Source organism: Desulfurispirillum indicum S5, assembly GCF_000177635.2.
Taxonomy (GTDB): Bacteria; Chrysiogenota; Chrysiogenetes; order Chrysiogenales; family Chrysiogenaceae; genus Desulfurispirillum; species Desulfurispirillum indicum.
The window spans coordinates 282843-339045 of the sequence record NC_014836.1; the positions used below are offsets into that span (position 1 = coordinate 282843).

57 protein-coding genes (2 of these 57 only partly in view) are annotated in these 56203 nt (G+C 55.7%); 24 read left to right on the top strand and 33 right to left on the bottom strand.

Annotation, left to right across the window (positions count from 1 at the left end):
• Nucleotides 1–470: the beginning of a TIGR03545 family protein gene (locus SELIN_RS13650; protein ID WP_013504891.1), read on the bottom strand. 1909 nt of this gene lie to the left of the window's left edge; only the first 470 of its 2379 coding nucleotides appear in the window; the start codon lies at nucleotides 468–470; its stop codon lies off the left edge, out of view.
• A gap of 168 nt (nucleotides 471–638) precedes the next feature.
• Here SELIN_RS13650 and SELIN_RS01265 point away from each other — a divergent pair, with 168 nt between their 5' ends.
• The 3 genes from SELIN_RS01265 (at nucleotide 639) to aroE (ending at nucleotide 3941) form a co-directional block, all read left to right on the top strand.
• The gene (locus SELIN_RS01265; RefSeq protein WP_013504892.1) at nucleotides 639–2147 is read left to right on the top strand and encodes an HD domain-containing protein; all 1509 of its coding nucleotides are present in this window, start codon (nucleotides 639–641) and stop codon (nucleotides 2145–2147) included.
• Between the two features lie 151 nt (nucleotides 2148–2298).
• Nucleotides 2299–3096, top strand: a complete 798-nt coding sequence (locus SELIN_RS01270; RefSeq protein ID WP_013504893.1) for a hypothetical protein — start codon at nucleotides 2299–2301, stop codon at nucleotides 3094–3096.
• Nucleotides 3090–3941, top strand: coding sequence for a shikimate dehydrogenase (gene aroE / locus SELIN_RS01275; RefSeq protein WP_013504894.1), 852 nt, complete (start codon nucleotides 3090–3092; stop codon nucleotides 3939–3941). Before SELIN_RS01270 ends, aroE begins: the two co-directional genes overlap by 7 nt.
• Nucleotides 3942–4010: 69 nt before the next feature.
• Here the strand turns inward: aroE and SELIN_RS01280 are convergent, their stop codons facing one another.
• The 3 genes from SELIN_RS01280 to SELIN_RS01290 are packed head-to-tail and all read right to left on the bottom strand — an operon-like array spanning nucleotide 4011 to nucleotide 8178.
• Nucleotides 4011–4487 (bottom strand): DUF494 family protein, encoded by a 477-nt coding sequence (locus tag SELIN_RS01280; RefSeq protein WP_013504895.1) that lies wholly within the window; start codon nucleotides 4485–4487, stop codon nucleotides 4011–4013.
• Entirely contained in the window at nucleotides 4484–5548 is a 1065-nt protein-coding gene (gene dprA / locus SELIN_RS01285; RefSeq protein WP_013504896.1) for a DNA-processing protein DprA, read from the bottom strand. The genes SELIN_RS01280 and dprA overlap by 4 nt, the downstream gene beginning before the upstream one ends.
• 2 nt (nucleotides 5549–5550) lie before the next feature.
• Nucleotides 5551–8178, bottom strand: a complete 2628-nt coding sequence (locus SELIN_RS01290; RefSeq protein ID WP_013504897.1) for a CBS domain-containing protein — start codon at nucleotides 8176–8178, stop codon at nucleotides 5551–5553.
• A 167-nt stretch (nucleotides 8179–8345) separates the two neighbouring features.
• On the opposite strand from SELIN_RS01290, the gene hisJ reads away from it, so the two are divergent.
• Nucleotides 8346–9086, top strand: coding sequence for a histidinol-phosphatase HisJ (hisJ, locus tag SELIN_RS01295; RefSeq protein ID WP_013504898.1), 741 nt, complete (start codon nucleotides 8346–8348; stop codon nucleotides 9084–9086).
• Nucleotides 9087–9129: 43 nt separating this feature from the next.
• Here the strand turns inward: hisJ and SELIN_RS01300 are convergent, their stop codons facing one another.
• Nucleotides 9130–9972, bottom strand: coding sequence for a YihY family inner membrane protein (locus SELIN_RS01300; protein WP_013504899.1), 843 nt, complete (start codon nucleotides 9970–9972; stop codon nucleotides 9130–9132).
• 11 nt (nucleotides 9973–9983) lie between these two features.
• Nucleotides 9984–10469, bottom strand: a complete 486-nt coding sequence (locus SELIN_RS01305) for an SRPBCC domain-containing protein (RefSeq protein WP_013504900.1) — start codon at nucleotides 10467–10469, stop codon at nucleotides 9984–9986.
• A 267-nt stretch (nucleotides 10470–10736) separates the two neighbouring features.
• On the opposite strand from SELIN_RS01305, the gene SELIN_RS01310 reads away from it, so the two are divergent.
• Both SELIN_RS01310 and SELIN_RS01315 read left to right on the top strand, forming a co-directional pair.
• Entirely contained in the window at nucleotides 10737–12401 is a 1665-nt protein-coding gene (locus SELIN_RS01310; RefSeq protein WP_013504901.1) for a methyl-accepting chemotaxis protein, read from the top strand.
• A 101-nt stretch (nucleotides 12402–12502) separates the two neighbouring features.
• On the top strand, nucleotides 12503–12937 hold the full coding sequence (locus SELIN_RS01315; protein ID WP_013504902.1) for an FKBP-type peptidyl-prolyl cis-trans isomerase: 435 nt from the start codon (nucleotides 12503–12505) through the stop codon (nucleotides 12935–12937).
• A gap of 76 nt (nucleotides 12938–13013) precedes the next feature.
• Here SELIN_RS01315 and draG read toward each other — a convergent pair whose 3' ends face one another.
• Nucleotides 13014–13931 carry an ADP-ribosyl-[dinitrogen reductase] hydrolase gene (gene draG, locus SELIN_RS01320; protein WP_013504903.1) on the bottom strand — a complete coding sequence of 306 codons (918 nt, stop codon included), beginning with the start codon at nucleotides 13929–13931 and terminating at the stop codon, nucleotides 13014–13016.
• Nucleotides 13932–14111: 180 nt separating this feature from the next.
• Between draG and SELIN_RS01325 the strand changes: the two genes are divergently transcribed.
• Nucleotides 14112–14903 carry an NAD(+)--dinitrogen-reductase ADP-D-ribosyltransferase gene (locus tag SELIN_RS01325; RefSeq protein ID WP_013504904.1) on the top strand — a complete coding sequence of 264 codons (792 nt, stop codon included), beginning with the start codon at nucleotides 14112–14114 and terminating at the stop codon, nucleotides 14901–14903.
• A gap of 494 nt (nucleotides 14904–15397) precedes the next feature.
• Here the strand turns inward: SELIN_RS01325 and SELIN_RS01330 are convergent, their stop codons facing one another.
• Nucleotides 15398–15664, bottom strand: coding sequence for a nitrogen fixation protein NifZ (locus SELIN_RS01330; protein ID WP_013504905.1), 267 nt, complete (start codon nucleotides 15662–15664; stop codon nucleotides 15398–15400).
• Nucleotides 15665–15742: 78 nt separating this feature from the next.
• Entirely contained in the window at nucleotides 15743–16057 is a 315-nt protein-coding gene (fdxB, locus tag SELIN_RS01335) for a ferredoxin III, nif-specific (protein WP_013504906.1), read from the bottom strand.
• A gap of 322 nt (nucleotides 16058–16379) precedes the next feature.
• On the opposite strand from fdxB, the gene nifE reads away from it, so the two are divergent.
• The 3 genes from nifE to nifX all read left to right on the top strand — a co-directional run bounded on the left by nifE (nucleotide 16380) and on the right by nifX (nucleotide 19649).
• Nucleotides 16380–17744 (top strand): nitrogenase iron-molybdenum cofactor biosynthesis protein NifE, encoded by a 1365-nt coding sequence (gene nifE / locus SELIN_RS01340; protein WP_013504907.1) that lies wholly within the window; start codon nucleotides 16380–16382, stop codon nucleotides 17742–17744.
• A 217-nt stretch (nucleotides 17745–17961) separates the two neighbouring features.
• Nucleotides 17962–19278 (top strand): nitrogenase iron-molybdenum cofactor biosynthesis protein NifN, encoded by a 1317-nt coding sequence (gene nifN, locus SELIN_RS01345; RefSeq protein WP_013504908.1) that lies wholly within the window; start codon nucleotides 17962–17964, stop codon nucleotides 19276–19278.
• Nucleotides 19275–19649 carry a nitrogen fixation protein NifX gene (gene nifX / locus SELIN_RS01350; protein ID WP_013504909.1) on the top strand — a complete coding sequence of 125 codons (375 nt, stop codon included), beginning with the start codon at nucleotides 19275–19277 and terminating at the stop codon, nucleotides 19647–19649. The genes nifN and nifX overlap by 4 nt, the downstream gene beginning before the upstream one ends.
• 1182 nt (nucleotides 19650–20831) lie before the next feature.
• On the opposite strand, the gene SELIN_RS01355 is transcribed toward nifX, so the two are convergent.
• Nucleotides 20832–21155, bottom strand: a complete 324-nt coding sequence (locus tag SELIN_RS01355) for a nucleotidyltransferase domain-containing protein (protein WP_013504910.1) — start codon at nucleotides 21153–21155, stop codon at nucleotides 20832–20834.
• Nucleotides 21145–21567 (bottom strand): nucleotidyltransferase substrate binding protein, encoded by a 423-nt coding sequence (locus tag SELIN_RS01360; protein WP_013504911.1) that lies wholly within the window; start codon nucleotides 21565–21567, stop codon nucleotides 21145–21147. The genes SELIN_RS01355 and SELIN_RS01360 overlap by 11 nt, the downstream gene beginning before the upstream one ends.
• Nucleotides 21568–21962: 395 nt before the next feature.
• Here SELIN_RS01360 and sugE point away from each other — a divergent pair, with 395 nt between their 5' ends.
• From sugE to SELIN_RS01380, 4 genes are all read left to right on the top strand, one after another.
• Entirely contained in the window at nucleotides 21963–22283 is a 321-nt protein-coding gene (gene sugE, locus SELIN_RS01365; RefSeq protein ID WP_013504912.1) for a quaternary ammonium compound efflux SMR transporter SugE, read from the top strand.
• A 59-nt stretch (nucleotides 22284–22342) separates the two neighbouring features.
• The gene (locus SELIN_RS01370) at nucleotides 22343–23587 is read left to right on the top strand and encodes a mechanosensitive ion channel family protein (protein WP_013504913.1); all 1245 of its coding nucleotides are present in this window, start codon (nucleotides 22343–22345) and stop codon (nucleotides 23585–23587) included.
• A gap of 85 nt (nucleotides 23588–23672) precedes the next feature.
• Nucleotides 23673–24098, top strand: a complete 426-nt coding sequence (locus tag SELIN_RS01375) for a DUF269 domain-containing protein (protein WP_013504914.1) — start codon at nucleotides 23673–23675, stop codon at nucleotides 24096–24098.
• Between the two features lie 206 nt (nucleotides 24099–24304).
• Nucleotides 24305–24553: an RNA recognition motif domain-containing protein gene (locus SELIN_RS01380; protein WP_013504915.1), complete on the top strand. Its 249-nt coding sequence runs from the start codon at nucleotides 24305–24307 to the stop codon at nucleotides 24551–24553.
• A gap of 63 nt (nucleotides 24554–24616) precedes the next feature.
• On the opposite strand, the gene SELIN_RS01385 is transcribed toward SELIN_RS01380, so the two are convergent.
• The 3 genes from SELIN_RS01385 to SELIN_RS01395 form a co-directional block, all read right to left on the bottom strand.
• Complete coding sequence (locus SELIN_RS01385) at nucleotides 24617–25480, bottom strand: universal stress protein (RefSeq protein ID WP_013504916.1); 864 nt, start codon at nucleotides 25478–25480, stop codon at nucleotides 24617–24619.
• Nucleotides 25480–26973, bottom strand: a complete 1494-nt coding sequence (locus SELIN_RS01390; RefSeq protein ID WP_013504917.1) for a SulP family inorganic anion transporter — start codon at nucleotides 26971–26973, stop codon at nucleotides 25480–25482. Before SELIN_RS01390 ends, SELIN_RS01385 begins: the two co-directional genes overlap by 1 nt.
• Before the next feature lie 194 nt (nucleotides 26974–27167).
• A complete protein-coding gene (locus SELIN_RS01395; RefSeq protein WP_013504918.1) occupies nucleotides 27168–28325 on the bottom strand; it encodes a class I SAM-dependent RNA methyltransferase in 1158 nt (385 codons plus the stop codon).
• Nucleotides 28326–28413: 88 nt separating this feature from the next.
• Between SELIN_RS01395 and SELIN_RS01400 the strand changes: the two genes are divergently transcribed.
• A complete protein-coding gene (locus SELIN_RS01400; protein ID WP_013504919.1) occupies nucleotides 28414–28755 on the top strand; it encodes a cupin domain-containing protein in 342 nt (113 codons plus the stop codon).
• Nucleotides 28756–28881: 126 nt separating this feature from the next.
• Here the strand turns inward: SELIN_RS01400 and hisG are convergent, their stop codons facing one another.
• From hisG to hfq, 6 genes are all read right to left on the bottom strand, one after another.
• Nucleotides 28882–29514 (bottom strand): ATP phosphoribosyltransferase, encoded by a 633-nt coding sequence (hisG, locus tag SELIN_RS01405; protein WP_013504920.1) that lies wholly within the window; start codon nucleotides 29512–29514, stop codon nucleotides 28882–28884.
• Nucleotides 29511–30767, bottom strand: coding sequence for a UDP-N-acetylglucosamine 1-carboxyvinyltransferase (gene murA, locus SELIN_RS01410; protein ID WP_013504921.1), 1257 nt, complete (start codon nucleotides 30765–30767; stop codon nucleotides 29511–29513). The genes hisG and murA overlap by 4 nt, the downstream gene beginning before the upstream one ends.
• Before the next feature lie 74 nt (nucleotides 30768–30841).
• Nucleotides 30842–31228, bottom strand: a complete 387-nt coding sequence (locus tag SELIN_RS01415; protein WP_013504922.1) for a GxxExxY protein — start codon at nucleotides 31226–31228, stop codon at nucleotides 30842–30844.
• A gap of 103 nt (nucleotides 31229–31331) precedes the next feature.
• Nucleotides 31332–34376 carry a bifunctional [glutamate--ammonia ligase]-adenylyl-L-tyrosine phosphorylase/[glutamate--ammonia-ligase] adenylyltransferase gene (glnE, locus tag SELIN_RS01420; RefSeq protein ID WP_013504923.1) on the bottom strand — a complete coding sequence of 1015 codons (3045 nt, stop codon included), beginning with the start codon at nucleotides 34374–34376 and terminating at the stop codon, nucleotides 31332–31334.
• 189 nt (nucleotides 34377–34565) lie between these two features.
• Complete coding sequence (locus SELIN_RS01425) at nucleotides 34566–35387, bottom strand: MBL fold metallo-hydrolase (protein WP_083805870.1); 822 nt, start codon at nucleotides 35385–35387, stop codon at nucleotides 34566–34568.
• A gap of 2 nt (nucleotides 35388–35389) precedes the next feature.
• Nucleotides 35390–35620 (bottom strand): RNA chaperone Hfq, encoded by a 231-nt coding sequence (gene hfq / locus SELIN_RS01430; protein WP_013504925.1) that lies wholly within the window; start codon nucleotides 35618–35620, stop codon nucleotides 35390–35392.
• 451 nt (nucleotides 35621–36071) lie between these two features.
• Here hfq and SELIN_RS01435 point away from each other — a divergent pair, with 451 nt between their 5' ends.
• The 9 genes from SELIN_RS01435 to SELIN_RS01470 all read left to right on the top strand — a co-directional run bounded on the left by SELIN_RS01435 (nucleotide 36072) and on the right by SELIN_RS01470 (nucleotide 44256).
• Nucleotides 36072–37526 (top strand): O-antigen ligase family protein, encoded by a 1455-nt coding sequence (locus SELIN_RS01435; RefSeq protein WP_013504926.1) that lies wholly within the window; start codon nucleotides 36072–36074, stop codon nucleotides 37524–37526.
• Nucleotides 37523–38419, top strand: coding sequence for a hypothetical protein (locus tag SELIN_RS01440; protein WP_013504927.1), 897 nt, complete (start codon nucleotides 37523–37525; stop codon nucleotides 38417–38419). Before SELIN_RS01435 ends, SELIN_RS01440 begins: the two co-directional genes overlap by 4 nt.
• A gap of 1 nt (nucleotide 38420) precedes the next feature.
• A complete protein-coding gene (locus tag SELIN_RS01445; protein WP_013504928.1) occupies nucleotides 38421–39347 on the top strand; it encodes an ATP-grasp fold amidoligase family protein in 927 nt (308 codons plus the stop codon).
• Nucleotides 39340–40005: a YrbL family protein gene (locus SELIN_RS01450; protein WP_013504929.1), complete on the top strand. Its 666-nt coding sequence runs from the start codon at nucleotides 39340–39342 to the stop codon at nucleotides 40003–40005. Before SELIN_RS01445 ends, SELIN_RS01450 begins: the two co-directional genes overlap by 8 nt.
• A gap of 29 nt (nucleotides 40006–40034) precedes the next feature.
• Nucleotides 40035–40874 carry a glycosyltransferase family 2 protein gene (locus tag SELIN_RS01455; RefSeq protein WP_013504930.1) on the top strand — a complete coding sequence of 280 codons (840 nt, stop codon included), beginning with the start codon at nucleotides 40035–40037 and terminating at the stop codon, nucleotides 40872–40874.
• Complete coding sequence (locus SELIN_RS01460) at nucleotides 40871–41692, top strand: hypothetical protein (RefSeq protein ID WP_013504931.1); 822 nt, start codon at nucleotides 40871–40873, stop codon at nucleotides 41690–41692. The genes SELIN_RS01455 and SELIN_RS01460 overlap by 4 nt, the downstream gene beginning before the upstream one ends.
• Entirely contained in the window at nucleotides 41692–42813 is a 1122-nt protein-coding gene (locus SELIN_RS01465) for a glycosyltransferase family 4 protein (RefSeq protein WP_013504932.1), read from the top strand. The genes SELIN_RS01460 and SELIN_RS01465 overlap by 1 nt, the downstream gene beginning before the upstream one ends.
• A gap of 30 nt (nucleotides 42814–42843) precedes the next feature.
• Entirely contained in the window at nucleotides 42844–43590 is a 747-nt protein-coding gene (locus SELIN_RS14390) for a glycosyltransferase family 25 protein (RefSeq protein ID WP_013504933.1), read from the top strand.
• 90 nt (nucleotides 43591–43680) lie between these two features.
• Nucleotides 43681–44256 (top strand): flavodoxin family protein, encoded by a 576-nt coding sequence (locus tag SELIN_RS01470; protein ID WP_013504934.1) that lies wholly within the window; start codon nucleotides 43681–43683, stop codon nucleotides 44254–44256.
• Nucleotides 44257–44387: 131 nt separating this feature from the next.
• On the opposite strand, the gene mce is transcribed toward SELIN_RS01470, so the two are convergent.
• From mce to SELIN_RS01535, 13 genes are all read right to left on the bottom strand, one after another.
• Entirely contained in the window at nucleotides 44388–44792 is a 405-nt protein-coding gene (gene mce, locus SELIN_RS01475; RefSeq protein ID WP_013504935.1) for a methylmalonyl-CoA epimerase, read from the bottom strand.
• 104 nt (nucleotides 44793–44896) lie between these two features.
• Nucleotides 44897–46300 carry an HD-GYP domain-containing protein gene (locus SELIN_RS13655; RefSeq protein WP_013504936.1) on the bottom strand — a complete coding sequence of 468 codons (1404 nt, stop codon included), beginning with the start codon at nucleotides 46298–46300 and terminating at the stop codon, nucleotides 44897–44899.
• 146 nt (nucleotides 46301–46446) lie between these two features.
• Nucleotides 46447–47259, bottom strand: a complete 813-nt coding sequence (locus SELIN_RS01485; RefSeq protein ID WP_013504937.1) for an IclR family transcriptional regulator — start codon at nucleotides 47257–47259, stop codon at nucleotides 46447–46449.
• 63 nt (nucleotides 47260–47322) lie between these two features.
• Entirely contained in the window at nucleotides 47323–48615 is a 1293-nt protein-coding gene (serS, locus tag SELIN_RS01490) for a serine--tRNA ligase (protein ID WP_013504938.1), read from the bottom strand.
• A 27-nt stretch (nucleotides 48616–48642) separates the two neighbouring features.
• Nucleotides 48643–49278 (bottom strand): trimeric intracellular cation channel family protein, encoded by a 636-nt coding sequence (locus SELIN_RS01495; RefSeq protein WP_013504939.1) that lies wholly within the window; start codon nucleotides 49276–49278, stop codon nucleotides 48643–48645.
• Between the two features lie 26 nt (nucleotides 49279–49304).
• Nucleotides 49305–50879 (bottom strand): 2-isopropylmalate synthase, encoded by a 1575-nt coding sequence (locus tag SELIN_RS01500; RefSeq protein ID WP_013504940.1) that lies wholly within the window; start codon nucleotides 50877–50879, stop codon nucleotides 49305–49307.
• Nucleotides 50854–51606 carry a CDP-diacylglycerol--serine O-phosphatidyltransferase gene (pssA, locus tag SELIN_RS01505; protein WP_013504941.1) on the bottom strand — a complete coding sequence of 251 codons (753 nt, stop codon included), beginning with the start codon at nucleotides 51604–51606 and terminating at the stop codon, nucleotides 50854–50856. The genes SELIN_RS01500 and pssA overlap by 26 nt, the downstream gene beginning before the upstream one ends.
• Nucleotides 51599–52249 (bottom strand): phosphatidylserine decarboxylase, encoded by a 651-nt coding sequence (locus tag SELIN_RS01510; protein WP_013504942.1) that lies wholly within the window; start codon nucleotides 52247–52249, stop codon nucleotides 51599–51601. The genes pssA and SELIN_RS01510 overlap by 8 nt, the downstream gene beginning before the upstream one ends.
• Before the next feature lie 141 nt (nucleotides 52250–52390).
• Nucleotides 52391–52849, bottom strand: a complete 459-nt coding sequence (locus SELIN_RS01515) for a hypothetical protein (protein WP_013504943.1) — start codon at nucleotides 52847–52849, stop codon at nucleotides 52391–52393.
• The gene (locus SELIN_RS01520; protein ID WP_013504944.1) at nucleotides 52846–53193 is read right to left on the bottom strand and encodes a hypothetical protein; all 348 of its coding nucleotides are present in this window, start codon (nucleotides 53191–53193) and stop codon (nucleotides 52846–52848) included. Before SELIN_RS01520 ends, SELIN_RS01515 begins: the two co-directional genes overlap by 4 nt.
• Before the next feature lie 15 nt (nucleotides 53194–53208).
• Nucleotides 53209–53838, bottom strand: a complete 630-nt coding sequence (locus SELIN_RS01525; RefSeq protein ID WP_013504945.1) for a hypothetical protein — start codon at nucleotides 53836–53838, stop codon at nucleotides 53209–53211.
• Nucleotides 53839–53930: 92 nt separating this feature from the next.
• Nucleotides 53931–55136: a type II secretion system F family protein gene (locus SELIN_RS01530; RefSeq protein ID WP_013504946.1), complete on the bottom strand. Its 1206-nt coding sequence runs from the start codon at nucleotides 55134–55136 to the stop codon at nucleotides 53931–53933.
• A gap of 14 nt (nucleotides 55137–55150) precedes the next feature.
• Nucleotides 55151–56203: the 3' portion of a GspE/PulE family protein gene (locus SELIN_RS01535; RefSeq protein WP_013504947.1), read on the bottom strand. It continues 555 nt past the right edge of the window; only the last 1053 of its 1608 coding nucleotides appear in the window; its start codon lies beyond the right edge, outside the window; its stop codon occupies nucleotides 55151–55153.

The following is a 56203-nucleotide window of genomic DNA, read 5'->3' on the forward strand; positions in this document are numbered from 1 at the left end:
TAAGCCAGAAAGAGGCGCACCACGGGAACCTTCTCCGTGAATCGCGAGATGGGGCCACGGTAGAGTTTGACGATGGCGTGAAAGATCAGCCAGGCGGGAAGGAAAAGGGCCATGGCAAGAGCCAGGGAGCCGATGACCAGGGAGTTGTTGAAGCGGGTCAGGCCCATCCAGGGGTTGTTGTACCAGGCCGTCCAGGTTGCTTCCAGGGCGGGGAGGGTCAGGATGCTGTAGCCAGCCATTTCCATGAGCGGATCAAGGAGGTAGGCGATGCCGGAGAAGACAGCCACGGCCACGAAAAAGACACCGATGTTGATATTGAGGAAAAAGGCGAGGAAGAAGACAAACAGGTTATGAAGGGTGAAGAAGGGCGAGAGGCCGGGAATGAGAGCCAGGGCAACCGCCAGGCTGATCTGCCAGGGGCGGGCTTTGGAGTTAAAGGCAGCCAGGGCGCGGCCGAGGATTTCAAACATGGATGTGACCCCCTTGTCTATGCTAAAATAACAAATTACGCAATATTACGCGGCAACACTTCAGATGAGGCCTTTTCAGTAAACTGTTATATTCCAGGCAGCAAAACGGGTCAAGCCGGGAAGACGCTTCCGGGTGGTCATCCCCTGATAGCCTGCCAGGAGGTAGACGTGAAAACATGCTCCCTTTCCCCCTCCCATGACGAACAGTGGCTTTTGCAGACCCTGCAGGAGATCGGCACCTCCCTTGGTGGCCATGGTGTGCGCATAGCCGGTGGCTGGGTACGCGACCACCTGCGGGGGATCGTCACCAGTGATATGGACGTCCTGCTGCTGAACATGGATGCCGAGGCGTTCGCTGAACGGCTGCAGCAGCGGGGGTACGGTTCCCGGCATATCATCGAGCCAAAGCCGGCTCAGGCCCGGATGGCGCGTACGGTCAGGGTCTGCCTGTCACTGCCTTCGGGGGAGCGCTTTGAAGTCGATCTGGGAACCCTGGCCACTGGCGATGGGGAAAGTCTCGATGAAGCTTTGCGCCAGGATGCTGCGGGGCGCGATCTGACCATTAACGCCCTCTTTTACGATCCGGCCACTGCGACGGTGGAAGATCGCACCGGCCAGGGGCTCGATGACCTGCGCCGTGGCCTGCTGCGGGTGCCCGGTGCCCGTCGCTGTAACCTTTGGGACGATCCCCTGCGCCTGCTGCGCATTGCCCGCTTCCATGCCACCACCGGCTTTGCTGTCGAAGCGCAAACCAGGTGTCTGATGGATGATCGGCAGCTGCAGCAGCGGCTTGTCCGGTGCACCAGCCCCGAGAGAATCGGCCAGGAGCTGCTGGCCATGTGGTCGCATCCCCGGGGGAGCCGGGCCATGGAGCTGCTGCATGACTGTGGTGTTCTGGACGCGCTGCTGCTGGCATCCCAAGGTGAGGGAGAGCTGGTGGAGCAGCTGGCCTCCTGGGATATGGATCAGGGCAATGGACACCACGCGCTGAACCTGTGGCAGCACAGTATTGCCGCCATGGCGTGCATGGGTGGGCAGCAGGCCGATGCCGATAGACAAACCCTGGCCTTGCTGCAGGCGGCTGCTTTGCTGCACGATGTGGGCAAGCGCTACCGCCCCCTGTGGGGCGAAAAGGAAGGGGTGGGTCGCACCTATCACGCTCACGAGCACACCAGTGCCCACATGGTGCAAAGCCTGTGTATCTGGCTGTGTCTTGGAAGGCGTTTCTGCGAATCACTCTGTGCCCTGGTGCGTGCCCATATGCTGCCTTCGGGGCTGAAGGATGCCAAAGATCCGGCATTGCGTCGCTTTCTGCGCCGTATGGCTGAAGAAGGCGTCCAGTGGCGGTCGGTTTTTGCCCTCAGCCACTGCGATATCCTGGCCAAGGGGCAGGCCGATGAACAGCTGGCACCTGTTCTGAGTCAGCTGGCGAGCCTGGAACAACGTCTGGAGGGTCTTGAAGCCCAGGCCGCGTCCCTTGGCACGCCCATCGGGCGCCCGGTGCTCAATGGGCGCCAGATCATGGAGGTGTTTGGCAACAGCACGGCGGGCCCCTGGGTGGGAGAGGTGTTGCAGGCCCTTCTGGAGATGCAGGACACCGAACCGGCCATGGACTCTGCTGAAGCCGCCAGGCGTCTGCGGGCCCTGTTCCCTGCCTATGGAGCCCCAGAACGCTGAGCTGATCTCAGGTTGCATGGGCGCAGCAATCTTGCCAACAGTCGCTTTCGGTTGCGCAAAGTGTCTTGTGGTGCTAGCATAACCAGGTTTCTTTCCTGGTGCTTTTCTCTGAAGCAAGAATCCCCTGGAAAAATACGGAAGGATCAAAGCCATGGCATCCCATATTCTTTTCCGTCTGCGCGAAACACTGCGTTTCCTGGTGGCGCTTTTCAGCAGCCGCACCGGGCGTGGGTTTATTGCCGTATACCTGCTGAATATTCTGGTGCTGGCGCTGGTGGTTCTGCTGGGCTTCTCCGCTCTGCTCTTCGGCCTCTTCGAGGGCATGGTGCTGCGTCGCCGTACCATGATGCTGAGCCTTGGTACCCTGGTGACACTGCTGGTAACGGTTCCCCTGATCACCATGCCCTTCTTCTCCTTCAAGGATGTCATCGATCGCTTTGTCAACCTGGTCACTCGCCGTCGGCTTTTTGTGCACCTCAGTGATCACGTGTTTTATCGCCCGACGGTCAGCGGGCATATCTCCCTGCATCTGGCCAAGGCCCACGCGATTCTCGACGAAAAATACCGCCTGCTGTGTGCCGCTCCCCAGGGCACCAGCCAGATCAGTCGTCAGCTGGCCATTTCTCTTGGACGCTCCATTCGCGATGCCGTGCGCCTCTCCCGTGACCTGGTGGAAAAAGGTCGCCTGAAAAAAGAGCAACTTATCGTGGGCGCCACCTATGGCTATCTTTTCGGAGCCGCCAAGAGCAAGCTGGGGCTGCGACGTCATCAGCCTTCATGGTTCCAGCGCCTCTTCAGTGATCTGTTCTATCGCTTTGGCGCTCTGCATGCGGTGTATATGTATTTCATCATCCACGACAGTCTGCCTCCTTCCTTTGACCCGGTGTATTTCATGGCCAGCATTGAAGATGTGGTGGGCACAAACAGCAGCGAGGGTCCGCCGTGCTGAAGACATCTCCCCAGATGCAGGTTTTTGGCATCGTGGGCAAGGACACTTCCTATTCCCTCAGCCCGGTGCTGCACAATGCCATGTTTCGCCACAGCGGCTACGGTGGTACCTATGTGGCGCTGCCCGCCCGTGACGAGGCCACGCTGCGTGGTCTGCTGGCGGCCTGCCGTGGCGGTGCTGTGCGTGGCTTGAATATCACCGTTCCATGGAAAGAGTCGGCAGCCGCCCTGGTGGACTTTCTGGACCCCACCGCCCGCAGCTGTGGAGCGGTCAATACGGTTGTCTGCCGGGAGAACGGCCTGTGGGGCTACAATACCGATGGCAATGGCTTCTGCCGCAGCCTGGTGGAAGAGAGCGGCATGATCCTGGAGGGTGCCCGGGTGGTGATCCTGGGTGCCGGGGGCGCGGCACGGGGCATTGTGCACGCGCTGCTGCAAAACGCCGTCCACTCGGTGCTGGTGTATAATCGCTCCCCTGAGAAGGCGCGTCGATTAGCCCATGATGCCGCTGATGCTCGGGTCAGTGCCGTCAGCGAGCTTCCTTCCATGGAAGGAAGCATCGTGGTCAATACCACCAGCGCTGGCATGAAGGACGATCGCACGCAGCTCTTCAGCGCGCAGCAGCTGAAAGGGGCAGCCTATTTTTATGATATTGTCTACGCGCCGGCGCGCACCATTCATATGGAAATTTCCTGGAAGGCCAATGTGCCTTGCTGCAACGGCAAGGGCATGCTGCTGTGGCAGGCCCTGATCGCCTTTGAGCTCTTTACCGGTTTCAAGTGTCCGGTGAGTGCGGTGCGTCGCGCCCTGGACGAGGCAGCCGCCAATAAGTGGTTTGCCGAGTGACGGTGAGCTGTGGAAAGAAAAAAAGCCGGATCGCAGAAGCGATCCGGCTTTTTCTTTGATCTCAGGTGGTCAGTGTAAGGCAGTGCCCCAGGGTTCATTGGCCATGCGTACCATGTCCTCCACCCCCAGGGTGATATTGTCGAGAATCACATGATTGATGATGCCCTTCATTTCGTCCAGATCCAGGGCATCGCCCTTTTCAAAGGAGGCCATTTCCACACGGTCGAGAATGTCCTCGATGGTGTGGTTGTCCAGAACATTGAACTGCTCCATGAGCGAGAGAATGTTCTTGGCTTCGGCATTGAGAATCTTGCCGATACTTTTGCTGGGATAGGTAATCCCCTGTCCAGAGCGGTAAATCAGACCGGCTGAGTGGCTGGGGATGGATTCCAGGAAGCTCACTGCGGCTCCGATATCCTCTTCACGGTGTCCCAGGGTCTCCATCACATCATATATCGCATCGACATCGCTCAGGCTGCGCTCTTCAATCATCAGCATATTGACGATGGTCTGTGCCAGTTGGGTGTGCTTGTTACTTGTGCTCATGTGGTCCCCCTCTCAAGATAATACCTCCCTGAGTTGTGAGATATATAGCCCAACAGCTCCAGTTCCGCAAGAACTTCCAGAAAAAAAGGGCCTTCCAGCCCACTGCCCTGTCGCAGCTCTTCCGCACCCATGGCCCCCTGATCCCGTAGCAGAGATAAAATTTTCCGTTGTTCCGCGCTGGTGGTCTGATCTTCGATATGGCTGGTATTTTCTGGAGCGAAAAGAGCAGCCAGCGAAGGCAGGGAGAGCTCATTGGCAATATCCAGAGCCGAAGCAGCCAGATGGGCTCCCTGCTGAAGAAGCCAGTGGGAGCCGGCCGATTTGGCCGAAAAGATGCTGCCTGGAACGGCAAAGACCTCCCGCCCCTGGTTGAGGGCCAGACGGGCGGTGATCATGGTGCCGCTCTTCAGGGCGGCTTCCACCACCAGCACTCCCAGGCTCATACCACTGATGATGCGATTGCGGCGGGGAAAGTTAAAGGGTTGAACTGCTGACCCGGGTGCGAATTCGGTTATCACCGCTCCACCCTGATTGACGATCTGCTGGGCCAGGCGGCGGTTCCCCGCCGGATAGACCCGTTCGATACCGCAGCCCATGACCGCGATGGTGTTCCCTGCCGTGCCCAGGGCCGCCTCATGGGCGATGGCATCAATGCCCCGCGCCAGTCCGCTGACGATGCACATGCCGTTGCGGGCAAGGTCGCTGGCGATGGAGCGGGTGGCCTCCTTGCCGTAGGCCGTGGGGCCACGGGAGCCCACTACGGCCAGGGCCGGTGTGGGTGGCAGCGTGCCGCGCCCATAGAGAATCAGGGGCGGATCGGGGATATGGCGCAGGTGCCTGGGGTAGTCGTCATCGCTCAGGCTCACCACCCAGGCGTCTGCGACGCGGCTGAGCAGCTGGCGCTCGGCTTCATAGTCCTTTTGCAGGCGGGCGCGTACTGACGGGGAAAGCACTTCCCGGGCCAGGGCGGTGAGATCCAGGGAGCCCGCCGGAGTCTCCTGGCGGTATATTGTACTCCCCAGGTGCTCCCGGAGGGCAAAGCAGGTGAAGTAATCGCGCATGGCTATTGCTCCACTGCCCGCAGCACAATGCGTCGCACGAAGTTTTCCTCCTCGCGGCGGTCGGGCCGATTGGCATCCCGGCCAATGATGTAGGCGGTGAGCATCAGCAGGGCATCGCCTACCTGGTGCCCTCTGGGGACACCCAGGGCCATCAGTTCATCGCCACGAAGAATGGGGTGAATGGTGCGGTAGGAGCGCAGGTACTCCCGCAGGAAGTGTGCCGAGGCCTGCTGATTCCCGTAGACGATGGCCAGCAGCAGCACCTCTTCCTCGTGACGCTTGACCAGACGCAGTTTCTGCCAGAGCTTGCCGGTTCTGCCCAGTTCGTGCAGCAGCATGCCGGCTTTGGAGCAGCCGAAGGCGATGATTTCGCGGTCGCGCTGGGGAAGCTCCTGCAGAATGGGCAGCGCCATGATCTGCTCGGCTTTGATGGTGCGCAGAATGAGGGCGCAGTAGAGGGCGTCGCGCCGCACATCCTCCAGACGCAAAAAGTCCGACACCACCAGCAGATCTTCCATGGATTCCACCAGCTTCATGGTCTTCTGGTCGTAGCCCAGGGCGGGATGAATGCTGCGCATCAGATCCAGTTCGAACAGGCGCGCCATGTGTTTGGCAGGCTCCTGTTCCAGGAACATGTGGCGCAGTTCTTCGTAAATGCGATGGCCGCTGATATGCTGGATCAGGTCCAGGTCACGGGCGGAGCGCAGCAGCTTGATGGTCTGCTCGCCGATCTGAAAGCTGTAGCGCTGCTCAAAGCGTACGGCGCGGAAGATGCGGGTGGGATCTTCAATAAACGACAGGTTGTGCAGCACGCGGATCTTCTTGTCACGGATATCCTGTACGCCACCGAAGTAGTCGATGAGCTCAAAGGTGTTCAGGGAGACCGCCATGGCGTTGATGCTGAAGTCGCGGCGGTAGAGATCGCGCTTGATGGAACCCGGGGAGACGTTGGGCAGGGCGCCGGGGTGGTCGTAGTACTCATTGCGGCTGGAGGCTACGTCAATGCGGAAATCGTCGCCGGGCAGGATGATGACACCGGTGTTGAATCGCTCGTGGACGCGAATACGTCCGCCCAGGCGCTCCGCCAGACGATTGCCGAAGCTGATGCCGTCACCGGCCACCACAAAGTCCATATCCTGGTTCTTCACGCGCAGTACCAGGTCGCGCACGATTCCCCCCACCAGGTACACCTGTATATCCATCTCATTGGCCAGCTGGGAGGCCTCTTCCAGGTAGGCAAAGGCCTGGCGGCCCATGACCTCCACCAGCATCTTGCGCACATGGCGGGGGCGGTGGGTCGAGCGGGCGCGCTCCTGGGCCGGCAGGGTCTCGTCGGTGTCGTGGCGGTACTCGCGCAGCAGATCGGTGCGGGTGATGACCCCTGTCACGCGCTTTGCCTCCACCACGGGTACCATGGCCTGACGGCCGCTGAGCAGGATATGCTCTGCCCGGGAAAAGGGTTCGTCGGCCTCGATATACTGAATGTCGGTATCGGTGATGGAAGTGACGCTGCGCCCGCCAAGGCCGTGGAAGAGCGCCTTCATGCACTGATTTTTCGAGAGGATGCCATAGAGGCTGCCGTCGGGCTCCACCACTGGCAGGCAGTTGACACCGTCACGGGAGAACTGCTCATAGGCCTCCTGAGTGGATTTATGGCTTTCGATGGTGATAGCGGGCGAACTCATGATGGTGCGGGTGCGCTTGGAGCGCGAGATGATCTCCTTGAGGGAGGCGCGGGTAAAATCCATGGCCTGCACCAGGGTCATCTCCTTGACGGTAGCACTGGCGGCTTCGTGGTGTCCGCCGCCCTCAAAGAGGGCCGCCACGTCATTGGCACCCACCATGCTGGTGCTGCGCACGATACAGTAGATGCGGCCTTCCATGCGCAGAAAGACGATCAGCAGGGTGCAGCGACGCACGCCCATGACATTGGAGAGCATTTCGGAAACGTCGGGGACATAAATGTGGAAGTCGGCGTGGCTTATGCCGACGCTGACTCCCATGATACTGAAGGTCTCAAAATTCTTCAGCAGGTCGCTGAGGATATGGATATCGGCGTCCTTCCAGTCGCGGGAGAGAATCTGGTGAACCTGTTTCAGGTCTGCTCCCGCCGCAATCAGGTCTCCGGCGCAGTAACAGTCCAGGGGCCGGGTGGAGGAATAGCTCAGGTGGCCAGTGTCTTCGTAGATACCGCACAGCAGCAGCGTGGCCAGCCAGCCTTCCAGGGCGATATGCTGCTTCTGCAGCAGGCGCACCATGAAGCTGGAGTTCGCGCCACAGTTACAGTAGTGGTGTTCGATATCCCGGTCGGCCACCTCTTCATCCACGCCGTCCTGGTGGTGGTCGTAGACAATGGTGGGAACTTTGCCGAATGCTTTGCGCAGCTTGCCAAGGCGTCGTCCATCGCTGGCGTCAACGACCACCATGTGGCTGATGTCGGCGATGTTCACTTCCGACTCCTTGTACAGGGAAATGCCAGCGGGTAAAGGGTACAGCTCCAGATAATCCTGAATATTCTGAGACAGGGAGCCTATTATGACGATGGTGGCACCGGGATGCAGGCATGCCGCTGCCACCATGGAGGCGAAGGCGTCGAAGTCGGGATTCTGGTGGGATGTGATCAGGCGCATATTCCCCCATACCGTGAAGTGATTTTCTCGCAGGTGAGGCCTGAATGAGGAGATTAGTAGACAATCGGGGCACTGGCAAGGGAAAAGGACTTTTCCCCCGTTGCGGATTGCAGTAGAGTGAACACTGCAGCAGGCTGCGTAAAAACCTGTGGGAAAACGAGGAAACCATGCACGATCGCCATGTCCATAGCGTCTTCTGCCTCCACGGCAGTGGACGTCGAACGGAAGATATTCTGCTTGAGCGCATAGAGGCTGGCGCCAGCCGTGTCACCTTCACCGAGCACGCTCCCCTGCCTCCGGGCTTTGACGACCCTTCACCCCTGCGGGACTCCTCCATGGCCATGGAGAAGCTCATGGAGTATCGTGCGGAAATCCTTGAGCTCAGGGCCCGCTACGCCGGAAAATGCGACGTGCGCTGCGGACTGGAAGTGGATTACATAGAAGGCTATGAAGAGCCGATCCGCCAGTTTCTCGACCAGTATGGGGAGCTCTTCGAGGATAGCCTGCTTTCGGTGCACTTTCTCCACGGCTCCTGTGTGGACTTCTCCCCCGAGGAGTTCGAGCGCTTGCTTAGCGAGCAGTATCAGGGCGATCTGGAAGCCCTGTACCGCGACTACTACCGCGTGGTGGCCCTCGCTGCCCGCTGGGATGGCGGAGCGCATAAGCCCCGGCGTTTCGGGCACCTGGATCTGGTGAAAAAATTCCGCGATCAGTTTCCCCTGGAGCCAGACAAAGCCAATGCGCTGGCCATCGCCATTCTGCCTGACATTGCCGCAGGCGGCATGGGCATAGAAGTGAACACTGGCGGTCTGAAAAAGCCGTGCCGGGAAATCTACCCCGCCCAGCCTGTTCTTGAAGCGGCGAAGGCGCTGGGAATAGCCCTCTCCTATGGAAGCGACACCCACTGACAGGCGGCAGGAAATCATCTGCCGTGGCCTTTTTGTCAGCTCGTCACTCCTCCCCTTCACCTTGACCAAGGAGACTGTTGAGCCCCTCACACAGGCGCATGCCGTACAGCACGATTACCCAGGAGACATAGACCCACAGCAGCAGGAGCAGCAGAATGCTGAAGGAGCCGTAGATGGTGGTGTACGCTTTGTTTATGACCGCGTAGGCCACGAAGAGCTCCTTGGTGATATTCCACGCCAGGGAGGTGACCAGGGCGCTGATGGCGGCGTTTTTCAACTGGATCGGCTTGTTGGCGGAGATCCTGAAGACGATGATGAAAGCGGCCCAGGCGATGGCATAGGGTGCGACAATGGCAAGATCCAGCCCCTGCAGGAAAGGGTTGCGCGCCAGGGTGACCTGGGCGGTGGTGGTGAAGTAGAGGGAGAGGGCCAGGCCGATGGGCATCAGGGTCATGAGGGTCCAGTAGGTGGTCAGGGACTCCCAGAAGCTGCGGGTTTCGCTGCGGAATATCCGGCTGGCGATGTGCTGGTAGTTCTTGAAAAAGAGAATGGATGTGGCAATCACGTACAGAGCTCCCATGATGCCAAGGCGGGAGATATCCCCCAGGAAACTTTCAAAGAAGTGCGCAGCCGCGTCCACATTGGTGGGCAGCAGGTAACCCATGAGGAATTCCCGCAGGTCGGCCAGCTGGTCGCTGAAGCCTGGCAGGCGCGTGGTGACGGAGAGGGCGATCAGTAACAGGGGGATGAAGGCGAAAATGGTGTAGAAGCTGAGACTGGCAGCGGAGTAGCCCAGCTCGGCGTCGAAAAACCCAAAGGCCTGGCGCAGGTTGCGGCGCAAGCCTTTGAGCCATGTATTCGGGCGGCTGGCTTTGAGGGTACCCATGCCGCTGCCCGCTACTGCTGCTGGCAGCGGCGCTGTACTTCTTGTGCCAGCGCGTCGTTCATCAGTTCGAACCCGGTGCGGGTGGACTCGGCCATGGCCCGCTTGAAAAAGGGCACCAGAATGCCCGTGAAGACTTCACGGTGAACCAGGTGGGTCTGGCCATCTGAATCGTGCTCCAGCCTGAAGGAATGGACGCCGGTCAGGATGCCGGGCAGCAGGAAGCGCCCCTGCCAGGTGAGCTCCTGCTCCCTTTCGCAGAGGAGAATGCGGGGAGAGAAGCGCATGGGAGAGGTGCCGTTGGGCTGTTGGAGCGTAATACGCAGGCGTGCCCCTGTTGTGGGCTCGCCCTGGATTTCGGTTATAAAGGGATTCCAGCGGCTGTAGGCCGCGAAGTCCGTGATAGCCTGCCAGACGGTGGGTAGTGGGGCGGGTAGCGTCATTTCAGTTGTGATTTCATGGGCGAATCCACCCAGGGCAGAGTCCTGCAGATTGTGCATGCTCTTCTCCTTGTCTGTTGTTGCACTTTTCTGCCGAATGTACACGCTCCTGTCGCTTCCTGCAATCTCTGGTCGACAGAATCCCTGTGATGCCAAAACGCTTTTGCGTCACGGGGTTTGCGCGGCGGAAAACCATGATGAGATTTGGTTCTAACCTACTTGTGAAAAATATTTTACATGACAGTGAAACTGTGTTATATCTCCGCCGTTGTTACGATTTGCAACAATAAAACTATACAGAACTAATGAATCTGTTTGAGGCAAACTATGAAATTCACACGGACGATCAAAGGTCGATTGATTCTCTTTCTCGGTCTGGCGGCGATGGGTACTGCCATACTGGTTGCCATTGCGCTGAACGCACTCTACACCAGTCTGCACAATGCCAAGGAAGCGGCAGTGCAGGAGATCACGGAGTCGCTGCACAGCGTTGTGGCTGACTTCTGGCAGATGTCCCGCGAAGGACTGATCAGCGACGAGCAGGCGCGCGCCTCTGCCCTGCGTGCCCTGAAGGCTGTGCGCTATGGCGATAACGACTACTTCTGGGTCAACGACATGCAGCCGCGCATGATCATGCATCCTACCAATCCCAAACTGGATGGACAGGATCTGAGTGGTTTTGAAGATCCCAACGGCAAGCGCCTGTTTGTGGAGTTTGTACGCACGGTGCGAGAAAACGGCAAGGGGCATGTGAACTATCTGTGGCCGAAGCCCGGTTTTACCAACCCGGTGCAGAAGACGTCCTATGTTATGGGATTTGAGCCCTGGGGCTGGATTATCGGCACCGGTGTGTATATCGATGACATTCAGGGGCTCTTCTGGGCGCAGGTGCGCAATATCGCGGTAACAGTGGGGGTGCTGATTCTTATCCTGATGGTGCCCATGTTCTTTATCCTGCGCTCCATCATTCTTTCGTCTTCTTCCATTGCCCGCGTTGCCGAAGATCTGGCCAGCGGTGAGGGTGACCTCACCAAGCGAATCCCCATTACCGGCGAGGACGAGCTTTCCCAGGCGGCAAAATTTGTGAACCGTTTTCTGGACAAAGTTCAGGCCATTATCATTGATGTGCGCGAGGTCTCCCACGGTGTTGCTTCCGCCAGCGAGCAGCTCAGCAGCTCCTCATCCCAGATGTCAGCCGCCATGAACATGCAGGCGGAAAACGTCTCCAAGATTGCTTCGGCATCTCTGGAAATGTCCCAGACGGTCAATGGCATGACAACCAATGCCGGTGAAATCAAGGAGAACGCCAGCCTGGCTCTGCAGGCCGCCCGCGAAGGCGGTGCTGTTATCCGCAGGTCGGCCGGGGAGATGGAGAGCATTGTGGAGCAGGTGAATACCGCTGCTGACTTTGCCACAACCCTGGAGGAAAACGCTTCGCGGGTAGAACAAGTGATTCAGGTCATCAACGATATTGCTGATCAGACCAACCTGCTGGCTCTCAACGCGGCTATCGAAGCTGCCCGTGCCGGCGACGCCGGCCGCGGATTCGCCGTGGTCGCCGATGAAGTGCGTAAGCTGGCCGAACGCAGTACTCAATCCACCAGTGAAATCATCGACATTGTCAAGAGTATCCAGGGGGGGATCAACCAGATGACTTCCGCCATGGGTCTGGTGAATGAAAAGGTCAACCAGGGCTCTCAGCTCTCGCGGGACGCCGACAAGTCCTTCGTGGTCATCCTGGAGAATATCCAGACACTGCAGCAGCTCATTGAGCACAATGTGGGGGCCATGGAAGAGATGTTCCGCACCTCGGAGCAGGTCAGCGATGACATTCAGTCCATCTCTTCTTCCACGGAAGAGTCCGCCAAGGTTTCCGAGGAAGTGGCCCTGGCTGCCAGCGATCTGGCCCGTCTTGCTGGCGAAGTGCAGCGCCATCTGGGAGGTTTTATCGTGGATGACCGTTCCCAGCAGAAAATGCTGGCACCCCGGTAGGTTTTTGGGGGAAATACTGGTCAATGGGCCTTTCCCGTGTTAGGGTTTGCCAGGTTTACCCTGAAGCTATTTTATCCATGAACATTGAGGAGCAAAAACACATGGCACACGTAAAAATCGGCGATACCGTACGCGTTCACTATACCGGAAGCCTGGCGGACGGAACCGTGTTCGACACTTCCTATGACCGCACTCCCCTGGAGTTCACCGTGGGCGATAAGACGATTATCGCAGGTTTTGAAGAGGCTGTTGTGGGGATGAGCACTGGTGAAAAGAAGAAGTTTGAGCTGAGTGCCGACCAGGCCTATGGCGAGCGTTCTGACGAGATGATCTATACCATGGATCGCAATGCGTTGCCGGGTGAGATCGAGCCCCAGGTGGGCATGGTGCTGCAGGCGTCCTTTCAGAATGGCCAGGTGACCGATGTGCAGATCACTGACGTTACCGAGGACACCGTGACCCTGGACGCCAACCACCCCCTGGCTGGCAAAAGCCTCCACTTTGAGCTGGAGCTGATGGAACGCGACGAAGCCTGAATGGCTTGCGAGCAGACACTGACAAAGCGGCATCCCTGCAGGGGTGCCGCTTTTTTTTCTATGGGAAGGACTGGTCTTACCCAGAAGCCCTGTCTGCAGTCCTGGCATCGTCCAGCATCACACAGGGAAGCTCCAGTAGAGCGTCAGTCTGCAGGTGAATTTCATGGGCAATAGCCCGATCCAGCTTTTTGCGCCAGCGCCGGGGAATGCTGTCCACTCCGTAGAGGGCACCGGCCAGAATACCCGCAATGGCCGCGTTGGTGTCGGCATCGCCCCCCTGATTGACCACCCGGATAATGGTCTCCTCGAAGGAGGTGCTGTCGAAGAAGTGGTGCATGATGCACTTGAACGTGTGCACGATATAGCCGCTGTTCTCACCTTTGTAACGGGAGTAGGAGTACTTCGGGTGTTCGATGATAAAGCGGGAGACCAGCTTCAGCGCTGCCAGCTTGTCCCCTGTCTCCAGTAGACAGCGGGTTACTTCGCCGAACATCAGGGTGATCTCATCGGCGATGAAATTATTATGGGTAAAGTGGCACTGGCGCAGCGTCATGGGCGCGAAGTGCTGCCAGTCCTTCAGGCAGTAGAGTGCGATGGGAAAGTTGCGCATCAGCCCGCCATTGCCCGCCGAAAACTCCGATTCCGCCGATTCCAGCTGCCCCTGCAGCATGTACTCACGAATTCCCCGGCGCACCGTGCTGCCGATGTCGATGGGCTTGGAGCGCATCCATTGCACAAAACCATCGGCCACCCTGGGCAGGCTGAATCCGCCGCCGTCGATGATGCTCTGCCCCAGGCTGAGCGACATCTGGGTATCGTCCGTAACCTGCCCCGGCTTCACCCCCAGCCAGCCTCCACCCACAATCTGCTTCAGGGTGCCGTACCTGGATTCGATCTCCCGTGGCGTCATGAATTCGGTGGTGGCCCCCATGGCATCGCCGATGGCAAAACCCAGATAAGCCCCGAGGGCACGGGTATGTACCATTTTTCCCATTTACAGGTTTATCCCTTCCGTGTTAATTCAGACCTCAAGCCGCTGAAAAACGCCCATCTGCGGCGTTGCCTGCGGTCGCTCGTCATTGCAACGTACGGGGAGTACGCTTCATTCCTCGCTCTGCAGGCGTCTAGCACCTGAACATTTTTCAACAACTTGCCAGCGAGGTATCTCAGTACATTGTTAGCCCCTTACTACCACGCCACCAACTGGATTCACCTGCCCGCACCCCTCTTTGCCAGCAAGGAATACAACCTCAGTGTCACCCCCGAATCGGAGGTGCGCATCAGCGGTGTCTACGAATACCACTCCGAGCTGTTTCGCGCCATCCATGCTGCGGAAAGCATCGAGGAGTCATCCCGCATCTTCCAGGGCTACCTGGAAGTGCTGTTCAACCTGGATGAAAAAGTGCGCGGCAAGAAAGTGGCCAGCTACCTGCGCCTGCTGCGCGGTTGGCTCTTTGACGCCAACAGCTCCGAAGGCGCCGTGCTCAAGGGCTGGGTGGAAAGCCGCTTCGGCATCGTGCCCTTCTACCACCGCCAGGTCATCTCCAGCATCCATACCACCGCCTATCACGAATACACCCGTGAACGCATGCACCCGCGCCTGAACCGCAACATGGTTTACTACCAGCTGGATCTGCTCTACGCCTACACCCAGACCATCATTCGCCGCTTCTTTCCCGACTACCTGCCGCGCATCAAACTCTACCGGGGCGTTAACGACATCAACGACCACCTCATCATCGAGCGCTACGGCAAAAACCACGCCTGTATCGAACACAACAACCTGGTCTCCTTCAGCGCCGAAAAGGAAATCGCCCAGCAGTTCGGCGACCATGTGATGGAAGTGGACGTCCCCTTCACCAAAATCCTCTTCTTCTCCGGCATCATCCACCGTCAGGGCTTTGCCGGCGAGATGGAGCTTCTGGTGATTGGGGGGAAGTATGATACGCGGTTTTCGTATTTCTGAGCTTTTCAACAAAGCTCAGGGGAAACTGAGGCTGCGCACCTTTGCCTCAACACATCCATAAAGCATTTCCATTGTCCTTTTTTGGTGCGGCCAAAAAAGGACCAAAAAAGCCGCCCCCCGACGCCCGTTTCTCCGGTTCGTTTGCTCGCCTGCTCTGGAGATCCGGCAGACGCTGCATCCCTGCAGCTCTGCCGGACCACCTGCTTCCTGCAGGTGTCCCGTGCGGGTCTTGCCAGCCAGGCTTCACACTCACCGGACGGGCTCAGGGGGGATTATCTTTTGCCTTGCCTCTCCCCCGTGTGCTGTTCCAGCCAGGACGCGCTGACTGGAACGCGGTAGACCCGAAGGGTTGCCGCCACGAGGGCGGCAACCGCAAACACAAGCCAGGGATGGCGGTTGTTTGCGGTCCCCAGTTCCAGGCAAGCGGACGGCTGAAGAGGACAGCACTGGGGGTCGCTTTTGCGCCACTTTTGGCGACCCAAAAGTGGCAAAAACTATCCGCTGCTCACGTCTTCCCACTCCCCCGTATCGGGGTTGTAGTCCTCCACCAGTTCCAACTCTTCCGGACGAAAGCCGATGACTTTGTTCTTTTCCAGGAAGTGCACCACAACGGCTGGGCGGAAGAGAAACTCCGTCACCTCCCGCACAAAACCTTCATCCCCTTCATGAGCCACGACGCAGCCGCTTTTGCAGGAACCACAGGTGCCATCGTTGCGCACATCCTTATTGACGCGAACTCGCTGATTGACTCGAAATTCCATGATACTTCCCTTCACAGCCTGTCAGTGGCTTCTTGATATAGGTTAAACACGTAGTAGGCACCGCCGCAGATGGTTTTTTCAGCAGCTTAGGGCTGCGTGCTCAAAACACCCCTTGGGACACGCCGCCGCGCACGCCTTGCAGCCAATGCACTGGCCTTCTTTGGCCACTGCCATGAACATGCGGGTGTTGTCATCATCATCTTCCTCTTCCACCAGATTCAGCACCCCCTGGGTGCATGCCTTGAAACAGCGTCCGCAGCCAATGCACACATCCGATGCCAGGGAAACAATAAATTCGGGAATCCAGCTGCTGCCGTCCTTGCGCTTGCCTTCCACAAATGCCATGGGAACCTCCATTTGAATATCGGCGACGGACGCAGGGTGGTGCTTCATGTACTGCCTCCTGCGCAGCATCGTCGCGGGTTTTGCGAATTTCCAGAAAGAGCCTTCTGGCGGGTGGCTGAAAATCCTCTGCCACCTGTCCATGGCAGGTAAGCAATGCCTGTGCCATCACGACCAGCCTTTTGCGTGCAATGGGTTACTGATTGCACCCACCTGAACCTGACAGGAGAACCTTGTCGGGTTTCCGACAAAATGTCAGGTTCGCACCAGTGGTGACGTTGCTAACTCACGAAATTCACAGGGATTCATGAAGTGGCAAAGGGATTGCTTTTGTAGCTTGTAGAAAACGGCTCATCGTAGGAAGGAGCGCACCATGCACAGAACCACCCTCCCCCCACCCGACACCACCTGCGAGCACCATCAGGGCGGACAGCATCAGCAGCAGAAAAAACCCAAATGCGCCAAGCCCACTCCTGGCGGAGCATTGGGCGGCTGCGCCTTTGACGGTGCCCAGATTGTCCTGCTGCCCATCGCTGACGCGGCACACCTTATCCACTCCCCCGCCACCTGCGTGGGCAACAGCTGGAATAACCGGGGAACCCGCTCCAGCCACAGTGCCATGTATCGTCAGGGCTTCACCACGGATCTGACCGAAATGGACATCATCATGGGAGCTGAGCAGAAACTGCTGCAGGCGGCCCTGGAACTGGCCCAGCGCTTCGCGCCCCCGGCCATCTTCATCTATTCCACCTGTGTCAGCGCCATGACGGGCGAGGACATTGGTGCCGTGGCCGCTGAAGTTGGCCGTCAGACCGGCATCCCCGTCATCCCGGTGGACAGCCCCGGCTTTGTGGGCAGCAAAAACTACGGCAACAAGATCGCGGGGCAGGTTCTGCTGGAACATGTCATTGGCACGGCCACGCCCCCCCACACCACAGATACCGACGTCGCCATCATCGCCGACTACAATATCGCCGGAGAGCTGTGGCGCATCGAGCCCCTGCTGGAGCGCGCGGGCATACGCCTGCTCAGCCGCATTACCGGCGACGCCACCTACGCTGAAGTGGCCTGGGCTCACTACGCCCGTGCCAATATGGTGGTGTGCAGCCGCGCCCTGGTGGACATGGCCCGCCAGCTGGAGGCAAAACACGGCATTCCCTACTTTGAAGGCTCATTCTACGGCATGCAGGCCACCAGTGACGCCCTGCGCACCATGGCGCGCATGCTGAAAGTGCCGGAAATACAGCAGCAGGTGGAAGCGGTGATTGCCAGCGAGGAAGCCCGCACCCGCGCCGCTCTGGCCCCCTATCTGCCCTTTCTGAAGGACAAGAAGGTCTTCGTCTACTCCGGTGGCGTCAAGAGCTGGTCCATGGTCTTTCAGCTGGAAGAGCTGGGGATGGAAGTGGTCGGCAGCGGTATTCGCAAATCCTCGGAAGAAGACATCGAACGCCTGCGCATTCATTTTGAAGGAACCCAGAAGATCATGCTGGAAAAGGGCGATGGCGCCATGATGCTGGAACTGCTGGAACGCGAAGGCGCCGACGTCTTCATCGCCGGCAGCCGCAATATGTTCACCGCCATGAAAGGGCGCTACCCCTATGTGGACGTCAACCAGGAACGCATCTTCTCCTATGCCGGCTATGACGGCCTGGTGGAACTGGCCCGCCAGCTCTACCACACCATGACCTCGCCCGTATTTGACGTGGCGCGCACCACCGCGCCCTGGGAAAGCCCGTAGGTGAACTCATGCAAAGCCAGGAAGCTACCATAAAAGGCAATTCCTCTCGCCCGTTCGCTGCGCTCACTCAAGTCGCCAGGAACGCCAAGAAGAACACAAGCAAAGCAGGGCTTTTACCAGCATATCTTTGCGCCTTTGCGTCTTGGCGAGAAAACTCTGCCTTTCCTGCTTTTTGTCACACGGTAACCATGAACAGTTACTTCAAAGGAGACAGCAAATGAACCATCGCAACCTGCACGTCAATCCACTGAAAAAAAGCTCCGTCTTCGGTGCCACCCTGGCCATGCTGGGTATAGACCAGGCGCTGGCGCTGCATCACGGTTCCCAGGGCTGCACGGCCTTCACCAAGAATATCCTCACCCAGCACTTCCGCGAAATCACCCCCATGCAGACCACGGCCCTGTGCGATATTGCCACCATCATGGGCGACGACGTCAATCTGCACGAGGGGCTTAATACCATCATCACCAAAGCCCAGCCGCGCCTGGTGGGCCTGATCACCACCGGCGTCAGCGAAACCAAAGGCGACGATGTGGAAGGCGGTGTCAGGCGTTTCTACGAAAAATATCCCCAGCACGCAGGGGTACCCGTCATCACCATCAACACCCCCGACTACCAGGGCGACGCCCAGTGGGGCTATGTGCAGGCCGTGCAGGCCCTGCTTGACCAGCTGCCCATCGCGAAGCAGCCCGTCAACTCCCGTCAGATCACCGTGCTGGCCAGCATGGCCCTGACGCCGGGAGATGCGGAAGAGCTGAAGGAAATTATCGCCGACTTCGACCTGGAGGCCATCGTCCTGCCCGACCTGGGGGCCACCATGGGCGGCGGCGTGGATCATTACATCAAGGTGCCCGAAGGCGACTACCCCCTGGAAAAACTGCTGCAGGTGGGGGCGTCGGCCCACACCATTGCCATCGGCGCCAGCATGGAGGAAGTCGCCCGCAGCCTGCAAGAGCGCTTTGGTACCCCCATCAGCCTGCTTCCTTCCCTGATCGGAGTTCACAACAGCGACAACTTCATTATGGCCCTCAGCCGCATCAGCGCAAAGCCCGTGCCGCAAAAATACAGCCGCCAGCGCCGCCAGCTGCTGGACGCCATGCTGGACAGCCACTTCTTCTATAACGGCAAAAGCGTCATCATCGCCGCCGAGTCGGACCTGGCCCTCAGCATGGCCGACTTTCTGCACCACGAAACTGGCCTGGACATCGCCTGCGCCATCGTCAGCCACCGCCTGCCAGGCGAATCCGACCCCCACTACCCCATACTCACCGGCGACCTGGGCGACCTGGAAGACCTGGCCAACGGCTGCAGCGCCATCATCACCAACAGCAACGGCATCCTGGCCTCCACCAGGAAAAACATCCCCCTGCTGCGGGTAGGCTATCCCATCAAGGATCGCCTCGGCGAACAACTGAAAGTCTTTATCGGCTACCGGGGCAGCCGCAATCTGGTCTACGAGCTTGGCAATATCTTTCTGGAACAGGACGAAGAAGCATCATTTCATTACAAGAACATTCGAGGAGTACCGGCATGAAAGTCGCATTCTGCACCAACAGCCTCAAGGAAGTGGACGAACACTTTGGCCGCTCCCACCAGATGGCCATCTACAACGTGAAACCCGAAGGGTATGAATTCGTGGAAGTACGGGAAATGGGCGCCGTGGACAGCGCCCAGGACGCCCACGCCAGCAGCATCGAACGCAAAGTGCAACGCATCAAAGACTGCGCCATCGTGTACATGACCGAAATCGGTGGCCCCGCAGCCGCAACCGTCGTGCGTTCAAAAATTCACCCCGTGAAAGTTCCCGCACCCCAGCCCATCGAGGACATCCTGGCATCACTGCAGAAAGTGCTGGCCGGATCGCCGCCACCCTGGTTGCGCAAAATCATGCAGCAGGAGGGGTAAAGGAAGAACCGCGAATAGACGCAAATACATGCGAATAAGCGTCAGCTATTCCCCTCCACTGGAGGGGTGGCGCAAAGCGCCGGGGTGGTCGTCCAAAGCAGGTAGCAAATTCTTTTTTTGCCACAGGCAAAGGCAGGACATGAACACCAGACAATATGATCAAGTAAACAAGGGGAGATAATGCGCTCTTGCGCATTATCTCCCCACTTTTCATTGCAGTGTCCCAAATAGTATATTGCCTATGAGTACACATCCGCGTGTATGGCAACGAACGCATTCTCAGCCCCAAGAATGCAGCCTGGGGCTCTTTTTTCACAGCTTCGGAAGTACCATGGAAGAACGAGCCAGCCCCCACAGGAGAGCGAGGACTGAGTGAAGGCTATTCAGCAGCCTGCAAGAAAGTTTTCCACAGATGGACGCAGATTTACGCAGATAACTCCAGGGGGTCAGTTAAGACGGGCTTCTCGCAAAGCCACAGGGGAAAAAGCTATGTGATGATAATCTTGTGATTACAATAGCTTGCGCATATCGTTTGCTGTGATAACATCACATGACGAAGTAGCCTGGTACACAAAGTACTGCGCATGAAGAGTGGCGAGCCAGGAAAGCTCGATTAATGCTAAAGTTTGCGACGAGCAGTTGAGTGGAGGAACTATATGCATCACATCTTACCGATTCCCCAGAAGTTCAGAGCGTCATTATTGACGCCAAGTTGTGGTTAGGCTCACTATGGACAATAGATTGCCAGCCGCCACGAGGGCGGCAACCGCAAACACAAGCCAGGGATGGCGGTTGTTTGCGGTCCCCAGTTCCAGGCAAGCGAACGGCTGAAAAGGACAGCACTGGGGGTCGCTTTTGCGCCACTTTTGGCGAAACAAAAGTGGCAAGAGAAACTCATCAGCAAAGTGGCTGCAATGTCAAGGGATGCAATTCTTGCAAAGCTATTGTCATTAACTCAGCATAACATCAGGGTTGGAGCTGACAATCTGCTGTTTCAAAGGTGCGAAACTTCACCATGTAAGTTTACGTTACACAGGCAGAGAGATCAACTTTCCTGGCGTCACCCCATACGCTCCGTCTTCCAGGTCTGTGGCAAGCTGTTTAATCTGCTGAGCTTTGTGCGGGGAGTGACACGGCCAGGCGGTTGTTCTTCGGTGCGTTAATGCCGTAACCTGCCTGCCTTCAGGGAAATGCTGAAAACACTATTACCCCAACGCGCTCTATGTGTTCCATGACGTCAGGGTTTTCCACCTGATGGGCCAGGATCAGGTCAACGCTGTAGGGAAAGAGTATTTCATCAATAGCATCAGCCACTTGCAGGTATTCACTGAAGCTGAGTTCCGGTGCTATCAGGCACAGGTCGATATCCGAGTTGGGTCGGAAGTTTCCTTTGGCGCGTGACCCAAACAGGATGGCTTTTGAGATTGCGGGGTGTTTCGCCAGCTCTTCGCGCAACTGGCTGGTGAGTTCTGCGGATAAGCCGGGAATAGCTGTTTCAGTAGCCATTGCTTCTGTACCCCTGGAGTGTGTGCAGGAGTTGCAACAATAGGGGGTGGTAGTGTTCGCGGATTTCGCAGGCGATCTGACGAGCGGTCTCTCTGTTGTATGTGTGCGAGGTAAGGGTGCGACTTTTTACCATGGCAAGCCAGGTGCTTCCTTCTTGAATCAGGCCCCGCTCAAAAGCCAATCGGATGGCATCGCGGCTGCCCTGAATGCCTGTCTCCCCCTGTGCCTGATAAAAATCCTTCAGGCAATTCCACGCTAATTCATAGGTGTATTCAAAGGCCTGGATCAGCCCTTGTTCTTCGAGTTTGCTGAGTTGGCGCTGCTTGCTCAGGATGACCGCCTCATCCAGCTCATTGAATGCTGCAGTATAATTGTTAAGCCTTTGATGCCATCGTATGTCTTGCTGTTGCATAAACTATCTCTCCTGGATGTCAAGCTTGCAGGAGCCTTGATTGCAGCAGCGCATATGTTGTGCTGCTCACCTGAGACTACCATCACATATACACTTTCGTCTATAGCTTGGTAGAGAGTATGACAGGGTTTTTCAGCAGTCTGCTACGGTACCAGAGCGCAGAAAAATCAGGCTTCACACCAAACCTCCAGCATCACAAAATAGCGTGGCACTTGCCCCGGCCCTCCTGACAAGATACAATTCACGGGTTTTTCTGCAATTTGCAGGGAAATCCCAAGTCACGCGATCAACATCGCCGATGGGATTTTTCGGCAGCCTCTGCCCTTCGGAAGTGGGGACGACCTCACCGCTCCAATACACTCCGGGGACGACCCCGCACGTTGAAAGGACGTTTCATGGCCTGGATTATTCTTGCCATTGCAGGGTTGTTTGAGGTGGCCTGGGCGATTGGGCTGAAGTACACTGAGGGCTTCAGCCGGCTGTGGCCGACGGTCGGGACGGTATTGGCCATGGCGGTCAGTCTCTGGCTGCTGGGTGTGGCGATGAAGTCGCTGCCGGTGGGTACGGCCTATGCCATCTGGGTGGGCGTGGGCGCGGTGGGAACTGTGATACTGGGTATTGTGCTGTTTGGGGAGCCGGTCAATGTGGCTCGTCTTATCAGCGTGGCCCTGATTATTGCCGGTATCATCGGCCTGAAGCTTGCGACTACGGCTTGATGCAGGTTTTACTGAAATATTGCGAAAACTGGCAGTTGTAGCCAAGGAGTTGTGAAAATATGCATGAATCGATGAAGAAATGGCTTTCGGCGTATGGTGTGGAAATGACGGAGCTGGTGATGGTGATTTCGGCACTGGCGCTGATTTTTACCATATCCCTTGTGATTCACGTTGTTCTGCACTGGGGGGTCATTCGCAATGCTGAACGCATGGCGCGTAAGTCAGCAACTCCCTGGAAGTCGGCTTTTTTCGAGCGCAGTCTCTTTAATCGTCTGGCTTTGGCGCTGCAGGGTATTATCATCTATGTTCAGGCTGATCTGTGGCTCAGCCCTGAGGTGTTTGTCCAGCCTCTGCTGCAGACCCTTGCGCACCTGTGGGTTCTCTTCTTCGCATTGCTTTCGCTGTTCTCACTGCTGGATACTCTGCTGGATCTGACACGCGATACGGCGCTGTCCCGTGCGCTGCCGCTGCGGGGCATCTCCCAGGGGATCAAGCTGGTTGGCTCAATTCTGATTGGCATCCTGATTATTGCTGCCCTTATCGGCAAGTCGCCGGTTATCCTCTTCAGCGGTTTGGGTGCCATGACCGCCATTACCATGTTGGTGTTCAAGGATCCCATCATGGGTCTGGTGGCGGGTATTCAGCTTTCTGCCAATAACATGCTCTCGGTGGGCGACTGGCTGGAGATGCCCAAGTACGGGGCCGATGGCGATGTTATTGATATAGGATTGACGACGGTCAAGGTTCGCAATTGGGATAATACCATTACCGCTATTCCCACTTCGGCGCTGATTTCCGACTCCTTTGTCAACTGGCGGGGTATGACCGATTCCGGTGGCAGGCGCATCAAACGCAGCTTTTTCATTGATGCCAGCACGGTGCACTTCCTGGATGAAAGCGAGCTGGAGCGTCTGCACAAGGCGAAACTGCTGGGGCCCTATCTTGATAAGAAAATCAATGAGATCAATGAATATAATCGGGAGCTGCAGGCCGACCTCTCATCCCTGGTGAATGGGCGTCGTCTGACCAACCTGGGTACCCTGCGCGCCTATCTGCAGGAGTACCTGACCAACCATCCGCAGATTCACAAGGGGATGACCCTGATGGTTCGCCAGCTGCAGCCAGGATCAAGCGGTATTCCCATTGAGCTCTACTGCTTTACCAATACCACGCGCTGGGTTGAGTACGAGAGTATCCAGTCGGATATCTTTGACCATATTCTGGCGGTTCTGCCTGAGTTCAATCTGCGGGTGCACCAGGCACCAACAGGTTACGACATGCGGGCCATGGGCAGGGAACTCTGACATCGTCATCCTTGTTGGCATGTTCCCTGCAGACTTCAGTGCCAGCCTTCTGTATGGGCAAATTTTCGCGAGTACTGGAGTGAACATGACAAGTTCTGTCCCTTTCTTCACCAGTTTGGTTGAAAAGCTACGCAGTTATGACAGCTATGGCAGCTGGAAGAACAAAACCGATGCGCAGATTGTGCAGCCCCTCATAAAAACCAAAGAAGACAAGAAGCAGATCGACACCAACACGGCACCGGATCAGCGGCATTTGTGGTTTGTGCGTATGTTCTTCGAGGCGGTGGCCCTGGCAGCCGAGAAGCGGACGGGTGCCATGATGGTGGTGGCCCTTGATATCAACTTTGAGGGGTTTGGTCGCGCGTTGATTTTCCACGAAGAGCGAATCTTGTTGCATCGCAGCCTGCGCAATGTGCAGAAATTTGGTTTCGCCAGCCTGGAAGAGCTGACCGGTGAGGGGGAAAAGCTGGTGGCGATAATCGGGGAGCGCTTTGCCGATTCCGGGAATTGAACGGCGTTTCAATGCCATAAGAGCTGCTTGTGCCATTGCTTGAGTGTCGCGTGGATTTTGTTGCGAAGAGCGTTTTTTGCTGACAAGTAAAAAAATATTTGCTATATGGTGGTTTTAACGTTGCTTCTTATTCGCACAGGATTGCCGGGTTCTGGTCAAGCTTGTCCCAAGAAAGCACGACATTTTTTTTGAAGGATTGAGAGATTATGAAGTCTATCTATGTTGGCAACCTGCCATTCAGCACCACTGAAGACGAACTGGGCAACCTCTTTGCAGAGTATGGTGACGTGTACTCCATCAAGCTGATCGCTGACCGTGAAACCGGCAAACTGCGCGGTTTTGCCTTTGTTGAAATGGAAGACAACGAGAGCCTGGCGGCTATCGAAGCCCTTGACGGCTTTGAGTTCGGCGGACGCAAACTGCGTGTGAACGAGGCTCGTCCCCGCAACTTCTAACAGATTGCAGAAAATATGAGAAAGCGCTGGCCCAAGGGCCAGCGCTTTTTTTTATGTATTCAGTCAGCGCAGCAGCAAAAGTGACTTGCGGGTACGGGAAATCATAGTGGCAGTAAAGCTGCCAAAGAGGGTGGTGCGCAGGCGGTTCTTGCTGAAAGCGCCCATGACAATCATATCCACATCGTGCTCTACCTGGTAGTTCAGCAGGGCTGTCACGACGTCATCGCCTTGCAGCGCCGCAAAGCTGGCGTTCACTCCGTTTTGCTGCAGTGATTTAGCGGCATCGCTCAGGAGTTCCTGTGATTGGCTTTCCTGAGTGCCCACATGGACCACATGGCAGGGCAGGGTTTTGAACAGAGGGCTGGTGGCCACCATTTCCAGGGCCTTGCGGCTTTTCTGCGAACCGTCATAGGCCAGCAGGACGCTGCGGGGAGGGACAAAGTCTTCGGTTACCAGCAGGATGGGTTCGTTGAGGGAGCGAATGATCACTTCCACCTGGGAGCCCACCCGGTCTTCGGCGCTTTGGGTGTCTTCGCCCCGCAGTCCCAGAACCAGCACTCGCATGGCGTCATGCAGCTCCACCACGTTCTCGTAGAGTTTGCCGTGACGCTGCAGAATCTGGGCGGTTGCTCCAAAAACAGTCGCGCGCTGCCTAGCCCGCTCCAGGGCTTCTTTACCAGCTGCGATACGCAGCTTGCTGGCTTCGTTGTCTTCGCTGGCAAGGGCTTCCAGCAGGTCATCCCGGGTGCCCAGGCCGATATTGCCGGTCATGTCGGTGCGTGGCTCCTGATTATCGCGCTCAATAGTATTGAGGAAGGTCAGGGGACGCTGGATGCGAGCCGCGATCCAGCCGCTGTAGTCGGCTACGGCATCACTCAAGGACGATCCGTCTACACATCCCAGTACGACTTTGTCGGTATCTTCCATCAGTGTTCTCCCAGTACCCGTTGCAGTTCTTCAGGCTTGTCGTGCACGCCGAAGCGGTCGATGATGGTCTTGCTGGCCTCATTCTGGCCAATCAGTTCGACTTCTGTTCCTTCGCGGCGAAATTTCAGAATGGCCTTATCCAGGGCATTGACCGCCGAAATGTCCCAGAAGTGGGCCCGACTCAGGTCAATGACGACCTTGTTGATAACTTCTCTGGTGTCAAAGAAGTCCACAAAACGATCGGCAGAGTTAAAGAAAACCTGACCCACAATCCGGTAGGTGCGCGCTTCCCCAGACTCGTTCAGATCACTCCTACAGTACATGAAGTGGCTGATTTTGTTGGCAAAAAAGAGTGAAGCCAGCAAAACGCCGGTCAGAACACCGTAGGCCAGATTGTGGGTCACGACCACCACCACGACTGTGGAGAGGACAACGATATTGGTGGAAAGGGGCAGGGTGCGTGCGCGCTTGAGGTAGCCCCAGTCGAAGGTGCCAATGGATACCATGATCATCACCGCCACCAGGGCAGCCATGGGGATCAGGGAGATGTAGTCGCTGAGGAACACCACCATGATAAGCAGGTAGACACCAGCTGACAGGGTAGAAAGCCTGCCGCGGCCACCGGATTTGATGTTGATGATGGACTGGCCGATCATGGCGCAGCCAGCCATGCCACCCATGAAGCCGGAGAAGATATTGGCAAGTCCCTGCCCCTTGCATTCGCGGTGTTTATCGCTTTTACTGTTGGTCAGATCATCGACGATGGTGGCGGTCATCAGGGATTCCAGCAGGCCCACAACAGCCAGCGCTGCCGAATAGGGCAGGATGATCAGAAGTGTTTCCAGGGTCAGGGGTACATCGGGCCACAGGAAGATGGGCAGCGTATCGGGTAACTGGCCCATATCACCAACGGTGCGTATATCCAGGCCCAGCACCAGGGCTGCACCCGTCAGAATCAGAATGGTCACCAGCGGCGAAGGCAGCAGTTTGCCGATTTTGGGCAGGTAGGGGAAGAGGTAGATAATGGCCAGACCTGCCGCTGTCATGGCGTATACATGCCAGGTAACATTTGTCAGTTCGGGGATCTGGGCCAGAAATATGAGTATGGCCAAGGCGTTTACAAAGCCAATGACGACGGCGCGGGCCACAAAGCTCATGAGGTGGGCTACTTTGAGGTAGCCCATGGCAATTTGAATAATGCCCGTCAGCAGAGTGGCTGCCAGCAGGTACTCCAGCCCATGGTCCCGTACCAGGGTCACCATGAGCAGGGCCATGGCACCGGTGGCGGCGCTGATCATGCCGGGGCGGCCGCCAACGATGGAAATCAGCACGGCTATGCAGAAGGAAGCGTACAGGCCGACTTTGGGATCAACACCTGCGATAATGGAAAAGGCAATGGCTTCGGGAATGAGGGCGAGGGCAACAACCAGCCCAGCCAGCAAATCTCCGCGGACATTTCCCAGCCAATCTTTTTTTGTGGAAAGCAGAAACACGAAAGCTCCAGACTGTGGTAAAGGGTGAATGATGAGTTCGGGTATCCCCAGCGCCTGACAGGAATTGATGCTGGGTTATATGGAGGGGCTTTGCACGGAGGTTTCCCCAGCAAAAAGAAGGAGCTGAATATACAGATTTTCGCGGGAATTGCAACTGTGCGTTGCCACATATCTGCAGAGAGAGCAGGTTGGCTTCAACGCTCCAGCATAGCCAGCATTTCCAGGTGGGTGGTGTGCGGGTACATGTCAAAACCCTCCAGGTGGGTAAGGGTAAAGGCAGAGTTTTCCTGAAGGAAGCGCAGGTCGCGGGCCATGGTGGCAGGATTGCAGCTGATGTAGATCAGCTTTTTGGCATGGCTTGCGAGAATTCTGCTGGTCATGCCCCGGCCGAGGCCGGTGCGGGGCGGATCGACCACAACGATTTGACGATCGCTGCCGATGGCGGATTTTTCTGCGTCGCCTGCCTGGAAGCGGGTGTTGGCAAGGTCGCGGCAGTTGCGCCGTGCCAGTTTCACCGCTGGAGCAGATATCTCCCAGGCCTCCAGGGAGGCAGCACCTGAGGCGATGGCCCGCGAGAAGGTTCCGCTGCCGCAGTAGCCTTCAAAGACATGCTGTCCGGCGCAGGCGCTGGCAACGTGGCTGGCCATAAGGGCAGTGACAAAGGGGTTTGCCTGGGCAAATCCGGCGCTGTCAAGGAGCATGGGGCCAAAGCCGTAGTCTTCCAGAACCATGGAGGGAGAGCCTTCAACAGGCTCGCAGGCGCGGTGATCGCGGAAGCTGACGGCGGCGCTGGCCTGAAGGGCGGAAGCCAGCAGCAGGTAATCGCCGTCCCTGGGAGGTCGCGCGGCCATGTCCTGTACCACCTGTTGCAGGGGTGGCGCCAGCACCGGGCAGTTGGCGACGGGGACGACCTGATTGGTGCCGCGGGCAAAAAAACCGACCTGGCCATGGCGCACCTTGAGCTGGGCGCGGTGGCGATAGGCCACAGGTTCGGGTGAGGGAACCAGCGGGATTTCCCGGATCATGGACTGTCCGGCCAGGGTCTCCTGGGCCATGCGCTGTTTAAGGCTGACCTGGTCGGGGTAAGTGATATGCATCAGATCGCATCCGCCGCACTTCAGGTAGTGGGGGCAGAAGGGTTCGACGCGCTGGGGCGAGGGTTCGAGTATCGCTGTCACCTCAGCACGCATGTGGCGTTTTTTTTCCTGGGTGACACGCGCCTGTACCTGGTCGCCGGGGGAGGTGGCGGGCACGAAAACGGCTTTGTCCCGGGCGTACCCCAGGCCAATTCCCGGCGGAGCATATTTCGCAATGGTCAGGGCGATGGACTCCTCGGATTGCTGGTGTTTCATAAAAATTCTGCTTTCTTGACTTTTGTCAAAGGCGCTTGGTGGTAAAGGGGTTATAGTCTGCGGAAATATCCGATTTCTGGAGGTTCCCATGAGCTTGATCAAGAATATCACCCACACCGAAGTGCATCAACTGGCTGGACTGGTCGAATACGGCGAAGGCAAGGTGGTCAGCCGCACCCTGACCCAGACGCCCCATGTGGGCCTGACCCTGTTTGCCTTCGATGCCGGTGAAGGCATCAGTACCCACAGCGCCCCCGGCGATGCCATGGTGCAGATCCTGGATGGCAGCGCCGAGATCACCATTGGCGAAACCACGGTGGTGGTGAAGACTGGCGAAGTGGTGGTCATGCCCGCCGACATCCCCCACGGCCTGAAGGCCAAAGAGCGCTTTAAGATGCTGCTCTTTTTTGTGAGCAGCCCGAAGAAGTAGATTGACCTGAACTCTGCGTGGCGCTTTCCATAAGCGCAAAGGTTTCACACAAAGCCCTCTACGAACAAAGGCCACTCTGGAGAAGAGTGGCCTTTTGCTGTTCAGGTGACGTTTTTCAGAAGCCTGTCAGAGCTGCCCGGCCATGTCCGCCAGCAGCTTTTCAATCTGGGCGTGGCGGTTTTTCATGCTGTTGCGGTTGGTGATGACCCGGCAGGTGGAGCGGAAGATGACTTCTTTGACTTCCAGGCCGTTCTGGCGCAGGGTTTCGCCGGTTTCCACAATATCCACCACCCGGTGGGCCAGCCCCACCAGCGGTGCCAGCTCAATGGAGCCATAGAGTTTGATGATTTCCACATCGACGCCTTTGGAGGCGAAGAATCGCTCGGCCACGTTCACCATCTTGGTGCCCACGATGGTGCCGTTATAGCCGGGGTTCTCGGTGGAGTAGCCCTTGGGCTCCGCCACCACCACATCGCAGCCACCAAATCCCAGGTCCAGGGGTTCGTAGAGATCGCAGGTGGATTCCTCGATGGTGTCCTTGCCGCAGATACCCACATCGGCAGCGCCGTGGTGTACATAGGTGGGAACGTCCTGGGCGCGCACGATCATGAAGGTGACGGGTTGCTCCTGCAGGGGGAAGATCAGCTTGCGCGAACCGCTGAACATGTCGCGGCAGCCAAAGCCGATCTTCTCGAATATTTTCATGGACTCTTCCTGAATGCGCCCCTTGGGCAGCGCGATCACCAGGTTCTTCTTCATTCCCGTACCCTTTCTATTTTGGCTCCCAGGCGGGAGAGTTTTTCTTCAATGTGGTCGTAACCGCGATCCAGGTGGTAAATGCGGCTGATTTCACTGGCTCCGCTGGCGGCCAGGGCGGCAATCACCAGGGACGCGCTGGCTCGCAGATCTGTTGCCATGACCGGGGCACCCTTGAGGCGTGGTTTGCCCTTGACGATGGCCCGTGAGCCCTGCACTTCGATATCGCAGCCCATGCGGCGCAGCTCTGCCACGTGCATGAAGCGGTTTTCAAAGATGGTTTCCTCGATAACGCTGACCCCCGTGCCACGGCACATCAGGGCCATGTACTGGGCCTGCATGTCGGTGGGAAAGCCGGGGTAGGGACTGGTGGCCATGTCGCGGCAGGTGATGCCGTTGCCGTAAATATGTATGAGTTCATCGTCACACTCAATGCGGATGTCGCAGTCGCGCAGCTTGATGATAACGCTTTCCAGATACTGGGCCACTTCGATGGGCAGGGTGACGTGCCCGGCCGTGATGGCCGCCGCCGCCATGAAGGTTCCCGCCTCAATGCGGTCGGGCATGACGCTGTACTCGGTGCCGCGCAGCTCTTCAACGCCGTGGATGGTGATGGTGTCGGTTCCGGCGCCTTCAATATGGGCTCCCATGGAGGTCAGGCAGCGGGCCAGATCCACCACTTCCGGCTCCTTGGCGGCGTTTTTCAGCACGGTTTTGCCCTTGGCCAGGGTGGCGGCCATCATGATGTTTTCGGTGCCCGTAACCGTAACCGTGTCAAAGGAAATGGCCGCTCCCCGCAGTTCTTCGCAGCGGGCGATGATGTAGCCATCCACAATATCCAGCTCCACCCCCATCTTGCGCAGAGCGTCCAGGTGCAGGTTGACCGGACGGGCGCCAATGGCGCAGCCTCCGGGCAGGCTCACCCTGGCTTCGTGGTAGCGGGCCACCATGGGGCCGAGGAAGAGAATGCTGGCGCGCATGGTCTTCACCAGCTCATAGGGGGCTTCCAGACGATTCATGCCGTTGCGGTGAACGTGGAAGCAGTTGGTCGCCTCATCAAGCTCGCAGGTGGCGCCCATGTGCTGCAGGATTTTGCTGATGGTGTAGATGTCCCGTAAACGGGGCACGTTGTTGATTTTCATGGGCTGTTCCGTGAGTACGGAAGCGGCAATGATGGGAAGGGCGGCGTTTTTGGCTCCGCTGATATTCACATGACCCTGCAGCGGTACACCGCCGTGAATGATGAATTTGTCCATTGAGGTTTATATCCTGTATTGATTTATGAAAAGGCATGTATCTCGCCAAGGCGCAAAGACGCCAAGGGAAAATACTATTCTGTTAATCCGTTTACAATACGAACGATTCCATCTTTCATGAGCGCTTCGCCAAAATTCAGCAGGAAACCAAGCTTTTTATCGGTAAGACGCAAGTACGTCAGAAGCTGCTTTTTATGTGTATTCTGAATACACTCCACTGACTTTAGCTCAAGAATAATCATGTTGTTTACAACAATATCAGCGCGAAACCCTTCATCAAAGATTCTTCCATTGTAGTGTATGGGCACAGAAACTTGCCGCTCAACCTGCAGGCCCTGCTCTGTAAGTAATTGGGCGAGGATTACTTCGTAAACACTCTCCAATAGCCCAGGCCCAGTGTTTTGATGAAGCTTTACCGCAGTATCCACAATGATTTTTCCAAGAGCATTTTCACTTAACATGGTTGCTGTCCTGCGAAATTGCATGGCAAAGAGTTATTTCTTCTTTGCGCCTTTGCGCCTTGAGTGAGCGCAGCGATCGGGCGTGAGGCACTGCCTTTTTCTTTCACCTGTCCCGTAGCTTGCCAAAGTACTTTGCAAAAAGCTCCCGCACGTCACGGCTGGTTCTGGTGTAGCACTCCAGCAGTGCGGCACCGGCTGTTTTGCCATATCCCATGCGAAATGCCAAGGGATTCAGCTCCTGGGCGTTCAGATTTATGCGGCTGCTGGCATTGTCCTGGTATATTTTTACCATATTTTCCAGGTGCCGGTAGAACAAATACCCCTGGCGCAGTGTTTCGCCATCCGTTTTTTCCCAGGCTCCCATGGCCTGCAGCTGGTCCAGCAGGTCGAAGGTGCGGTTGGCATCTAGCAGTTCAGGGAAAGACTTCGCATGGTATATCTGCATGGCCTGGCTGAGAAACTCAATGTCCAGCAATCCCCCCGTTCCGGCCTTGTAGTCGTGGTGCTTTCCGGTGCTGCCGCCTTTTTCCTTTTCGATGCGCAGACGCATGTCGTGGATTTCGGTGAACTGCTCGGGCGTAAAGGGCTGGCCGAATACGGCTTCGTTCACATAGCTGCGGAAGCGCTGGTAGAGGCTTTCATCGCCACAGACGTAGCGGGCCTTGAGGAGCATCTGCTTTTCCCAGGTCATGGCGTGCTGGTTTTCGTGGTACTCCACAAAACCCTGCAGGGGGGTGACCAGGGTTCCAGCATCGCCGTTGGGTCGCAGGCGGGCGTCGACCTTGTAGCAGATGCCCCGGCTGGTGGCAACGCTGAGGCGGTTGATGAGGCGCTGCACCAGGCGCACGAAGTACTCGTTGTTGCGCAGGGTTCCGCCACTGCCGCCAGTTGTCTCCCCGGCGCCGTCATAGAGGAAGATCAGGTCAAGGTCGCTGGAGTAGTTCAGCTCCCGTCCGCCGAATTTCCCCAGGCCGACGATGGTGAAACCGCAGTGGCGGTCTTCGCACATGGGCTGCCCGTATCGCTCGGTAAGTTCGGCGCAGACATAGTCGTACACCACGCGCACCATGGCATCGGCCAGATTGCTGAGCACGGCGGTGGAGGAAGAGACGTCCAGCTTGCCTCGCAGTTCGCGAAAGCCGATGTGCAGAAACTCCATGGCCTTGAAGTAGCGCAGGTGATCCAGGAAGGCTTCCGTATCCTTCCTGAAAGGCTGAACCTGCTCCATGAGAAGCTGCTGATAGGTGGTGGCGTCGGGGATGTCCTCCTCGGTCCAGGGTGGTGAGAGCAGGATATCGGTGGTTTCGGGGTAGCTGTTGATGAGGTTGGAGAGGTAGGCGCTGCTGGCAAAGACAGTAATAAAAGTGCCGATGGCTTCCGGGTTGGAGTAGAAGAGCTTCATTACGCGACCTTTGCGGGCAGCAGCGGTGTAGAAGCGTTCGAAGTTGTTGAGGGCCATGTCAGGATCTGGGCTCTGGTCAATGTGATTCAGCAGAGCCTCTGCCACGGAGCGCAGCTTGCGGTGTTCCTCTTCGTGGTGTAACGCCTGTTCCAGGATGGTGTAGATATTCACCGCCGCCTTGCGGGGGTTGGCGAAGGAGTATTGGGAGAGCATGGGCACCAGCTCTTCGCGGCTGTAGTTGCCGGAGAATATTTCCGTTGGCACCGCGCTTTCCTGGTGTTCCTCCACAAAGAGAGTGCTGAAGTACTCATGCGCCAGATCCATGGTGGCGCGCAGTTCGCTCCAGAACGCCTCTGTGTTGTCAAAGCCCATTTGACGGGCCATGCGCAGCTGGAAGGATTCGTCATCGGGGATCGTATGGCTCTGGCGCTGGTCAAACATCTGCACCCGGTGCTCCACCCGGCGCAGGAACTGGTAGCACTGCCACAGCTCCTCGGATTCGCAGCGGTCGATATACTTCTGATCGCGCAGCACATCCAGGGCGCGTACGGTGGAAAACTGGCGCAGGGAGGTGTCCTTACCGCCGTAGAGCAGCTGGATGATGGAGATAAAGAATTCGATCTCGCGGATACCACCACGGCCAAGCTTTACGTTGCTGTGAATGTTCTTGCGCACCTTGACGTCGATTTTGTCCTTGAGCTCGCGGATGGAGAGCACGGTGTTCTCGTCCATGTATTTGCGGTAGATGAATGGCCGTACCATGGCCTGAAACTGGCGCACCAGCTCATCGTGGCCGCCCACCGGGCGCGCCTTGATCAGCATGCTGCGCTCCCAGGTCTGGCCCATGGTGCTGTAGTAGTTCTCGTAACCCTGCAGGGCCAGGCAGATTTCGCCGGTGTCGCCATCGGGCCGCAGGCGCAGATCAACGCGGAAAACAAAGCCATCCTCGGTATTTTCGGACATAGAGCGGGTAATCAGCTTACTGAGCTCCACAAAGAACTGATGGGTCTCGATGGCGCTGCGGCTGCCACCGGTGGTCATGCCCCGATAGGCCGAGTCGTACAGGTACATGATATCCACATCGGAGCAGAAATTCAGGTCGCCGCCGCCCAGCTTGCCAAGGCCGATAATGGCAAAGTGGGCCCGCTTGTGCTGGCCGGTGTCGTAATCCTCGTACATGGGTTCGCCAAAGCGCTGAACCAGGCGCTGCCAGGCATAGCGATAGGACAATTCCAGGGTGATCTCGGCCAGCATGGACAGGTCTCCCAGCAGCACTTCCAGGGAATCAAGCCCCAGCAGATCGCGCAGGGCGAACTCAATCATCTTGCCGTTGCGGTAGGAGCGCAGGGCGCGGATGAAATCCTTTTCCTCCATCTCCATCATCTGCGCCTCCAGGCGCAGAAAATCCGGCTGTTGATAGCGGTAGGCCGGCGGATACGCCTCGGGACGCCGATGACACAGGCGCAGCAGATTCGCATCCCGCTGCATCAGCTTGGCGATGAAAGCGCTGGAAGAGAGAAGTGCTGCCAGGCGCTCCAGGGAGTCGTCATCCCACTGCCGGGCAAACTCTTCACGGTTGCTTGCCACCACCCGCTCCAGATGGTTGAGGAACAGATCGGCATCATAGGACTCCGTTGCCTGGTGCCACAGGCGCTGGCACCAGGCATGATCCACGTCAAGGTCCAGGTGGCTGGCGATGTATGCAAGGTTTTTTTGTGCGGAAATTTCGTCGGCGAAGTGTGTCATGGGGTTTGCTCTTTCGTTCGCAGGCTGCTGAAAACCCCCCATCTGCGTCGTTGCCCGCTGTCGCTCGTCATTGCAACGTACGGGGAGTACGCTTCATTTCTTGCTCTGCGGGCGCCTTGCACCTGTGGGTTTTTCAATTGCCTGCCTGGGTTGAGGTATTTCAGCAGGCTGCTAAAAAGCCTTGGCCTGCTACACCGCAATCGTGGAGCCGACCATATGCTGCCGTGTACCGTACAGCTGGGTATTGCTCGCTTCCATGCTTTCCAGTACCCGTTTGCTCTCCTGGTAGGCCAGGGCCGGGATATTGTTTTCGGCACTCAGGTGGGAGAGGATAACGTTCTGCATGCCATCCCACCATACCTCCTGCAGAAACGCCGAGGCTTCGCGGTTGGATGCGTGGCCGGTGCGGGAGCGCACCCGCTGTTTCAGGGGCCAGGGGTACTTGCCCTCCATCAGCATGATCTCGTCATGGTTGGACTCCATCACCAGTGTGTGGCACCCGATGGCGTACTGTTTGATCAGGCTGGTGTAAATGCCTGTATCGGTCACATAGCACAGGTGACGGTTCTGCAGGGAACTGATGCGAAAACCCACCGGATCGGCGGCATCGTGGGAAACACTGAAAACCTCCACACCCGCGTCACCAAGGGAAAAGGACGTGCTGTTGTGCAGGGGGACAAACTGGTGAAAATCGCCCACGGAGTTTACGGTGCACTCACCCGTGAGCTGGGTGGCGTACACCGGAACGCGGAAACGGCGGGAAAAGACCCCCGCGCCGCAGACGTGGTCGGAATGTTCGTGGGAAAGCAAAATGGCGTCAATGGAGTGTTCGTCAACGCCGATGGAGTTCAGTCGCTGAACCAGGGATTTGCAGTTGAGCCCCGCGTCAATCAAAAAGCGCGTCTTCGGCGTCTCCACCAGGGCCGCGTTCCCCTTGGAACCGCTGGCAAGAACCGTCAGGCGCATCTCGCCCCCGGAGCCCGACCACAGGGAGCCAGGTGCTGCACACATACCTATTGCGGCTCTTTCTGGATGGACATGGGAACATTGGGCTGGATTGTGCTGATGGCATGTTTGTAGACCATGCGGATGCCCTCATCGCACTTCATGATGATAATATAGCTGTCGTAGGAATCCACCGTGCCCATCATGCGCACACCATTGGTCAGGTAGACCGTCACCGGAACCCGGTCTTTCCTCGCCACAAATAAAAAAGCGTCCTGCAGGTTGATATTTTTACTCATACACACCCCCGAGTTGCGTTCGCCGCGCAAAGCAAAATAAAGTAACGTGGACAAGAACATACACCGTTTTCGCATGGGGTTCAAGGGGAGAGCGAAAGTGTTATGAAGAGATTACTGGTCGCGATTCAAGCCTTTTGCCACGTTCCTCGCCCAAGGTCTTGAACTCCAGGTTTTTAATCACTTAAGTTGGCCGTTGACAAGCCTTTTTGCAGCGTATAGCCTATACGCCAGTACTGGTAAATAAGGACAACCCATGCAAGAGGCATCCAGCCTGTCACATCATATTTGCTATCTTTTCGTCTTAATCTACCCGTATTCCTGATACTTGTGCTTTTTCTCGCTTGCTTGCGGCGCTGTAACCATCAAGCAATGGGCTATGCTGGAGTGGTTTTGCTCCTGCGATAGTATATAGTTTGCGAAAGTTCATCAGCATTCAATTTGGAGGATGTGGTTGATTTTGTATAAATGTTGCACTCAGGGCATAAAAAAAGCTACAGGGGTGATTCTCAAAAAGTTGAATGAGGTTTTGGTAGGGTTTTTCCCTTTGCCTGCCGGGGCGATGCGCACGCGCAGCCTTGCTGCGGAAAGTATTGGTATTGCAGGAGTAATATGCATTTTTCTTGGACTTGGTGCTTCTCGATCCCTGGTTAGTCTTGGTGAAATGCTGGTAATTTTGGCTTTACTGCTGGCATGCCGCCATGTAGCTGCTGCATTAAAACGAGACCCGATAGCTTGGATGCTTCTGATTTGGATAGTGTATATTCTGGCGAGAACCTACTTTGCTTTGTGGGAATTTCCTGAAACAACGGAGGAGCAGTGGCGAATAGCTCGGCGCATGGCAAGGCTTGGTTTAGTTATTCCAATAGCCTGGTGGTTAGGCGCGACACTGCGTGGCTCAATGAACGCGTTAGTGTTGGCGTTGGTAAGTTTGGTTCTTGTCATTGTTTTTCAGATTGTGGAACATGATGGAGATATTGGATTTCTCTGGGGTGATGCGCGTTTACACTTCATGAGAAATGCCCAGGATTTTGCCTTGTATTCATCGGTGGCTATTTCCGGACTTATTGTTTTTGCTCCACGTATAATTTCCTTTTATGCTTATTGCAAGGCATTATGGGTATTTAAGCTCATTGCTTTTCTCGTGGTGTCCGTCACGGTTGGTTTGGCCTTTGCGGTAGCTGATGTGCGTGCTCAGTGGGTGGCGCTTGGCATTATGGCTGTAATATTATTTCTTCTGCTAACTTTCAGGGTAGTATTTGTTCCTGGGAATCGGCTGAAAAGCAGTATTCTGCTAATTGCATTTACGGCTCTCTTGCTGGTATCCTTAAGTTTTGCATGGTCGAGTGCATCTGAGCGTTTTCTTCAGGAACAGGATGTGCTTGTCCTTCTCCTCCAGGGTGAATACAAGGACTTGCGAACCAGCTCTATCGGCCATCGGGTGCATATGTGGCGAGGCGCGCTTTCTGAAATGGAGGGCAGGTGGCTTTTTGGGTGGGGTCCAGGCAGTTCTGATGTGGTGATGAAAATAGCGGATATCCCTCCTGAAACAAAAATCAGATTCAGGCATTTTCATAGTAGTTATGTTGAAGTTCTTGTGAGGACAGGGGTGGTGGGGAGCTTTTTGTTTTTCAGTATCGTGTTTACCATCATGGCCAAATTTCTACGTATTTGGCGCCAAGGGAAAATACCCGGCGATGTAGCCCTTTTTGTTGGATTTGCATGTATCGCCCTAATGGCAGGAAACGCAACAGAGGCCTTTTTCGGAATGCATTTTGGCACGTTTTTTTTCGTTTGTATTATGGCATTTGCTTATCAGTTTGTGGTGTCTGAAGGCGTTAGGCCCTTAAGTTCCTTGAGCAAAGGCAGGGCCTTGAAGGTAAGTGTAACAAAGAGTGGTGCCGTGTGAAGTTTTTGGATGCAATTAAACGCCATATTCGTAGCTTGGAGGTCAGGTTCAATCGTCCTCTCCTGCGCCGACAATCAGTTTATAAATTCGTGTGTGAATGGAATAATGGTGAATCTTCACTGGGTCGACTTGCTGCTGCTCGGCCTAAGTTATTAGTTACGATAACAACACATCGAAGGCCGAATGAGCTATCTAGGTTGATTGAATCATTGGCGAAATATAAAGAGCTCCGGATGCCGGATTGTTGTATTTGTGTCTTGAATGATTATTCGGAAGATGATTACGGTCATCCCCGAACGTTGTTGTCCCAAATTTTTGGGGACAGTTCTTTGTGGCTTGATGCGAAGCAACATATGGGTAAATCTAAATTTTGGCGCACTCATCAAATGATTTTTTCCGTAGCTCAGGCGGCGCAATGCGAATATCTGCTGTCGTTGCAGGATGATATAGAATTGGCGTCGGATTTTGTGTCTCGCCTTTGGAAGGTTTGGAACGCTACTGGTGCAGATGTAACGAGACGGGTATTGTACCTGTTTTCCAGCAATGATGATGAGGAGAATGGCCGCTGGATTCATTTTGCACGAATTGCTGTGCCTGATGCACGGGCTCGGCGCACGGACTGGTTTGATATGCAAGGCTTTCTGGTAGACCGTAAAGGCTTGGAATTGCTGCGCTATTGGATAGTTCCTGTGCCGAAATCGCGGTGGCACAAAAAACCTTCGGAATCCAGTGGTGTGGGGCGCCAACTTACGCGACGGCTGCGTGGCCGCGCGGCGACCTATCAGTGTGATCCCCCGTTGATCGCGCATGGTGGAGCAGCCAGCCTGATGAACCAAGAGGCGCGTCGCTGCAACCCGCTCGACAATCGGGCACAGGTGTTTGGAGAAGAATGAGATGGGAAGTAATATGCCTGTAGTCCTCTATAAAATTCTCTTTGCAATGAAAAAAATCTATTATAATAAATTGCAAAGATTTTTTGGCTTTCCGGTATTGAAACGTAAATTTTTTGTCCAGCAAGGTTACACCCTTGACCTTAATAACCCGAAAAGCTTTAATGAAAAAGTGAACTGGAAAAAGGTTTATGACAGGAACCCTTTGCTGCCGATTGTGGCAGACAAATATCGCGTACGTAATTATCTTCACGAAAGGTTAGGGAGTGAGATTGCTTCCGAGATATTAATTCCACATTTTGCTGTTGTGAATAATCCGTCAGATATTCCATTTAATGAGCTTCCCGATGAATATGTAATTAAAACAAATCATGCTTCTGGGACTAATATCATTGTTTCAAAGGATCGTCCCTTGGACAAAGTTAGTGCCTTAGAAAAGCTTAACTGGTGGCTTATTAAACCCTATGGTATATCGAAATCTGAATGGGTATATCAGGAGATTCCACCAAAAATTATCATTGAGAAATTACTGAAAGATAGGCAAGGAAGACTTCCTAATGACTACAAGCTTCATGTGTTCCATGGTCGCTGCGAATTTATCCAAGTAGACTATGACCGCTTTGGTGGTCATGAGAAGTCTTTATATGACAGGGAGTGGGAAATGCTGGAGGTAGAATGGATACGTGCAAAGGCAAAATTTGAGCCCCCTCCGGCTACTTTAGAAAGAATGATCTCAATTGCGCAGATATTGAGCTATGAGTTTGATTATATACGCATTGATTTTTATGATGTCGATGGTGCGCTTTATTTTGGGGAAATGACCCATTACCCAGCATCAGGTTTAGGCAGGTTTTATCCCCGTGAATTTGATTTTTCACTTGGCAAGAAGTGGACGATTAAACCTCGGTATTGGGAAAAGGGGCATGGATAAAGAAAAATCAAAGCAAGGCTTTTTAGGAGAATTGGAGTTAGTCGGGCGCGGTACTGAGCGTGATTGTTACGTTCACCCACTGGATGCCACAAAAGTAATCAAATTACCTGGCTCCAGGAAATCGGTGCAGCACCAAAACAAAATTGATGCAGATTATTATGGCTATCTAGCGAAGCGTGGAGTCAAAAGTGATTGCATTGCAATGTTCTATGGTTGGGAAGAAACTCCCCAGGGTGTAGGTTTGGTTTTTGAGCGTATTCTGAATGATGATGGGGTTCCTGCCATCACATTGCGCAGTTATTTAAAAGAGAAAGAGATTGATCTGTCTAATGTGTACTGTAAACTTGAAGAGTTGAAAAAAAAGCTCCTTCGGGATGGGATTCTCTTTGCTGACCCAACAGTTGATAATATTCTGGTGGCAAAAAAGAAGATGGGTGGCATTCGATTTGTCATTGTGGACGGCCTGGGCTCCAGGCGATATGATCTGAAGTTTCATATTCGGAGTCGTAGTGTTTTTTTGTCGAGACTACGGGTACTATTTCGTTGGATGAAGCTACGACGCCGTTTGCTTGTTTCGTCTGGTGTGGTGGTTAAAGGACGGATTGAGGTGTTTTTGGCGGGCTGGCATCTGTGGTGGGCTCGTAAGTATGATTTATAATGTAGTTAATGCTTTCCGGGAATGATACTATGCAAGTAAGTGTAATTTTTACCACCTATAATTCCCCTGCGTGGCTGGAAAAAGTGCTGTGGGGTTTTTTTGAGCAGACAGTTAAGGATTTCGAGATAGTGATTGCTGATGACGGTTCGCGTAGTGATACCCGCGACCTGATTGAGCGCATGCGCGTGGAGTCACCGGTGCCAATCAAGCATATCTGGCAGGAGGATGATGGTTTTCAGAAGTGCCGGATTCTGAATAAGGCCATTGTGGCTGCTGAGGGGGAATATGTCATCTTTACCGATGGTGACTGTATCCCCCGCAATGACTTTGTGGCGCAGCATCTGCGCTTTGCCAGACGCGATCGATATCTTTCCGGGGGATATTTCAAACTGCCCCTGGATGTCAGCCATGCGATTACTCGCGACGATATTGTCGCCCAGCGGGCTTTTGATGTCGGGTGGCTTGCCAGCCAGGGTTTCACGCATACCCACAAGTCACTGAAGCTTATTGCCAGGGGTTGGTTTGCGGATCTTCTCAATGTGCTCAGCCTCACTCGGCCAACCTGGAACGGGCACAGTGCCTCGTGCCACCGTGAGCATATTATCGCGGTAAATGGCTTTGATGAAAATATGCAGTACGGTGGTCAGGATTGTGAATTTGGTGACCGGTTGCTCAACTATGGTCTAAAGGCGCAACGTATCCGCTATTCTGCCATTTGCCTGCACCTGGATCATGGCCGTGGATATGCTACGGAGGAAACCCGTGCCAAGAATCGGCGCATTCGGGAGTATACAAAAAAGCATAAGGTCGTCCGCTCTCCCCTCGGACTTGATCAGTATCTAGAAAAGGAAAAGGAAGTGGTAGAGTGAAATTGAAGGAATACTGGCCCTCGTTTTGTGCGGCATGGCGTTTGAAGCGTTTACCGCTGGAAGAGCTTATGCGGTTTGCTGACCAGCCTTTACCGATCATAGTCACGCTGACTTCCATTCCATCTCGGTTGAATACCCTGCACCTGACTTTGCGTAGTCTGTTGGCGCAATCCATGAAGCCCCAGAAAATCGTGTTATGGTTACATCATGATCTTGAGCCGCAATTGCCACTCAGTCTGTCAGAGTTGCAAGGTGAGATTTTTGAAATCCGTTATGTGGATTTGACTTGTTCACATCGCAAATTAATTTACTCTTTGCGGATATTTCCTGACCAGGTACTGGTGACTTGCGATGATGACCTCCTGTATCATAATACCTGGTTGGAGCGCTTATATAATGATCATCTGCGTTATCCTGATGCTGTGATCGCCCATGAATGTCGCAGAATTACCCGAACGCCGGAAGGTGAATTGCTTCCCTATAAGCAGTGGCCAACTCAGACGGAAACTGGTGTCTGTGGCATGGATTTGTTGCCGATAGGTTATGGTGGTGTGCTGTATCCGCCTGGCGCATTGATGCAAGATGTGACAGATGTGGATTTGTTTATGAAGCTTGCGCCCAAGGCAGATGATCTGTGGTTCAAGGCGATGTCTTTCTTAAAGGGCACGCTCGTGCGTCGTTCATCTGTCCCCTGTCCAAAGCCTCTGCCACTAATCGGAACTCAGAAGCTCTCTTTACGGAAAACTAATGTGCGAGAAGATGCTAATCGTGTCCAGTGGGAAGTTCTGTGCGATTATTTTGATATCAGGATCAACTGATGAAAGTACTGTGTTTGTTTGATACTGGTGTAGATCGCGGTGAGTGTAATCTGTTGATTGGCCTAAAGCAGGCTGGAGTCCAGCCTTATGTTATCTGCAAGCCAAATACTGGCAGAATTGCTGCTTTACAGGCTGCTGGTATTTTGGTCGAGCCGTGGGAAATCCACTCTAAAATTGATTTGCCGTTTATCAGGCGTTTACGAGAACTATTGGAGCAGGAATCGTTTGACTTGGTGCATGCTTTCAGGAAAAGTGCTCTGAGCAACTATACACTGGCAACTCTGGGAAGGAAGGAAACACCTGTGATTGCCTATCGGGGCATTATCGGTAATCTGAGCTACTGGGATCCTTTCTCCTGGCTGACGTTTCTAAATCCGCGTATAAAAAAAATTATCTGCGTTTGTGATGCGATAAAGGCATATTTTATTAATAAAAAATTTCTGCTGTTCTTTTCCTTGTTCACGGATCACAATGTAGTGAGAATTTATAAGGGTCACAAAGTAGAATGGTATACGGAAAAAATTGACAGTGAGTTGGTGTTACCACGCCTTGGCATACCAGAGTGTGCACACGTGATTGGCTGTATTTCCCGCATCAAGGCCCGGAAGGGTATCAGTGAATTGATTCAATCAATGGATTTGATGACGTCAGGCACTGAAGTGCATCTGGTGATTCTGGGAAGAGTCGAAGATCAGAGTTATCGCAGCGCACTGGAGTCTTCAGCCAGCAGGGAACGAATACACCTGCTGGGTTTTCTGCCTGGGGCGGCTCGAATTGCGGCTGAATTTGATATAATAACCTTGCCTTCTTTGCGCCGTGAAGGGTTGCCGCGTGCGGTGATTGAAGGAATGGCTCATGGAGTTGCGCCAGTGGTAACCAATGCTGGTGGCAGCCCTGAGTTAATTGAGCATGGGGTGAGTGGTTTGATCGTACCACCTGGTGATCCCGCTGCGCTGGCGGAGGCATTCAACGTACTGTTGTCTGATGACGAGCGCCGCAAGGCCATGGGGCAGGCCGCCCAGCAGCGAATACGCACTCATTTTGATACTGATCAATCGGTAGCCCAAACGTTCGCCCTGTACAACGATGTAGTTGCGGGCTATGCAAAAAAGCAGAAATGATTTAAAAAAACATTAAATGAGAACTTGTTTATGAATCGACAATTACCTGTTTTTGTCATTAGTTTGGTAAGCTCTGAAAAAAGAAGGAAAAGCAGCACTGAGCTTCTGCTTTCCCAAGGAATTTCCTTCGAATTTATAGATGCCATTGACGGTAGAAAAGATCGGCACCCTCTGCTGGATCGCTTCCGACCCGATAAGTTTCTTGTGCGTCACGGGCGCCCTTCTGCACCTGGCGAAGCGGGTTGTTATGCCAGCCATTTTTTAGCATGGCAGAAATGCGTAGAGCTGAATTGTCCGATAATCGTTTTCGAGGATGATTTTGCAGTGCGCGATCATATTTATGATATCTTTAGTTTCCTGCCTGACCTGATGAGCTATTATCCCTTTATCCGCCTTGAAGATAATGATCCTGTTCTGCATAAGAAAATCAAGCAGTTTGGGGATTATACTTTAGTGCGTTTTCTACGTATTCCGCAACGGGCAACTTGCTATGCTATTTCACCGTTTGCAGCAGCAGCCTTTATTAAGGCTAGCAAAGAGTTTGTTTATCCCGTTGATGTTTTTGTCCGTCATCAGAATATTCACAAAATTCCAATTTATGGCTTGTTACCTTATCCTGTTTATCCCGCTGATCCTTCCGGTAATTATTCCGAAATAGGTAATCGTCATAAAGACAAGGGGCCCCTGTGGTGCAAACTGACTCGATTGTTTTTCAAACTTAAGAATATTACACTGAATGTTATAACCAATATCCGGCATAGTTTGAATGGACTTTGATAGTTGTATGTCATATGAAAATTATTAGCAGATTTTTTTTAACAAAGAGATGTTGAGAGCACTTGATAAAGATGGGCAAAGGAGGCTTTCATGAGAGTTCTGGCAATCAACGGCAGTGCCCGCCGGGATGGCAATACGGCCCTGATGATCCGGCAGGCTTTTGACCCTTTACAGACAGCGGGAATCCACACGGAAATGATTCAGCTGGCGGGTGAGGTGATTCGTGGCTGTACGGCCTGCTACCAGTGCTGGCAGCGCAAGGACGGGCGCTGCGCCATTAAAAACGATATCGTGAACGACTGCATTGCCCAGATGCAGCTTGCCCAGGGGATTTTCCTGGCGTCGCCCACCTATTTTGCCGATGTGACAGCCGAGATGAAGGCTTTGATTGACCGTGCCGGCATGGTGGCCCGTGCCAACGGGCACATGTTCCGTCGCAAGGCGGGCGCGGCTATCGTGGCGGTACGCCGTGGAGGAGCTATCCACGCCTTTGACTCCATGAACCACTTCTTCCTGATCAGTCAGATGGTGGTGCCGGGGTCCAGTTACTGGAATATGGGTATTGGACGAGAGATCGGAGAAGTGGAGCACGATGCCGAGGGCATGGAGACCATGCGTATCCTGGGCGAAAATATGGCCTGGCTGCTGGAAAAGACCCAGCGGTAGGTGTAGCCTGACAGAGAAAAGTCCCCATGGTGTGCTGTGGGGACTTTTCTGCGTATGCAGCAAATTTTGTCTGCTCTGCGGCAAGCATTTGGGCAGCTGTGCAGAGCGATAGAGCAGGAGTATTTCTCTTCTCAGTGCCCTTCTTCACAGAGTTCGGTCAGCACGCTGCCGCTGGATTTAGGGTGCAGGAAGGCGATGCGGGTTCCGTGGGCGCCGGGGCGGGGTGTTTCGTCAACCAGGCGTACGCCGCTCTCTTTGAGTTCCTTCAGTTTTGTATCAAGGCCTGTTACCTGATAGGCAATGTGGTGGATGCCTTCGCCATTTTTTTCGAGGAACCTGGCGATGGGGGAGTCTTCGGAAGTGGCTTCCAGCAGTTCGATACGGCTTTCGCCACAGATGAACATGGCGACGCGCACTTTCTGATCGGCGACTTCTTCCACGGTTTCCAGCTGCATTTTCAGGATGTCACGATAGAAGGGGATTGAAGTATCCAGGTTTTTGACGGCAATGCCGATGTGGTTGATCTTGTCGGTCATGGCGCTTGCTCCTCGGGGTTTTTCCGGGGAGTATACAGGATCGCGGGAAGTGAGGGTAGTCTGGAATTCTGGAATGCGCGGGTGTGAAAATGCGGGGGCCAGCTTCAGCGTCCGGTTCCGGTTTCGGGTGCGGTGTCGCTGTAGATGCGCTTGATTTCCAGCATGTCGCTGAGGTTTTCCAGCAGGAGATCCACCAGGTTGGGGTCGAATTGGATGCCTTTCATTTCCCGGATGTAGTTGACGCTTTCTGCGATGTCCCATTCGTCTTTGTACGGCCGGCGGCTGGTGAGGGCGTCAAAGACGTCGGCTATGGCGACGATGCGTCCATAGAAGCTGATTTCCTCGCCCTTCTTGCCGTGGGGATAGCCGTGACCATTCCACCACTCGTGGTGTTCCAGGGCGATAATGCGCGCTACGAGAATAATTTCCTCGGTGCCTTCCTGGGCGCGCAGGATGTTGCCGCCAAGGGTGGTGTGCTGTTTGACCAGCTCGAACTCTTCGTGGTTGAGCTTGCCCTTCTTGTTGAGTATTTCGTCGGAGATACCCACTTTGCCGATGTCGTGCATGGGGGATGCATGGCGGATCAGGGTGCACTCTTCGTCGCTCAGTCCGGCGTGGCGGGCCAGGGTGGTGGCATATTCGCTGACGCGGCGGATATGGTTGCCGGTTTCCTTGTCGCGGAATTCCGCCACATAGCCGAGGATTTCAATGATGTTGAGCTGGGAACGCTCCAGTTTGCGGTAGGAAATATTGATTTCATCGATCATGCGATTGAACGACTGCCCAAGGGCCGTGATTTCGTCCTGGGGGAGCTGCCCTTCGCGGCCGCGCCTGGAGCGGCAGGGAATGCGCGTTGAGAAGTCTTTGGTATGGGTGATGCGATTGGCTGCCTGAAAGAGGTTGTAAATGGGGTTGAGGATAATGAAGCGCGCGAAGAGGTAGAACAGCAGGGCAGCGCCAAAGGTCAGTGCGATATGGGTGGCGCTGAGGTTGCTGATAATGGTTTTAAGGGGGGGGTTCTGAGGTAGTGCCACATAGAGCACTCCGTGAATTTCGCCGGCGGTGTATACGCGGTTATCCTCGGGAAAGGTCAGTACTGCCTGGCTGGGGACGTGCAGGGAGGTGATATAGTGGAACGAGTGGTTGTGAAACTCATAGTATTCGCCGCCGCGCTGCAGGTCCAGATGCTCAAGCAGAGTGGCGCCGGGAAAATCGCCGACGTCCTGGCTGCGGACGCTTTCAATGGGCAGATAGTAGTAGTTCTGGCTGCTCTGGCTGGGGCTGTCCATGGTGGCAGGCTGACGGAAGACTTTGCCGGGTTCCATGCTCCACCAGGTCTCCGAGGAGAGGAGCTGCCCGACGACTCGGGCGTTCTGCAGCAGCTCACCCTGCTCGGCATTGCGGATGATAGCAAAGTGTGACAAAGCTGCCAGCAGGTAGAAGAGGCAGAAGAGGAAGAATATCTTATGGGAAATGCGCAGTTCCTGCAGGCTGAAGTAAAGCCTCATATCGATGCTCCGGGCGTGGGTCACTTTTCTTTATCGACCGATAGTAACATAATGGAAGGTATAGTAACAAATGAAAATTCCATCCCGGCGCGTACCGGGATGGAATCTGGATTGAGAGGGAGTGGCCGGGGCGCAGCCCCTGGGGATCAGGAGGAGGCGGCTTCCAGCTCGCTTTGCACCAGCTCCGAATAGCCCATGCGCTTACTGGCCTTGTGGGCCTTTTCGATCAGGGCGGGCCCGATCTCGTTTTCAATGCGCTCGTAGGACATGCGCTGCACTGGGCCAGATACACTCATACCAGCCACGATTTTGCCGGTGTAATTGCGCAGTGGTGCTCCCACGCAGCGCACGCCCATTTCAAACTCTTCATCGTCGATGGTGTAACCGCGCGGGCGGGACATTTCGATCTCCTCGACAAAGGCGTCAATGCCTTTGAAAGGGGTTCCGGAGCAGGAGGTCTGGATTTTGGCGTCACTGATCTGCTTCCTGATTTCCTCGCCGTTGAGGTCAAAGAGCTGGCACTTGCCGATGGCGGTGCAGAAGGGCGAACCGACGCTGCCAATGCGGGGAATGATGCGCACAAACTGTGTGGTTTCAATGACGTTGAGGTAGACAACGTTCTTGCCGCGCAGTACGCCGATATAGGCGGATTCGTTCAGCGTGTTCACCAGTTCCTGCAGAATGGGCTCGGTGGTGCGCAGCAGGTCGATTTTATTGATGTAGGCCTGGGAGAGCTCGAAGTTCTTCAGCCCCAGGCGGTAGTTTTTGGTATAGGGGTTGCGCTCCACATAGCCGTGCTTTTCCAGGGTAGCCAGCAGGCGAAACAGGTTATTCTTGCTCAGATCAAATTTCTCGCGCAGCGTGCGGATATCAAGCTCCCCGGAGGTCTTGAAGCTTTCCAGCACGTCAAGGGCATTGTAAACAGACTGGACGATGTAATCGGTCTTTTCCCTCTTCATGTCCCCGTCCCCTTTCCTGTGTATTGCTGTCGTTGAACAGCCCATGTTTTTTTGCTAAACGTCCTATAAAACCGCGCCGTTGTCAATAGCGTCAATGCGTTCCAGCCCCCCCATATACGGGATAAGAGCTTTCGGAATGCTGATGCTGCCGTCGGAGTTCTGGCAGTTTTCCAGAATCGCCACCAGGGTGCGGCCAACGGCCAGTCCAGAGCCATTAAGGGTATGAACCAGGCGATTCTTGCCGGTGGCGTCCTTGAAGCGGATGGCTCCGCGGCGGGCCTGGAAATCCTCGAAGTTCGAGCAGGATGATATCTCGCGGAAGGTATTCTGGGATGGTACCCACACTTCTATGTCATAGGTTTTGGCAGCGCTGAATCCCAGGTCGCCACTGCACAGGCAGACGACCCGATAGGGCAGTTCCAGTCGCTGCAGGATGACTTCGGCGTGGTGCAGCAGTGTTTCCAGCTCTTCATAGGAGGTGTCGGGGTGGCAGAACTTCACCAGCTCCACCTTGTTGAACTGGTGCTGGCGGATCAGGCCCTTGGTGTCTTTGCCATAGGAGCCTGCTTCGCGGCGGAAGCAGGGGGTGTAGGCGGTGTAGTTCAGCGGCAGCGCATCCATGGGCAGAATTTCGTCACGGTGGATGTTGGTGACGGGAACTTCTGCGGTGGGTATGAGCAGCAGGTTGCCCCCTTCGGTGGCGAAGAGGTCTTCCTCGAATTTGGGCAACTGCCCGGTTGCGGTCATGCTCTCGCGGTTGACCAGCAGGGGTGGCTGAACTTCGGTGTAACCGTGTTCGCCGGTGTGGATGTCCAGCATGAAGTTGATCAGGGCTCGCTCCAGGCGTGCTCCCATGCCCTTGTACAGGGTAAAGCGGGACTGGGCGATTTTGACGCCACGGGCGAAATCCAGCATGCCCAGAGCTGTTCCCAGTTCATCGTGGGGCCTGGGTTCGAAGTCGAACTGGCGCGGAGTTCCCCAGCGGCGTATTTCGACGTTTTCCTCTTCGCCAGCGCCTGCGGGAACGCTTGGGTGGGGGAGGTTGGGGAATCCCAGCAGCAGGGTGTTCTGCTGCTCATCCAGTTCCCGTGAACGCAGTTCCAGGGCCTTGATCTCGTCGGCCAGGCTCTTCATCTGCTCCATGATGGGAGCAGCGTCCTGTCCCTGGGCTTTGAGTTTTCCAATCTGCTTGCTGGCGTCGTTGCGCAGGCTCTGTTTGGCCTGCAGTTCGCTGGTAATCTCGCGTCGCTGCACGTCAAGGGCCAGCAGGTCGCCCAGGTTCAGATCCGGGTGGCGCCGGTGCAGCCGGGCCTGCACTTCAGCGCCGTTATCACGAATGCTTTTGATATCAAGCACGGTTCTCCTCCAGTTTCATGGTCGTTTTCAGGTTTTTTCGCTGTCCGCAGCGCCTTTGATCAGCTTGGGCAGTTGCCAGCCCCGGAAGTAGGCAAACAGACGCAGGGCCAGGCACAGTGTGCCGATGATAAAGATGGCGGTGTGATCCAGGACGCCAAGCATGTCAGCCAGCAGGATCAGCATGGCGGTGATAATCGCCACGCTGCCATAGAAATCGGCGTTGAGCACGAAGGGGATTTCATTCACCAGGGCGTCGCGCACAATGCCGCCGCCGGTGGCGGTCAGAAAGGCCAGGAAGATTACCCCGAAGATATTCAGGTTGTTCTCCAGGGCGATCAGCGTTCCCGTGATGCTGAAGGCCACGAGCCCGATGCTGTCGGCCACGATGAACAGGCGATTCTGATCCAGGTTCTGGCGCTGGTGTACCTTCAGGGCAATTGCCAGGACGATGACGCTGACAATGCAGATGAAGGGGTAGATCTCCCGGAAGGCGAAGGGAGTGGTCTGCACGATGGTGTCGCGGATAATGCCTCCACCAAGGGCCGTGAGAAAAGCGGCGATGCAGATTCCCAGGATATCCAGTTCCTTGCGGACTCCCACCAGGAAGCCCGCCAAGGCAAAGGCGCAGATGCCGATGATGTCGGCTATGGTAAATAAGTCCACGTGTCTTCCCTTATCTGACGCGGTGTTCAGATTTTTTCCGAGATGCTTTCCTGCCGGGTCTCCCGCTTCTGCAGCTCAAAGCGGATGCGGGCCTTGTTGACGGCGTCCACGTAGGCCAGCGCGCTGCCGTGCAGGACATCGGTACTGGAACCTTTGCCGGTAATGGGGCGATCCAGGCCTGTGAACTCGATTTTCACGGTTACATCACCCACGGCGTCCTCGCCTTTGGAGACGGCCTTGACCTGGTATTCCAGCAGTTTGCCCTGGTAGCCGGTGGCCTTGTTGATGGCGTGGTAGGAAGCCTCCACCGGGCCATCGCCGATGGCAGTTTCCGTGATGAGCCTTTCTTCCCCGTTTTCACGGGTGCAGATGCGCACACAGGAGGTGGGGATGATTGAGGAGCCGGCGGTGGTGCCCACATAGTCCAGAATGAAGGTCTCGGTTACCTGTTTGAGCCCTTCGTTGGCGATGTGCTCCAGATCTTCGTCGAAGATTTCCTTTTTGCGGTCCGCCAGGGCTTTGAACTTCTCGAAGGCGGTTTCCAGGCTCTCGGGGTTCAGGCTGTACCCCAGCTCTTCCAGGCGAGCCTTGAAGGCGTGGCGGCCCGAGTGCTTGCCCAGTACCAGCTCGGTCTTGGACAGGCCAATGGACTCGGGGGTCATGATTTCGTAGGTGCGCTTGTCGCTGAGCATGCCGTGCTGATGAATGCCTGCTTCGTGGGCGAAGGCGTTCTTGCCCACAATGGCTTTATTGGGCTGAACTTCTACGCCGATGATGGAACTGAGCAGCTTGCTGGAGCGGTAGATCTCCTCGGTGACGATGTCAGTATGGGCGCCGAAATAGTTGGCACGGGTCTTGAGAGCCATGACAATTTCTTCCATGGCGGCATTGCCAGCCCGTTCGCCGATGCCGTTGATGGTGCACTCCACCTGACCGGCGCCAGCCAGAATACCGGCCAGGGAGTTGGCCACGGCCAGACCCAGGTCGTTGTGGCAGTGCAGGCTGATGATGGCCTTGTCCATGTTGGGGACGCGGTTCATCACATAGGTGATCATCTCGTGGAATTCCGAGGGGATGGTGTAACCCACGGTATCAGGCAGGTTGATGGTGCGGGCACCGGCGTCAATGACCGCTTCCACGACGCGGCACATGTAGTCCCAGTCGGTGCGCCCGGCGTCTTCCAGGGAGAACTCCACGTCATCAATGAGGCTGCGGGCGTATTTCACGGCGCTGACAGCGCGCTCAAGGGCGTCTTCGCGGCTCATTTTGAGCTTGGCCTGCAGGTGGATGTCGCTGGTGGCCAGGAAGGTGTGAATGCGGCCGCGCCTGGCGTGGCTGACGGCCTCGTAGCAGCGGTGAATGTCCTTTTCGTTGGCGCGGCACAGGCCAGCGATGATGGGCTTTTCCAGGGCCAGGGCTACGGCCTTGACGGCCTCGAAGTCGCCGATGGAAGCAATGGGAAAGCCTGCCTCGATGACGTCCACGTTGAGGCGTTCCAGTTGTCGGGCCAGGGCCACTTTCTCTTCCGTATTCATAGAACAGCCAGGAGACTGTTCGCCATCACGCAGGGTGGTATCAAATACCATTATTTTTCTGCTCATGATCCTCTCCGTCTGTATGTTCAGGTTTTTGCAGGGGTTTTCGTCTGTTCATCAGTGTTCCGACCGGGCCGCTGATCAGGTAGACCAGTCCGATGCCAAAGAGCATGATTTCCGGGTAGGAGCCGATCACCACAAAGGTCAACAGGATGATGACCAGTATTCCAAAGGGTTTGCGGCGCAGGTGCCGGAAATCCTTGAAGGAGTAGTAGCGGATGTTACTGACCATCAGGAAGGCCAGCAGGTACCCCAGCAGCACGATAAAGCCACCAAAGGGTGGCTCGCCGCCAAGGAGGTGGTTGTAGAAGATAAAGAAGGAGGCGATAAACCCCGCCGCTGCCGGTATGGGCAGGCCGGAGAAGTAGCTGCTGGCCCCGTCTGCGTGGACGTTGAAGCGGGCCAGACGCAGGGCGCCACAGGCCACAAAGATAAAGGCGGCCATCCAGCCGATTTTTCCGTAGGGCTCCAGGGCCCACATGTAAAAGAGTACCGCCGGGGCCACGCCGAAGCAGACCAGGTCGCTCAGGGAATCAAGTTCCATGCCAAAGCGGCTGGTGGCATTCAGCAGTCGCGCCACTTTACCGTCCAGGGCGTCGAAAACGGCTGCGACGATAATGGCAATGGCTGCGGCCATATACTCTTCCCGCACCGAGGCAAGGATAGAGTAAAACCCGCAGAACATCCCCATCAGGGTCACCATATTGGGCAGCAGGAAGACCCCTTTATGCACGGAATTCTCCCAGTATGGTTATTCCCGCGCGTACTTTCTGTCCCTCCTGCACCTGCAGGGAGATTTTGTCGGCCGGGATAAACAGATCCATGCGGGAGCTGAACTTCATAAGGCCAATGCGCATGCCGGCTTCAAGCTGATCGCCTTTTTTTCCCCAGAAGACCACCCGGCGTGCCACCAGTCCGGCAATCTGCTTGAAACAGATGCGCGGCCCGTTGGTGACATCCACCGTAACCAGGGTATGCTCGTTCTCCAGGGCGGCGATGTCCTTGTCGGCGGCGTGGAAGCGGCCAGGCTTGTATTGGGCGTCCACGATGGTTCCGAAGACCGGCGAACGGTTGACATGCACATTGAAGATATTCAGGAAAATGGATATCTGTACCACCCGCTGCCCTTCGATGGGCCCGTGGTCGTGCTCCTTGACGACAATGACCTTGCCGTCTGCGGGCGAGACGAGCTGGGAGGGGGAGAAGTCGCCCCGACGCTCCGGATCGCGGAAGAAGAAAAGGCAGAAAAACCCGATAAACAGCAGAATTGCCGGAGTAAATGTAAAGCCGAGTCCCAGCAGCAGAAGCCCGAGGACGATGGGAGGGAGAATCAGCGGATAGCCTTCGCGGGCAACACCATATAGCGGTTTTCTCATGAGTATATCAGCCTTTAAAGAAATTCGCACCGACCTGCTGAAGCCGAGGTGGCCCTCCTGCAGGCAGGCGCATGGAAGAATGGCATAATGTAACCAAAAGCCTATGGAAAGAAAAGCAATTTTCGATTCCCCGGCAGGGGGTTATGGCGTGGGCAGAAGCATGGTCAGCTGGGCGTTGCTTCCGGCAGAGGAGTGCTTGGCGTGGATATGTATGATGCGCCAGCCGCTGGAACAGTCGCCTCCGGTGCTCGCGCTCCAGATAGGGTTGCTTTCATCGAGCTGCGCGCACTGAACCGTGACGTCCATCTGGTGACCACTGCTGCCGATTCCCAGGTGGGACGCTTCGACCTGCAGTCCGTGCCACTGGTCGAGGGTATTGAAGCTCCAGGGCTCCTGGAGGTGAGCGAGATCAGGAGTGGCAGTGGCAAGGGGGTGCATGGCATCGGCCAGAAAGGCGGCGGTGGCGGTGCTTTCCTGTTGCGGTATCAGGGCCATGGTGCTGCGGAGGAAGAAGGAGATAAACTGCGCAGCTGTGGCTGCGGTCAGGGCCAGCAGCACAAGACCCAGCAGCGCTTCAATCAGGGTGAAACCCCGGGTCACAGGGTGCGGTCAACCAGCAGTGACTGGCCGCGAATGGACTGCACCTGCCGGTACTTGCCCTTGATGTCACTTTTGCGGCTCTCCATGGCCAGCAGGCGCTCCATGTTGATCTTTTCCTGATTGGCACTGGCCAGCAGGTTGCGATCCTCTTCCAGCAGCTGCAGGGCAGAACCGCCGATTTCTCCGGCATTTTCACAGGCCTGGGCCAGTTGTTGAATGAGCCACTGACGGCGGTTGATCAGCTCGTCCATGATTTCATCGGAAGCGTCCTGGTTTTCCAGGTGCTTGCGCAGTTCCCGTGTGAGTCCGATAAGCTGAATGACAATAACTTCGCGATCGTCCATGGATGACCTCCCCCATTACCTGGAATGGGTTTTGATGTACTGGTGCAGGTGGTCAAAAAGGCCCTGTATATGTCGGATGTGCAGCAGAGTGCGCTCTTCAAGGCAGTGGCTGAAGTCTTCAAAGGCGCTGCGCTCAAGGTGAGATACCCCAGCATCAATGCTTTCAATAAAGTCGTTGATGGACTGTATTGCGGGAACTCCCTGGATGGTAATGTCCTGCAGCGATATTTTATACAAAGTCGTCAACCTGTCAATTATAGGCAGTATCCAGCCGTCAAAAAGTTTGATGACATCGTGGAAGCTGGCGATGGCCTTGCCGGAGTTCTTTTTCGTGCCGATGTCCTTGCGGACGCCCTGCAGGACGCCGTGTACCTTCAGGAGGTACTCCTGGACATCGCTGATGCTCTGCAGCGACAGCTCCTTGATGGAGGAGGTGACAATCTGCAGATCCTGAATCTGGGGAGAGGGGATATCGGCCCACAGGTTCTCATCAAGGTTGGCGTACTCGGTGCCGTTGGAAATGACGCTGACCACGACTTCATTCTGCGCCAGAAGCTCTTTTTGCACCTTCTCCATGAGGTGCTTGAAGTGGCGGCATCCTCGCTTGTCAATATTGGCCGTTTTGCCGTTGAGAGAGATTTTCAAAGTCAATGCCTCCTTGAGTGATCCGCTGAAAGCGCGCTCTCAGCTTCAAGATACACTGCCGTGCCTGCTGGCAGAGCCTGTGGCTGGGCGTTTTAGAGTCTGGTTACCTGCCACATAGGTAGCAGAATCCCCAGGGCCAGAATCAGGACAAATACCCCAGAGAGCAACAATAGCAGAGGTTCCGTATATCCGGCAAGGGTTCGTAATTTCTGCTGTGCCTGCTGTTCGTAGAAGGTGGCGGTTTTCTCAAGCATCTGTTCAAGGGTTCCGCCTTCTTCGCCAGTGCGCGCCATCTGAACCGCAAGGCCAGGGAAAATGGTGCAGGCCTCAAGTGCCGCGTGAAAGGGAGCTCCCTGATTCAGCAGTTCGTGGGCCAGCTGCAGCTCCTGTCGCAGCAGAGGGTTGGCTGTGGTGTCCCGAACCATTTCCATGGCGGCTGCCAGAGGAATGCCTCCCTGCAGCATGGTTTTCAGAGTCATGAACAGATGGCTGACCATGCTTATCTGCAATATCGTCCCGAGCAGGGGAAATCTTAACCCCATGCGGAATAAAAAGTTTCTTGCGCCCGGGACCCTTCGGTGAACGGCCAGCAGGGCTGCTGTTGTCAGGAGGAGCGTTGACAGAAGGATGATACCGTAGTGGCTGAAAAACGATGACAGACCAAGCAGGAACCGGGTCAGCAGGGGAAGGGTGGCTTCAGAGCGCGCGAAGATATCGGCGAAGCGGGGAATGATCATGGTGACGGCAAAGACGAAGGCTCCGAGCAGGCTTGTCAGGACGATCAGGGGGTAGCGCAGGGCGTCACCAAGTCTTTTGCGGAACTCGCGCTGGCTTTCCATGATGGAGGCGGCGCGCAGCAGCATCTCTTCAAGGCGCCCGGAAAGTTCCCCCACTTCCACCAGGAAGGGCAGGAGGTCGCCAAAGGCGTACCGATGGCTGCGAAAGGTGTTGCTGGCGCTCTGTCCCCGGGAAAGATCCTGCTCCATCCTGGTCAGAATGGTGTGCCAGGTGGGGCTTTCCATGGATGTCGCCAGCATGGACAGAGCCGTGGCCAGGGAAATTCCACAACCCAGCAGGGCGCTGAGTTGATGCAGAAAGAAGATGCGCTCGGTTGCGGGCAGGACGCGGGGAAGCAGGGGTGTACGCCTGCCAGCGCTGTCTGCCTGGAGTTCCGTGACAATCAGCCCTTGTCCGTGCAGGCTGTTCAGGGCGTCTATGCGTGAGGTGGAGGCAAGAGTGCCGTTGTGTCTTCTGCCATCTGCGCTATACGCCTCATAGCGATAGGTGGAGGTGTTCATGGAGCAATCCTTTTTCAGTTGCCGCGTGGCAATACCCGCAGCACTTCTTCTGGAGAGGTTACACCGTGGGCAGCCATGGTAAGGCCATTCTCCCACAGGGTGCCGCAGTGCATCTGTTCTCTGGCGGCGCTTTCCAGTTCAAGTCCCGATGTGGCGTGGCTGATGAGCTGGCGGATCCGGCTGTCGACGCAGAGGAGCTCAAAGACGCCGCTGCGGTGGCGATAGCCGGTGTGGTTGCAGTGGGGACATCCCTTCGCGGTGAAGTATGGGGCAGTGAACTGAGGGATCGGCTGTGGCGAAGGTTCGCTGCAGCGGCAATGGGGGCAGAGTCTGCGCACCAGACGCTGCCCGATGACGGCGCTGAGGCCGGAGGCGACGAGAAAGGGTTCCACGCCGATGTCCAGCAGGCGGTTTACGGCAGCGGCTGCGGTGGTGGTGTGTATGGTGGAGAGTACGAGGTGCCCGGTCAGGGCTGCCTGGCAGGCCATAGCTGCCGTTTTGCGGTCGCGAATTTCGCCGATCACAATGACGTCGGGATCCTGTCGCAGCAGGTGGGGCAACAGGGTGGGAAAGTCGAGCCCTGCTTTGGTGTTGACCTGGATCTGGTTCACCAGGGGCAGCTGGTGTTCCACGGGATCTTCGATGGTGATGATTTTTCGGGTCAGGCTGTTGATGTGGCGGATCATGGCGTACAGAGTTGTGGTTTTGCCACTGCCGGTGGGGCCGGCGACCAGAATCATGCCGCTGCTGTTGCCAAGTCGCACCAGAAGTTCAGGCAGCGTGGCTCCCATCTCCAGCTCCTCAAGGGTAGGTTGCTTGTCGGGGGAGGGCAGGATGCGCAGCACGGCGCCTTCTCCGTGGATATTGGCCACGGTGGAAACGCGCATGTCGTAACGCTTGGCCTGAAAAGTGTGCTGGAGTTTGCCGTCCTGGGGCAGGCGGCGCTGGGCAATATCCAGGTGCGCCAAAACTTTGATGCGCGTGATGACGGCCTGCTCCAGTTGCTTGGGGATCATGCTGTGCTCCATCAGGCAACCGTCCACCCGCATGCGCACGCGCATGAACTG

Excerpts from the sequence above, each read along its gene's own strand:
- SELIN_RS01270 (WP_013504893.1), top strand. The coding sequence starts at position 2,299 with ATGGCATCCCATATTCTTTTCCGTCTGCGCGAAACACTGCGTTTCCTG.
- SELIN_RS01280 (WP_013504895.1), bottom strand. The coding sequence starts at position 4,487 with ATGAGCACAAGTAACAAGCACACCCAACTGGCACAGACCATCGTCAAT.
- dprA (WP_013504896.1), bottom strand. The coding sequence starts at position 5,548 with ATGCGCGATTACTTCACCTGCTTTGCCCTCCGGGAGCACCTGGGGAGT.
- SELIN_RS01290 (WP_013504897.1), bottom strand. The coding sequence starts at position 8,178 with ATGCGCCTGATCACATCCCACCAGAATCCCGACTTCGACGCCTTCGCC.
- hisJ (WP_013504898.1), top strand. The coding sequence starts at position 8,346 with ATGCACGATCGCCATGTCCATAGCGTCTTCTGCCTCCACGGCAGTGGA.
- SELIN_RS01300 (WP_013504899.1), bottom strand. The coding sequence starts at position 9,972 with ATGGGTACCCTCAAAGCCAGCCGCCCGAATACATGGCTCAAAGGCTTG.
- SELIN_RS01305 (WP_013504900.1), bottom strand. The coding sequence starts at position 10,469 with ATGCACAATCTGCAGGACTCTGCCCTGGGTGGATTCGCCCATGAAATC.
- SELIN_RS01310 (WP_013504901.1), top strand. The coding sequence starts at position 10,737 with ATGAAATTCACACGGACGATCAAAGGTCGATTGATTCTCTTTCTCGGT.
- SELIN_RS01315 (WP_013504902.1), top strand. The coding sequence starts at position 12,503 with ATGGCACACGTAAAAATCGGCGATACCGTACGCGTTCACTATACCGGA.
- draG (WP_013504903.1), bottom strand. The coding sequence starts at position 13,931 with ATGGGAAAAATGGTACATACCCGTGCCCTCGGGGCTTATCTGGGTTTT.
- SELIN_RS01330 (WP_013504905.1), bottom strand. The coding sequence starts at position 15,664 with ATGGAATTTCGAGTCAATCAGCGAGTTCGCGTCAATAAGGATGTGCGC.
- fdxB (WP_013504906.1), bottom strand. The coding sequence starts at position 16,057 with ATGAAGCACCACCCTGCGTCCGTCGCCGATATTCAAATGGAGGTTCCC.
- nifE (WP_013504907.1), top strand. The coding sequence starts at position 16,380 with ATGCACAGAACCACCCTCCCCCCACCCGACACCACCTGCGAGCACCAT.
- nifN (WP_013504908.1), top strand. The coding sequence starts at position 17,962 with ATGAACCATCGCAACCTGCACGTCAATCCACTGAAAAAAAGCTCCGTC.
- nifX (WP_013504909.1), top strand. The coding sequence starts at position 19,275 with ATGAAAGTCGCATTCTGCACCAACAGCCTCAAGGAAGTGGACGAACAC.
- SELIN_RS01355 (WP_013504910.1), bottom strand. The coding sequence starts at position 21,155 with ATGGCTACTGAAACAGCTATTCCCGGCTTATCCGCAGAACTCACCAGC.
- SELIN_RS01360 (WP_013504911.1), bottom strand. The coding sequence starts at position 21,567 with ATGCAACAGCAAGACATACGATGGCATCAAAGGCTTAACAATTATACT.
- sugE (WP_013504912.1), top strand. The coding sequence starts at position 21,963 with ATGGCCTGGATTATTCTTGCCATTGCAGGGTTGTTTGAGGTGGCCTGG.
- SELIN_RS01370 (WP_013504913.1), top strand. The coding sequence starts at position 22,343 with ATGCATGAATCGATGAAGAAATGGCTTTCGGCGTATGGTGTGGAAATG.
- SELIN_RS01375 (WP_013504914.1), top strand. The coding sequence starts at position 23,673 with ATGACAAGTTCTGTCCCTTTCTTCACCAGTTTGGTTGAAAAGCTACGC.
- SELIN_RS01380 (WP_013504915.1), top strand. The coding sequence starts at position 24,305 with ATGAAGTCTATCTATGTTGGCAACCTGCCATTCAGCACCACTGAAGAC.
- SELIN_RS01385 (WP_013504916.1), bottom strand. The coding sequence starts at position 25,480 with ATGGAAGATACCGACAAAGTCGTACTGGGATGTGTAGACGGATCGTCC.
- SELIN_RS01395 (WP_013504918.1), bottom strand. The coding sequence starts at position 28,325 with ATGAAACACCAGCAATCCGAGGAGTCCATCGCCCTGACCATTGCGAAA.
- SELIN_RS01400 (WP_013504919.1), top strand. The coding sequence starts at position 28,414 with ATGAGCTTGATCAAGAATATCACCCACACCGAAGTGCATCAACTGGCT.
- hisG (WP_013504920.1), bottom strand. The coding sequence starts at position 29,514 with ATGAAGAAGAACCTGGTGATCGCGCTGCCCAAGGGGCGCATTCAGGAA.
- murA (WP_013504921.1), bottom strand. The coding sequence starts at position 30,767 with ATGGACAAATTCATCATTCACGGCGGTGTACCGCTGCAGGGTCATGTG.
- SELIN_RS01415 (WP_013504922.1), bottom strand. The coding sequence starts at position 31,228 with ATGTTAAGTGAAAATGCTCTTGGAAAAATCATTGTGGATACTGCGGTA.
- glnE (WP_013504923.1), bottom strand. The coding sequence starts at position 34,376 with ATGACACACTTCGCCGACGAAATTTCCGCACAAAAAAACCTTGCATAC.
- SELIN_RS01425 (WP_083805870.1), bottom strand. The coding sequence starts at position 35,387 with ATGTGTGCAGCACCTGGCTCCCTGTGGTCGGGCTCCGGGGGCGAGATG.
- hfq (WP_013504925.1), bottom strand. The coding sequence starts at position 35,620 with ATGAGTAAAAATATCAACCTGCAGGACGCTTTTTTATTTGTGGCGAGG.
- SELIN_RS01445 (WP_013504928.1), top strand. The coding sequence starts at position 38,421 with ATGGGAAGTAATATGCCTGTAGTCCTCTATAAAATTCTCTTTGCAATG.
- SELIN_RS01450 (WP_013504929.1), top strand. The coding sequence starts at position 39,340 with ATGGATAAAGAAAAATCAAAGCAAGGCTTTTTAGGAGAATTGGAGTTA.
- SELIN_RS01455 (WP_013504930.1), top strand. The coding sequence starts at position 40,035 with ATGCAAGTAAGTGTAATTTTTACCACCTATAATTCCCCTGCGTGGCTG.
- SELIN_RS01465 (WP_013504932.1), top strand. The coding sequence starts at position 41,692 with ATGAAAGTACTGTGTTTGTTTGATACTGGTGTAGATCGCGGTGAGTGT.
- SELIN_RS14390 (WP_013504933.1), top strand. The coding sequence starts at position 42,844 with ATGAATCGACAATTACCTGTTTTTGTCATTAGTTTGGTAAGCTCTGAA.
- SELIN_RS01470 (WP_013504934.1), top strand. The coding sequence starts at position 43,681 with ATGAGAGTTCTGGCAATCAACGGCAGTGCCCGCCGGGATGGCAATACG.
- mce (WP_013504935.1), bottom strand. The coding sequence starts at position 44,792 with ATGACCGACAAGATCAACCACATCGGCATTGCCGTCAAAAACCTGGAT.
- SELIN_RS13655 (WP_013504936.1), bottom strand. The coding sequence starts at position 46,300 with ATGAGGCTTTACTTCAGCCTGCAGGAACTGCGCATTTCCCATAAGATA.
- SELIN_RS01485 (WP_013504937.1), bottom strand. The coding sequence starts at position 47,259 with ATGAAGAGGGAAAAGACCGATTACATCGTCCAGTCTGTTTACAATGCC.
- SELIN_RS01500 (WP_013504940.1), bottom strand. The coding sequence starts at position 50,879 with ATGAGCAGAAAAATAATGGTATTTGATACCACCCTGCGTGATGGCGAA.
- SELIN_RS01510 (WP_013504942.1), bottom strand. The coding sequence starts at position 52,249 with ATGAGAAAACCGCTATATGGTGTTGCCCGCGAAGGCTATCCGCTGATT.
- SELIN_RS01520 (WP_013504944.1), bottom strand. The coding sequence starts at position 53,193 with ATGGACGATCGCGAAGTTATTGTCATTCAGCTTATCGGACTCACACGG.
- SELIN_RS01530 (WP_013504946.1), bottom strand. The coding sequence starts at position 55,136 with ATGAACACCTCCACCTATCGCTATGAGGCGTATAGCGCAGATGGCAGA.